At 45.0% G+C, this 56,795-nt stretch carries 61 protein-coding genes and 1 pseudogene (2 of these 62 running past the window's edge); 30 read left to right on the top strand and 32 right to left on the bottom strand.

Annotated elements, in window-relative coordinates; genetic code table 11:
- From RXX31_RS16820 to RXX31_RS16805, 4 genes are all read right to left on the bottom strand, one after another.
- A protein-coding gene (locus RXX31_RS16820; RefSeq protein WP_317590775.1) for an SDR family NAD(P)-dependent oxidoreductase crosses the window boundary here: on the bottom strand, window positions 1-100 show its start. 641 nt of this gene lie to the left of the window's left edge; 100 of the gene's 741 nt are visible here — the first part of the coding sequence; it begins with the start codon at window positions 98-100; its stop codon lies beyond the left edge, outside the window.
- 96 nt (window positions 101-196) lie between these two features.
- Entirely contained in the window at window positions 197-643 is a 447-nt protein-coding gene (locus RXX31_RS16815) for a MarR family transcriptional regulator (protein WP_317590774.1), read from the bottom strand.
- Between the two features lie 136 nt (window positions 644-779).
- Window positions 780-1,751: a glucokinase gene (gene glk / locus RXX31_RS16810; protein WP_317590773.1), complete on the bottom strand. Its 972-nt coding sequence runs from the start codon at window positions 1,749-1,751 to the stop codon at window positions 780-782.
- Between the two features lie 189 nt (window positions 1,752-1,940).
- On the bottom strand, window positions 1,941-2,927 hold the full coding sequence (locus tag RXX31_RS16805) for a LacI family DNA-binding transcriptional regulator (RefSeq protein ID WP_317590771.1): 987 nt from the start codon (window positions 2,925-2,927) through the stop codon (window positions 1,941-1,943).
- Between the two features lie 236 nt (window positions 2,928-3,163).
- Here RXX31_RS16805 and RXX31_RS16800 point away from each other — a divergent pair, with 236 nt between their 5' ends.
- Genes RXX31_RS16800 through RXX31_RS16785 form a run of 4 tightly spaced genes read left to right on the top strand, consistent with a single transcriptional unit; the run spans window position 3,164 to window position 7,533 of the window.
- Window positions 3,164-4,297: a Gfo/Idh/MocA family oxidoreductase gene (locus tag RXX31_RS16800; RefSeq protein WP_317590769.1), complete on the top strand. Its 1,134-nt coding sequence runs from the start codon at window positions 3,164-3,166 to the stop codon at window positions 4,295-4,297.
- Window positions 4,298-4,347: 50 nt separating this feature from the next.
- Window positions 4,348-5,592, top strand: coding sequence for an MFS transporter (locus RXX31_RS16795; protein ID WP_317590768.1), 1,245 nt, complete (start codon window positions 4,348-4,350; stop codon window positions 5,590-5,592).
- A 23-nt stretch (window positions 5,593-5,615) separates the two neighbouring features.
- On the top strand, window positions 5,616-6,680 hold the full coding sequence (locus RXX31_RS16790; RefSeq protein WP_317590766.1) for a sugar phosphate isomerase/epimerase: 1,065 nt from the start codon (window positions 5,616-5,618) through the stop codon (window positions 6,678-6,680).
- Window positions 6,681-6,684: 4 nt separating this feature from the next.
- Window positions 6,685-7,533: a sugar phosphate isomerase/epimerase gene (locus RXX31_RS16785; RefSeq protein ID WP_317590764.1), complete on the top strand. Its 849-nt coding sequence runs from the start codon at window positions 6,685-6,687 to the stop codon at window positions 7,531-7,533.
- 72 nt (window positions 7,534-7,605) lie between these two features.
- Here the strand turns inward: RXX31_RS16785 and RXX31_RS16780 are convergent, their stop codons facing one another.
- The gene (locus RXX31_RS16780) at window positions 7,606-8,358 is read right to left on the bottom strand and encodes an SDR family oxidoreductase (RefSeq protein ID WP_317590763.1); all 753 of its coding nucleotides are present in this window, start codon (window positions 8,356-8,358) and stop codon (window positions 7,606-7,608) included.
- A 602-nt stretch (window positions 8,359-8,960) separates the two neighbouring features.
- Between RXX31_RS16780 and RXX31_RS16775 the strand changes: the two genes are divergently transcribed.
- Window positions 8,961-10,883, top strand: coding sequence for an FAD-dependent oxidoreductase (locus tag RXX31_RS16775; RefSeq protein ID WP_317590762.1), 1,923 nt, complete (start codon window positions 8,961-8,963; stop codon window positions 10,881-10,883).
- A 298-nt stretch (window positions 10,884-11,181) separates the two neighbouring features.
- Window positions 11,182-12,336 (top strand): MBL fold metallo-hydrolase, encoded by a 1,155-nt coding sequence (locus RXX31_RS16770; protein ID WP_317590761.1) that lies wholly within the window; start codon window positions 11,182-11,184, stop codon window positions 12,334-12,336.
- A gap of 259 nt (window positions 12,337-12,595) precedes the next feature.
- On the opposite strand, the gene RXX31_RS16765 is transcribed toward RXX31_RS16770, so the two are convergent.
- Window positions 12,596-13,519, bottom strand: coding sequence for a LysR family transcriptional regulator (locus RXX31_RS16765; protein WP_317590760.1), 924 nt, complete (start codon window positions 13,517-13,519; stop codon window positions 12,596-12,598).
- A 152-nt stretch (window positions 13,520-13,671) separates the two neighbouring features.
- Between RXX31_RS16765 and RXX31_RS16760 the strand changes: the two genes are divergently transcribed.
- Together RXX31_RS16760 and RXX31_RS16755 are read left to right on the top strand one after the other, a co-directional pair.
- Complete coding sequence (locus RXX31_RS16760; RefSeq protein WP_317590759.1) at window positions 13,672-14,127, top strand: nuclear transport factor 2 family protein; 456 nt, start codon at window positions 13,672-13,674, stop codon at window positions 14,125-14,127.
- Between the two features lie 48 nt (window positions 14,128-14,175).
- On the top strand, window positions 14,176-15,123 hold the full coding sequence (locus RXX31_RS16755; protein ID WP_317590758.1) for an LLM class oxidoreductase: 948 nt from the start codon (window positions 14,176-14,178) through the stop codon (window positions 15,121-15,123).
- A 98-nt stretch (window positions 15,124-15,221) separates the two neighbouring features.
- On the opposite strand, the gene RXX31_RS16750 is transcribed toward RXX31_RS16755, so the two are convergent.
- Complete coding sequence (locus tag RXX31_RS16750) at window positions 15,222-15,875, bottom strand: hypothetical protein (protein ID WP_317590757.1); 654 nt, start codon at window positions 15,873-15,875, stop codon at window positions 15,222-15,224.
- 274 nt (window positions 15,876-16,149) lie between these two features.
- Here RXX31_RS16750 and modF point away from each other — a divergent pair, with 274 nt between their 5' ends.
- From modF to RXX31_RS16735, 3 genes are all read left to right on the top strand, one after another.
- On the top strand, window positions 16,150-17,598 hold the full coding sequence (modF, locus tag RXX31_RS16745) for a molybdate ABC transporter ATP-binding protein ModF (protein ID WP_317590756.1): 1,449 nt from the start codon (window positions 16,150-16,152) through the stop codon (window positions 17,596-17,598).
- Between the two features lie 232 nt (window positions 17,599-17,830).
- Window positions 17,831-18,565: an IclR family transcriptional regulator gene (locus RXX31_RS16740; protein WP_317590755.1), complete on the top strand. Its 735-nt coding sequence runs from the start codon at window positions 17,831-17,833 to the stop codon at window positions 18,563-18,565.
- Window positions 18,566-18,571: 6 nt separating this feature from the next.
- Window positions 18,572-19,414: an arginase gene (locus RXX31_RS16735; RefSeq protein ID WP_317590754.1), complete on the top strand. Its 843-nt coding sequence runs from the start codon at window positions 18,572-18,574 to the stop codon at window positions 19,412-19,414.
- 83 nt (window positions 19,415-19,497) lie between these two features.
- On the opposite strand, the gene RXX31_RS16730 is transcribed toward RXX31_RS16735, so the two are convergent.
- Window positions 19,498-20,790: a DEAD/DEAH box helicase gene (locus RXX31_RS16730; RefSeq protein WP_317590753.1), complete on the bottom strand. Its 1,293-nt coding sequence runs from the start codon at window positions 20,788-20,790 to the stop codon at window positions 19,498-19,500.
- A 201-nt stretch (window positions 20,791-20,991) separates the two neighbouring features.
- Window positions 20,992-21,978: a GTP-binding protein gene (locus RXX31_RS16725; protein ID WP_317590752.1), complete on the bottom strand. Its 987-nt coding sequence runs from the start codon at window positions 21,976-21,978 to the stop codon at window positions 20,992-20,994.
- Between the two features lie 212 nt (window positions 21,979-22,190).
- On the opposite strand from RXX31_RS16725, the gene RXX31_RS16720 reads away from it, so the two are divergent.
- The 3 genes from RXX31_RS16720 (at window position 22,191) to RXX31_RS16710 (ending at window position 24,708) form a co-directional block, all read left to right on the top strand.
- Complete coding sequence (locus RXX31_RS16720; protein ID WP_317590750.1) at window positions 22,191-22,439, top strand: hypothetical protein; 249 nt, start codon at window positions 22,191-22,193, stop codon at window positions 22,437-22,439.
- A gap of 184 nt (window positions 22,440-22,623) precedes the next feature.
- Window positions 22,624-23,847, top strand: a complete 1,224-nt coding sequence (gene trpB, locus RXX31_RS16715; protein WP_317590749.1) for a tryptophan synthase subunit beta — start codon at window positions 22,624-22,626, stop codon at window positions 23,845-23,847.
- A 243-nt stretch (window positions 23,848-24,090) separates the two neighbouring features.
- The gene (locus tag RXX31_RS16710; protein WP_317590747.1) at window positions 24,091-24,708 is read left to right on the top strand and encodes a 3'-5' exonuclease; all 618 of its coding nucleotides are present in this window, start codon (window positions 24,091-24,093) and stop codon (window positions 24,706-24,708) included.
- A gap of 208 nt (window positions 24,709-24,916) precedes the next feature.
- Here the strand turns inward: RXX31_RS16710 and RXX31_RS16705 are convergent, their stop codons facing one another.
- The 4 genes from RXX31_RS16705 to RXX31_RS16690 form a co-directional block, all read right to left on the bottom strand.
- Entirely contained in the window at window positions 24,917-25,117 is a 201-nt protein-coding gene (locus RXX31_RS16705; protein WP_317590746.1) for a hypothetical protein, read from the bottom strand.
- 146 nt (window positions 25,118-25,263) lie between these two features.
- Window positions 25,264-25,476 carry a cold-shock protein gene (locus tag RXX31_RS16700; protein ID WP_317590744.1) on the bottom strand — a complete coding sequence of 71 codons (213 nt, stop codon included), beginning with the start codon at window positions 25,474-25,476 and terminating at the stop codon, window positions 25,264-25,266.
- Window positions 25,477-25,961: 485 nt separating this feature from the next.
- On the bottom strand, window positions 25,962-26,531 hold the full coding sequence (locus RXX31_RS16695; protein WP_317590742.1) for an NnrU family protein: 570 nt from the start codon (window positions 26,529-26,531) through the stop codon (window positions 25,962-25,964).
- A 116-nt stretch (window positions 26,532-26,647) separates the two neighbouring features.
- Window positions 26,648-26,863 carry a DUF3820 family protein gene (locus RXX31_RS16690; protein ID WP_317590741.1) on the bottom strand — a complete coding sequence of 72 codons (216 nt, stop codon included), beginning with the start codon at window positions 26,861-26,863 and terminating at the stop codon, window positions 26,648-26,650.
- A gap of 116 nt (window positions 26,864-26,979) precedes the next feature.
- Here RXX31_RS16690 and RXX31_RS16685 point away from each other — a divergent pair, with 116 nt between their 5' ends.
- Window positions 26,980-27,288: a cysteine-rich CWC family protein gene (locus tag RXX31_RS16685; protein ID WP_317590740.1), complete on the top strand. Its 309-nt coding sequence runs from the start codon at window positions 26,980-26,982 to the stop codon at window positions 27,286-27,288.
- 18 nt (window positions 27,289-27,306) lie between these two features.
- On the opposite strand, the gene RXX31_RS16680 is transcribed toward RXX31_RS16685, so the two are convergent.
- Complete coding sequence (locus RXX31_RS16680) at window positions 27,307-27,651, bottom strand: HopJ type III effector protein (RefSeq protein ID WP_317590738.1); 345 nt, start codon at window positions 27,649-27,651, stop codon at window positions 27,307-27,309.
- 204 nt (window positions 27,652-27,855) lie between these two features.
- On the opposite strand from RXX31_RS16680, the gene RXX31_RS16675 reads away from it, so the two are divergent.
- Window positions 27,856-29,625 (top strand): choice-of-anchor I family protein, encoded by a 1,770-nt coding sequence (locus RXX31_RS16675; RefSeq protein WP_317590737.1) that lies wholly within the window; start codon window positions 27,856-27,858, stop codon window positions 29,623-29,625.
- 83 nt (window positions 29,626-29,708) lie between these two features.
- Here the strand turns inward: RXX31_RS16675 and RXX31_RS16670 are convergent, their stop codons facing one another.
- The gene (locus RXX31_RS16670; RefSeq protein WP_317590736.1) at window positions 29,709-30,047 is read right to left on the bottom strand and encodes a 4a-hydroxytetrahydrobiopterin dehydratase; all 339 of its coding nucleotides are present in this window, start codon (window positions 30,045-30,047) and stop codon (window positions 29,709-29,711) included.
- On the bottom strand, window positions 30,037-30,831 hold the full coding sequence (phhA, locus tag RXX31_RS16665) for a phenylalanine 4-monooxygenase (protein ID WP_317590735.1): 795 nt from the start codon (window positions 30,829-30,831) through the stop codon (window positions 30,037-30,039). Before phhA ends, RXX31_RS16670 begins: the two co-directional genes overlap by 11 nt.
- Before the next feature lie 221 nt (window positions 30,832-31,052).
- Here phhA and RXX31_RS16660 point away from each other — a divergent pair, with 221 nt between their 5' ends.
- A complete protein-coding gene (locus tag RXX31_RS16660) occupies window positions 31,053-33,026 on the top strand; it encodes an acetoacetate--CoA ligase (protein WP_317590734.1) in 1,974 nt (657 codons plus the stop codon).
- A gap of 75 nt (window positions 33,027-33,101) precedes the next feature.
- On the opposite strand, the gene RXX31_RS16655 is transcribed toward RXX31_RS16660, so the two are convergent.
- Complete coding sequence (locus tag RXX31_RS16655) at window positions 33,102-33,716, bottom strand: class I SAM-dependent DNA methyltransferase (protein WP_317590733.1); 615 nt, start codon at window positions 33,714-33,716, stop codon at window positions 33,102-33,104.
- Window positions 33,717-33,999: 283 nt separating this feature from the next.
- Between RXX31_RS16655 and RXX31_RS16650 the strand changes: the two genes are divergently transcribed.
- A complete protein-coding gene (locus RXX31_RS16650; RefSeq protein ID WP_317590732.1) occupies window positions 34,000-34,878 on the top strand; it encodes a LysR family transcriptional regulator in 879 nt (292 codons plus the stop codon).
- A 175-nt stretch (window positions 34,879-35,053) separates the two neighbouring features.
- Window positions 35,054-35,944 (top strand): cation diffusion facilitator family transporter, encoded by an 891-nt coding sequence (locus tag RXX31_RS16645; RefSeq protein ID WP_317590731.1) that lies wholly within the window; start codon window positions 35,054-35,056, stop codon window positions 35,942-35,944.
- A gap of 19 nt (window positions 35,945-35,963) precedes the next feature.
- Here RXX31_RS16645 and yddG read toward each other — a convergent pair whose 3' ends face one another.
- Window positions 35,964-36,908 (bottom strand): aromatic amino acid DMT transporter YddG, encoded by a 945-nt coding sequence (yddG, locus tag RXX31_RS16640; RefSeq protein WP_317590729.1) that lies wholly within the window; start codon window positions 36,906-36,908, stop codon window positions 35,964-35,966.
- A gap of 266 nt (window positions 36,909-37,174) precedes the next feature.
- Here yddG and elbB point away from each other — a divergent pair, with 266 nt between their 5' ends.
- From elbB to RXX31_RS16620, 4 genes are all read left to right on the top strand, one after another.
- On the top strand, window positions 37,175-37,825 hold the full coding sequence (gene elbB / locus RXX31_RS16635; protein WP_317590727.1) for an isoprenoid biosynthesis glyoxalase ElbB: 651 nt from the start codon (window positions 37,175-37,177) through the stop codon (window positions 37,823-37,825).
- Between the two features lie 328 nt (window positions 37,826-38,153).
- Complete coding sequence (yiaY, locus tag RXX31_RS16630; RefSeq protein ID WP_317590726.1) at window positions 38,154-39,302, top strand: L-threonine dehydrogenase; 1,149 nt, start codon at window positions 38,154-38,156, stop codon at window positions 39,300-39,302.
- 148 nt (window positions 39,303-39,450) lie between these two features.
- The gene (locus RXX31_RS16625; protein WP_317590725.1) at window positions 39,451-40,527 is read left to right on the top strand and encodes a PQQ-dependent sugar dehydrogenase; all 1,077 of its coding nucleotides are present in this window, start codon (window positions 39,451-39,453) and stop codon (window positions 40,525-40,527) included.
- A 66-nt stretch (window positions 40,528-40,593) separates the two neighbouring features.
- On the top strand, window positions 40,594-41,229 hold the full coding sequence (locus RXX31_RS16620) for an HAD family hydrolase (protein WP_317590724.1): 636 nt from the start codon (window positions 40,594-40,596) through the stop codon (window positions 41,227-41,229).
- 58 nt (window positions 41,230-41,287) lie between these two features.
- On the opposite strand, the gene RXX31_RS16615 is transcribed toward RXX31_RS16620, so the two are convergent.
- From RXX31_RS16615 to RXX31_RS16585, 7 genes and pseudogenes are all read right to left on the bottom strand, one after another.
- On the bottom strand, window positions 41,288-41,764 hold the full coding sequence (locus RXX31_RS16615) for a Dps family protein (RefSeq protein WP_317590723.1): 477 nt from the start codon (window positions 41,762-41,764) through the stop codon (window positions 41,288-41,290).
- A 156-nt stretch (window positions 41,765-41,920) separates the two neighbouring features.
- Window positions 41,921-43,138 (bottom strand): hypothetical protein, encoded by a 1,218-nt coding sequence (locus tag RXX31_RS16610; protein ID WP_317590722.1) that lies wholly within the window; start codon window positions 43,136-43,138, stop codon window positions 41,921-41,923.
- A complete protein-coding gene (locus tag RXX31_RS16605) occupies window positions 43,131-43,844 on the bottom strand; it encodes an ABC transporter ATP-binding protein (RefSeq protein WP_317590721.1) in 714 nt (237 codons plus the stop codon). Before RXX31_RS16605 ends, RXX31_RS16610 begins: the two co-directional genes overlap by 8 nt.
- A complete protein-coding gene (locus tag RXX31_RS16600) occupies window positions 43,844-45,079 on the bottom strand; it encodes an ABC transporter permease (protein WP_317590719.1) in 1,236 nt (411 codons plus the stop codon). The genes RXX31_RS16605 and RXX31_RS16600 overlap by 1 nt, the downstream gene beginning before the upstream one ends.
- Window positions 45,069-46,298, bottom strand: coding sequence for an ABC transporter permease (locus tag RXX31_RS16595; RefSeq protein ID WP_317590718.1), 1,230 nt, complete (start codon window positions 46,296-46,298; stop codon window positions 45,069-45,071). The genes RXX31_RS16600 and RXX31_RS16595 overlap by 11 nt, the downstream gene beginning before the upstream one ends.
- A gap of 32 nt (window positions 46,299-46,330) precedes the next feature.
- Window positions 46,331-47,077 (bottom strand): outer membrane lipoprotein-sorting protein, encoded by a 747-nt coding sequence (locus tag RXX31_RS16590; protein ID WP_317590717.1) that lies wholly within the window; start codon window positions 47,075-47,077, stop codon window positions 46,331-46,333.
- A 222-nt stretch (window positions 47,078-47,299) separates the two neighbouring features.
- Window positions 47,300-47,544 (bottom strand): annotated as a pseudogene (locus RXX31_RS16585) (alternative ribosome-rescue factor A).
- Between the two features lie 368 nt (window positions 47,545-47,912).
- Here RXX31_RS16585 and RXX31_RS16580 point away from each other — a divergent pair.
- The 4 genes from RXX31_RS16580 (at window position 47,913) to RXX31_RS16565 (ending at window position 49,908) form a co-directional block, all read left to right on the top strand.
- Window positions 47,913-48,122: a cold-shock protein gene (locus tag RXX31_RS16580; protein WP_005375625.1), complete on the top strand. Its 210-nt coding sequence runs from the start codon at window positions 47,913-47,915 to the stop codon at window positions 48,120-48,122.
- Between the two features lie 240 nt (window positions 48,123-48,362).
- Window positions 48,363-48,908, top strand: a complete 546-nt coding sequence (locus tag RXX31_RS16575) for a YaeQ family protein (RefSeq protein ID WP_317590716.1) — start codon at window positions 48,363-48,365, stop codon at window positions 48,906-48,908.
- Complete coding sequence (locus RXX31_RS16570) at window positions 48,895-49,437, top strand: hypothetical protein (RefSeq protein ID WP_317590714.1); 543 nt, start codon at window positions 48,895-48,897, stop codon at window positions 49,435-49,437. The genes RXX31_RS16575 and RXX31_RS16570 overlap by 14 nt, the downstream gene beginning before the upstream one ends.
- Window positions 49,438-49,548: 111 nt before the next feature.
- Window positions 49,549-49,908, top strand: coding sequence for a glutaredoxin (locus RXX31_RS16565; protein WP_317590712.1), 360 nt, complete (start codon window positions 49,549-49,551; stop codon window positions 49,906-49,908).
- A gap of 93 nt (window positions 49,909-50,001) precedes the next feature.
- Here the strand turns inward: RXX31_RS16565 and RXX31_RS16560 are convergent, their stop codons facing one another.
- The gene (locus tag RXX31_RS16560) at window positions 50,002-50,625 is read right to left on the bottom strand and encodes an OmpA family protein (protein ID WP_317590711.1); all 624 of its coding nucleotides are present in this window, start codon (window positions 50,623-50,625) and stop codon (window positions 50,002-50,004) included.
- 266 nt (window positions 50,626-50,891) lie between these two features.
- On the opposite strand from RXX31_RS16560, the gene RXX31_RS16555 reads away from it, so the two are divergent.
- Entirely contained in the window at window positions 50,892-51,524 is a 633-nt protein-coding gene (locus RXX31_RS16555; RefSeq protein WP_317590709.1) for a thiol:disulfide interchange protein DsbA/DsbL, read from the top strand.
- A 13-nt stretch (window positions 51,525-51,537) separates the two neighbouring features.
- Window positions 51,538-52,011 (top strand): FKBP-type peptidyl-prolyl cis-trans isomerase, encoded by a 474-nt coding sequence (locus RXX31_RS16550; RefSeq protein ID WP_317590707.1) that lies wholly within the window; start codon window positions 51,538-51,540, stop codon window positions 52,009-52,011.
- 55 nt (window positions 52,012-52,066) lie between these two features.
- On the opposite strand, the gene cyoE is transcribed toward RXX31_RS16550, so the two are convergent.
- Genes cyoE through RXX31_RS16530 form a run of 4 tightly spaced genes read right to left on the bottom strand, consistent with a single transcriptional unit; the run spans window position 52,067 to window position 55,297 of the window.
- Window positions 52,067-52,975, bottom strand: a complete 909-nt coding sequence (gene cyoE / locus RXX31_RS16545) for a heme o synthase (RefSeq protein WP_317590706.1) — start codon at window positions 52,973-52,975, stop codon at window positions 52,067-52,069.
- Window positions 52,968-53,987 (bottom strand): COX15/CtaA family protein, encoded by a 1,020-nt coding sequence (locus RXX31_RS16540; protein ID WP_317590704.1) that lies wholly within the window; start codon window positions 53,985-53,987, stop codon window positions 52,968-52,970. The genes cyoE and RXX31_RS16540 overlap by 8 nt, the downstream gene beginning before the upstream one ends.
- Before the next feature lie 9 nt (window positions 53,988-53,996).
- On the bottom strand, window positions 53,997-54,533 hold the full coding sequence (locus tag RXX31_RS16535; RefSeq protein ID WP_317590703.1) for a cytochrome oxidase biogenesis cluster protein: 537 nt from the start codon (window positions 54,531-54,533) through the stop codon (window positions 53,997-53,999).
- Window positions 54,530-55,297 carry an SURF1 family protein gene (locus RXX31_RS16530; RefSeq protein WP_317590702.1) on the bottom strand — a complete coding sequence of 256 codons (768 nt, stop codon included), beginning with the start codon at window positions 55,295-55,297 and terminating at the stop codon, window positions 54,530-54,532. Before RXX31_RS16530 ends, RXX31_RS16535 begins: the two co-directional genes overlap by 4 nt.
- Here RXX31_RS16530 and RXX31_RS16525 point away from each other — a divergent pair.
- Window positions 55,296-55,532 carry a DUF2909 domain-containing protein gene (locus RXX31_RS16525; protein WP_264907353.1) on the top strand — a complete coding sequence of 79 codons (237 nt, stop codon included), beginning with the start codon at window positions 55,296-55,298 and terminating at the stop codon, window positions 55,530-55,532. The genes RXX31_RS16530 and RXX31_RS16525 overlap by 2 nt on opposite strands.
- Window positions 55,533-55,546: 14 nt before the next feature.
- Here RXX31_RS16525 and RXX31_RS16520 read toward each other — a convergent pair whose 3' ends face one another.
- Together RXX31_RS16520 and RXX31_RS16515 are read right to left on the bottom strand one after the other, a co-directional pair.
- A complete protein-coding gene (locus tag RXX31_RS16520; protein ID WP_317590701.1) occupies window positions 55,547-56,431 on the bottom strand; it encodes a cytochrome c oxidase subunit 3 in 885 nt (294 codons plus the stop codon).
- Between the two features lie 51 nt (window positions 56,432-56,482).
- Window positions 56,483-56,795, bottom strand: the 3' portion of a protein-coding gene (locus RXX31_RS16515) for a cytochrome c oxidase assembly protein (protein WP_317590700.1). Its footprint extends 230 nt past the window's final position; the window shows 313 of its 543 coding nt (coding positions 231-543); its start codon lies beyond the right edge, outside the window; it ends in the stop codon at window positions 56,483-56,485.

The raw sequence follows: 56,795 nt of genomic DNA, 5'->3' as shown, positions 1-56,795 counted from the left end.
AGTTAATGAATACACGATAGCCATCTTCCGCCAACGCTTTTGCTGTTGCTGCGCCAATACCACGCGCACCACCTGTCACTAATGCATTACGTTTTGTCATGTTGATTCCTTTTGAAATTACTTATTTGTGAAGTTGCTTGGTAATGACAGCGTTTTGTGGCTGTCTCACATTACTTTTATCGATCTAAGTAAGCTTTCAGCGATTCAGCTGTCTTAAACTGGTAATCACTGTCGATAAATTTTGTTTCGTTTTTTGAAGGTCCGCATCTTCAATACCCTGTTGAGCATCCTGTAAAACACTCGTTGCGATCGCTTCACACTGTTCAACAACACCAAGCGATTTCTCCGTCAGAATAACGATCTTACTGCGACTATCATGAGGAGAGCGCTGACGCTCAATCCATCCACGTTTCTCAAGTCCATCAATAGAACGACTGACGCTGGATTTCTCAAGGTACAAAAGCTCGCTGATCTGACTTTGAGTCATCGGTTCACTGTTTTTCAGCACCAGAATCACTCCCCACTGCTCCGCGGTCATATCGATGCCGGCTTGCTTAAAGCGCATCGTCAATAAACGGTTAAAAAGGCGACTGGCTAGGCCGGTCAAATGTCCTAGTGACTGCTGATGACTGTAGTTGCTCACTTTTGATCTCTGTCGTTGTGTCTATATTGGTTGTATACACAACTATGTAGTCAGTTGTCAATGATTAGCATTTAGTTCTTGGTAGTCTGGGACGAATAACCCGAATCCAGTTTTTAGATTCGGGCTACGTTAACTATTAATCAATAGAGATATTTAAAGATTGTCTGATGTAGGTGCCCGCACCAAGCAGCCCAGGATCGGAATGAGTGATCAAGAATACAGGGATAGATTGAAGGTACTCTTTAAAACGGCCTTTATCTTCAAAAGCCACTCGAAAGCCAGACTTGATGAATAGGTCTTGAACTTTAGGAACAATACCACCAGCAATATACACACCACCAAATGAACCATTGGTCAGAGCAAGATTACCGCCAAAACGCCCCATCAAAATGCAAAACAGATAGAGTGCGCGCTCACAATCCTTGCATTCAGATTTAAGTGCTTTCTCTGTAATCTTTGCCGGAGTGTAATCTTCAGGCTCGGCACCACGGTGTGACACAACAAAGTCGTATATGTTTCGGATACCTTGGCCAGACAAACAGCGTTCCGCAGACACACGACCGAACTTGTTACGTAGGTAAACGATCAAATCGTCTTCTTCTGGAGTACAAGCAGCCAAGTCAACATGTCCACCTTCTCCCGGTACACTGTGCCAAAGGTTTCCACCATGGATTAACTGAGCAACACCAAGCCCCGTCCCCGCTCCGTAAACCGCAATTGGTTTATTTGCGATTGGCTCGCCACCACCAATTTGAACTCTGTCCTCAGGTTTTAAACTTGGAATAGCAAAGGAAACCGCTGTGAAATCGTTAATGACTTCTAAAACCTGAAGGTTGAGTTGGGATTTTAGTTCCTGAATCGAGAACTCCCAATGATGGTTAGTCATGGACACCCAATCCCCGGTTACGGGACAAGCAATTGCTATACAGGCCGATGAAATTTGGGAGTCATGACGCTCAAGGTATTTGCGAATCACGATTTCCAGCGTTTCATATTCGGCAGCAGGGTAAGTCACGATATCGCTGATCGCCCCTGTCGCTAACTCACAAAGTGCTAAACGAGCGTTGGTCCCCCCGATATCCCCAACCAAGGCATACTGTTCCGACATTACTTCTCCTTAATAATACTCAAAAACAATCACGTGTATTTATTGGCGATAAACGCACTCATAACACAAAAATGTAACGACATGAAACGTTACATACAAAACGTAAGTTCGTCAACGCTCAACAATCCGGAATCGTGAGCGTTGCGACGTAATAATTGCAATTAAATATAGCAGAGGGAAGCAGGTAGGTTAGGCTGAATGTCTTACCATCAGAGAATGGTGGATGATTTTCGATGTTGCAGTATTGCCTTCAATACGTTGAGTCAGCATTTTCATTGCCGCCTGACCCATTTCGAATGTTGGCTGCTGGATCGTGGTGAGTGATGGCTCAAACATATCTGAAATTGGAATATCATCGAAACCAACCACAGCAACATCTTGAGGAACCGCTTTACCCATTCGGAACAGCGCTTTCATAACGCCAATCGCCAGCATATCTGAAACGGCAAAAATAGCGGTTGGTGGTGATGGTAACGTCAACAGGCGTCGTGCCGCTAACTCACCCAGAGGATAATCAATGCCGCCCATCGACTGAACGTAACCGTCTTCGATGGTTAATCCTGATGATTCTATGGCACTGATAAAGCCTTCTCGACGCTGTTGAGCGTAGATATAACGTTCATCAGAGTTCACTAACGCAATGCGTTTATGCCCTTTAGATACAAGGTATAAAACCGCATCTTCAGCCGCTTGTTTATGGTCAATACTCACGTAAGCAACCTGCGAATCTGGAACATATTCCGAGCAAGCAACCCAAGGCAAGTGAACAATACGCTCAGGTAACTCTAACTGCGCAGTCATTGGATCTAGGCTAATAACGCCAGCAACTTGCTTCTGCTCCAACATGTCCAGATACTTAAGTTCTTCCCATCCATCCCCTTCGGTATTGGTCAGAATGACGGAAAAGTTGTGCTCTCTAGCAGCAGCTTCAATGCCATTTACGATACCGCTATAAAAAGGGTTCTCAATGTTAGGCACAAGTACCATCACGAGTTTTGTCCCGTTTAATTTCATAACAGGATTACTCTCCGGTAACTGGTAGCCCAAAGCTTCAATGGCTTGTTTTACCTTTTCACGGGTGTGTGGACGAATCGACTGGCTGTCATTAAGTACCCTCGAAACCGTTGCTGTGGATACACCAGCATATTTAGCCACATCAGCGACAGATGGACGCATAGATTTTCATACCTATATAAAACGCAATGAAACAAATGTAACACGTAATGCTTTCTCACTCTATGTTTTCGAGTGAATACCCCACCGTGATCTAACTCTCAAAGTACTTTTAGTTTGTGATTCAAGACATAAAAACAAGCAGAAAATTCAGGAATTATTTAGCCAACAATCCATTTTGATATAGCTTTATGTAATGAAATGTAATGTTACACAACGAAACACAAGCGGAGCGTAGAATGAGTAAATCAAGTATTAATGCAGTCATCGTAGGGACAGGAATGATTGCCCATGTGCATTTCCGATCTCTAAAAACTGCAGGAGTGAACGTACTTGGATTAGTAGATGCCAACCCAGAACAAGCTCAAGCGGTCGCAGAGAAATGGGGCGTGATGGTATTCGACGACTTAGAGCAAGCGTTACAAAGTGAACAAGTAGACGTACTGCACATCTGCACTCCAAACCGTTTCCATCACCCAATGGCTAAACAAGCACTTGAGGCAGGAAAACATGTTATTTGTGAAAAGCCATTAGCCACTAATTTAGAAGACGCCATTGAGCTTCAACAGTTGGCGCAAGAGAAAGATCTAATCACAGGTGTGCCATTCGTTTACCGCTACCATCCGATGGTGCGTGAAGCTAAAGCGCGCATTGCAAGCGGTGAAATTGGCCTACTTCACTTAATTCACGGCAGCTACCTGCAAGATTGGTTACTTGAACAAACAGATAACAACTGGCGTGTTGACCCGAAACAAGGCGGTGCATCACGCGCATTTGCCGATATCGGTAGCCACTGGTGTGACTTAGTAGAATGGGTAACGGGTGAGCGATTCACAGATTTAACTAGCCATTTCCATACTGCGCAGAAAGAGCGTTCAACCAACGCAACTGAGACGTTCAGCGAGCGTACTGAAACTGAAGGAGCAAGTGAGAGTGCAGCAGTAACCACTGAAGACATCGCTAACTTACTTTTAATTACCGATAAAAGCACACCGGCAACACTAACAGTTAGCCAGGTCTCTGCAGGTCGTAAAAACCGCCTTTGGTTTGAAATTGATGGCAGTAATGCCAGCCTTGAATTTGACCAGGAAACGCCTGAGCAACTATGGGTTGGTCGACGTGACTCGCGCACTTTGCTGGTTCGCGATCCGACCCAAGGCAGTGCTGAACAAAAACGCTTGTCATTGACCCCTGCTGGTCATGCACAAGGCTACAGCCACTGTTTCGACGCATTCATCAGCGATTTCTATGACACCTTACTCGGCCAAAAGCCTGAAGGTTTACCGACTTTTGATGACGGTCTTCGTGCCGCCAAACTTATCGATGCCGCTCTGACTTCAAGCAAAGAAAGACGCTGGGTGACTATCGACTAAAAGTAATACCAATATGTGAAACACCCCTACTTCAATAAATGGATAATATTATGAAAAACAACAATTTTATTGTTCCTCGCTTGCGCGCCATGATGTTTTTGCAATTCTTCATCTGGGGGGCGTGGTACACCTCTATCGCGGTCTACATGTCTCAGGTAGGCATGAGTGACCTGACTCACTGGCCGTACACGGTTAACCCGCTGGCGGCGGTTATTGCACCATTTTTCATTGGTCTGATTGCTGATAAATATTTCGCCACGCAAAAAGTTTTAGGCACGCTACACCTTTTAGGCGCCGCGTTTTTATTCGCAGCCCCTCAAACCATTGAGAATCCAACCCTGTTTATAGTGGTACTGTTGGCTTATAACTTGGCTTATATGCCGACATTAGGCTTGTCTAACTCTTTGGCATTTAGAAACATCGAAGACCAGGAGAAGCAATTCCCGACGATCCGTGTGTTCGGTACCATTGGTTGGATCATTGCAGGTCTGTTTATCAGCTTTGGATTAAGCGGTGTGTTCGGCGTAGCCGCAGAGCAAACAGCAATGCCACTTTACACAGCAGCAACGGCAAGTGTGATCCTTGGTATCTTTAGCTTCATGCTACCTGACACACAACCTGCAGCAAAAGGAACAAAAACGTCATTCAGCGAAATTGCCGGCATCAACGTATTTAAACAGCTAGCAAGCCCAGCATTCTTTGTCTTCATGCTGGCTTCGTTCCTAATTTGTATCCCACTGGCAGCGTACTACAACTTTACTCAGCTTTTCCTAAGTTCTATGGACATGGCGAATATCGCTGGTATTCAAACACTAGGTCAGGTTTCTGAACTTGGATTTATGCTACTGATGCCATTCTTCTTCCGTCGTCTGGGCGTGAAATGGATGCTGGTTGTTGGTATGGGTGCTTGGGTTCTTCGCTATGCATTATTCGCGATCAGCGCTCCTGACTCAGTGGTTTGGATGATCATGGCAGGTATCGCTCTACACGGTGTATGTTACGACTTCTTCTTTGTTACAGGCCAAATCTACATTGATAAACAATGTAACGATAGCAACCGCGGCCAGGCGCAAGGTCTACTTGTTTTGGTGACTTACGGTGTCGGTATGCTGGTTGGCGCGCAAATCGCCGGCATGGTTTACAACGAATTCTTACAAGGCGCAAATCAGTTAACACCTGATAACTGGGCAAGCTTCTGGTGGATTCCAGCAATGTTCGCGGCTGGCGTAGCACTGCTATTCATCCTGTTCTTCAAAGAGAAGCGCTCGACTTCAACGCAAACTGCAAACGCCTAATTTAAATTTTAAGGTAATTGATTATGCAACAAATTAAAGGTCCTGCTATTTTCCTCGCGCAGTTCATTTCTGATCAGGCACCATTCAACACACTTGAAGGGCTGGCAAAATGGGCTGCAGACAAGGGCTATAAGGCGCTGCAAATGCCAACGCTGAATCCTGAGATCTTCGATCTGGAAAAAGCGGCAACAGATAAAGACTACTGTAAGCAAATTGAACTGACTCTTGCTGAGTTTGGTCTGCAAATCAGTGAACTTTCTACTCACATTCAAGGTCAGCTTCTGGCAGTTCATCCTGCCTATGAGCCCTTGATGGACCAGTTCGCTCCAGAGTCGGTGCGTGGTGATGCTACGGCTCGCTCTGAGTGGGCAACGCAACAACTCATGTTGGCAGCTCAAGCTTCTGCCAACCTTGGTCTGACCGCGCATGCGACGTTTTCTGGTTCGCTACTGTGGCCATACGTTTACCCATGGCCACAGCGTCCACAAGGCTTGGTTGAAGAAGGATTTGCGGAGCTAGCAGCACGCTGGCTTCCAATTCTGGATGCATTTGACGCGGCTGGTGTTGATGTCTGTTATGAGCTCCATCCGGGTGAAGATCTGTTCGATGGCACCAGTTTCGAGCGTTTCCTAGAGAGCGTTAACTACCATCCGCGCGCCAACATTCTGTACGACCCAAGCCATATGCTACTGCAAGGCATGGACTACTTAGGCTTCATCGATCATTACCATGAGCGTATCAAAGCCTTCCATGTTAAAGATGCCGAATTCCGCGCCAGTGCTTCGCAAGGCGTTTATGGCGGCTACGCAAGCTGGGTTGATCGTGCAGGACGATTCCGCTCATTGGGCGATGGTCAGATCGACTTCGTGCAAATCTTCAGCAAGCTGACCCAATATGGATTTTCTGGTTGGGCGGTACTGGAATGGGAATGCTGCCTTAAAGACTCGGAACAAGGTGCAGCTGAGGGTGCTCCTTTTATCCAGCAGCACTTAATTAATCGTACCGAAAAAGCGTTTGATGACTTCGCGTCGGGTACACAAGAAAAAAATCTAAACCGCAGCCTGATGGGCTTAGACAAGGAAGACTGAATTAATGAAACTGAAAAACTGGGTTAAGACTGGCGCACTCACATTAGGTTTACTGTCCTCATCACTGGTTATGGCGCATGCCAAACACCAGGATGATATTGCACTGCAAATGTATACCTTAAGAGATGTAGGTACCCTGGAAGAGCAATTTTCTTTGGCGCAGAAAACTGGGTTTCATGCCGTCGAACTGGTTGGCACTCAAGGTGTAGACAGCTTTGAGCTTAATCGTTTGCTGGACTTGTACCAGCTAGACGCGATGGGCGCTCACGTTCAGTTATCGGCGTTACGCAACGACCTTAATACCGTTATCAGCTTTAACCAGTCTATCGACAATCAGGTGATCATCATGCCGTGGCTTGCGGCGGAAGATCGCCCTACTTCGGCGCAAGGCTGGAAAGCGCTCGGTCAAGAGCTTGACGCAATCGGTAAAACACTGCGAGAAAACGGTATGCAACTGGCTTACCACAACCACGATTTCGAAATGAAAAAGTACGAAGGTAAGCTTGCACTCGAGTGGATTTTGGAAGGCAGTCACGCGGACAACCTAAAACTGGAACTAGACGCAGCTTGGGTTTCTCGTGGCGGTCAAGACCCGGCAAAACTGATCAAGAAATGGAAAAAGCGTATTTTCAGCATTCATGCTAAAGATAACTCCGGAATAGGCACGCATGATAACGAACGTAACTTTACGGTTATTGGTGACGGCATCATGGCATGGGATGAAGTACTGCCAGTGGCGCAGAAAGCGAACGTCCAATGGTATGTTGTAGAACACGACATGCCTGCAGACGCAGAAGCGATCATCAGCAAAGCGAATCAGTATCTGACTGAGCATTTAGATCAAGGTCATTAATCTTCCGACCCAACTGAAAGCGGCGCTAATTTTAGCGCCGCTTTTGTTTGTATGTACTGTGAAATTTGATTGCTACGCCTGGTAACCATCAACCCCTTTAAATGACGAATAACCGTCGTCGGCCATGATGGTGGAACCGTTAATCGCACTGGCTTCTGGTAAAGACATTAAATAGATCGCATTGGCGATTTCAACCGGGTTAATAATGCGACCTTTCATGTGCAGTTTGCTGCCAATCTCTTCAATTGGCTTATCAATCATACCTGTCTTAACCCAGCCCGGCGCAACAGATACGACTCGCACACCGTACGGAGACAATTCTCTGGCAAGGGCTTGTGTCACCATTCGCACGCCACCTTTACTCGCGTGGTAACCGATATTTTCCGTATTCGCTATCGAACCACAAATAGAACCTACGTTCACAATAACACCCGACTTATTGGCTGCCATTACTTTGCCAACGTAGTGACATAACTGAATGGTACCCATCAGGTTGATCTGAATAGTATTGAAAATGTCACTGAGTTCAGCTTCGATCAAAGAGACACGCTGCCCGACAACACCTGCTACATTGGCAAGTACATCAATGGTGCCAAATTTTTCAACCGTCTGCTCCACGGCCAGGCGACACTGCTCTGCGTCGGCAATGTTACACTCAATAAACACCACTTCACCCATTGCTGAGAGCTCTGTCATCGCCTGTTCAATCACTTCTGGAGCATCAATGCTAGCGATGACGACTTTGTCACCCTGAGTCAGATATTTTTTTGCCGTTTCAAAACCAATTCCACGTGTGCCGCCGGTCACCATAACAACGTTGTTCATTCTTTGTATCCTTTGTTATTTTCTTTTTCTAAATCAAGCCCACTATCCTGAGGTATTAACCAAACGGATTCGCTTTAATATTATTTAACCTCACTATGAGCATTGTTAATAAGTAAATAAAGAGAATTAAATTCCTATCTGTCTGGAATAAAAATCCATAATCACAAGCTTGATATGACTTAATTGAAAATCATTCTAGTTTCACTCCCTACTTCCTCTCTCTGCCTGTCATCTAGCACAAGTTAATCCCAACAAAAACGATGAACACTCTGGAATATTTTTCCATAATGAGTAATAAAACAGCAAAAATGTTAATGCCATGAAAGATAGCCATCAAAACTTAAAGCTTTGTTTATTAAAAATTTATAGCAGAAATAGACAAACGAACACATTACATTCGCCTACAAACAATCAACAATACTATCGCTTTTTAACCATATAATTAATGTGGATTGTTTGATTGACGCCGGATATTATTTCTACATCAACGTTATCAACGGGTAAGTAAGAACATATTCCCTCTTACTGTTACGTTTTAGATATTAATTATTTTTTTTGATCTCAGACAAAATAATTAATATTTAATTCTGCGAGACCAAACTATGTTGAATCATGTATTTTCACCGATCTCAATCGGTAATATGGTGGTGAAAAACCGACTTGTAGTGCCTCCTATGGTTTCCAATTACGCCAACGAGGACGGAACTTGTACCGAGCAGTTCATTAGCTATCACGAAGAAAAAGCCAAAGGTGGTTGGGGACTCATCATTGTAGAAGACTACAAAATTAACCCTGAAGCCGGTGGGTTTGTGAAACTACCAGGCCTATGGGATGATTCTCAAATCGAAAGTCACCAACAACTGACTGAGCGTGTCCACCAGCACGGCGCTAAAATAGCGGCGCAAATTTATCATGCTGGTCGTGAAACCTGTGCAGAAATTACTGGTGTTCAACCTGTCGCGCCTTCCGCTATCCCTGACCCAGTCGTTAACGCAATGCCACGCGAGTTGTCTGTCGAGGAAATTCAACAGCTGGTTGAACAGTTTGGTGATACCGCTCTACGTGCAAAAAAAGCTGGTTTTGATGCGGTCGAAATTCATGGTGCTCATGGTTACCTGGTGAACCAGTTTATGTCGCCATTTTCCAACAAACGCATCGACCAATATGGTGGTACCATACTCAACCGTGCTCGTTTCGCACTCGAAATCATCGCCAATATCAGATCCAAAGTCGGCACAGATTTCCCGCTTATCTACCGTATGTCAGTAAACGAGTTTGTGGAAGGTGGTTTGACAACCGAAGACAGTAAAGTCATTTCCATGTTACTTGAAAATGCAGGCATTGATCTCATTCATGCTTCTAATGGTGTGTATGCCAGCACGGAAACCATTATTCCACCAACGGCTGTTGGTCACGCTTGGAGTGCAAATATCAGTGAAGAATTGAAGAAAGTGGTTTCAATTCCGGTGATTGCAGTAGGTCGTATTAATGACCCATTAATCGCGGAATCGGTATTGCGCTCTAAGCAAGCTGATTTGATTTCTATGGGTCGCGGATCATTGGCGGATCCACATCTGCCAAACAAAGCACAGGCTGGTCAGTTTGATGACATCATTCGCTGCATTGGCTGCTTACAAGGCTGTATACAACGTAACGCGCAGCAACTGCCGATTAAATGTCTTGTTAACCCGATGACAGGTCACGAATCGGAACGCCAAATTACTCCAGCATCGCGCGAGAAAAAAGTCTTCATCATCGGTGGCGGTATCGCGGGGATGGAAGCCGCCATTGTTGCCGCACAGCGTGGTCATAAGGTGGAAATTTTTGAGAAAAATAGTCGCTTAGGTGGACAATGGGTGCTGGCCGCCATCCCACCGACAAAAGAAGAGTTGGGTTCATTTACGGTTTGGCAGGTTAACCAGCTAAATAAATTGGGTGTTATTGTCCACCTTAATACCGAACTTACTCTGGAAATGATCCGAGATAGCCAACCAGACAGTGTGATTATCGCAACTGGTGCTTCACCGTTTGTGCCAAATATCCCGGGTAAGGAACTCAACCACGTATTGACCGCTAACGATATACTTCAAGGTAGTGCTCAGGCAGGTAAACGCGTTGTGGTGATTGGCGGAGGTCTGGTCGGCTCAGAAACTGCAGCGCACTTAGCCAACCACGGCCATGATGTTTCTATCATAGAAATGAACAGCGATATTTTTGTGGGTACACCATCAGCCACCAAACATTATCTGATGAAAGATCTGCAGCATCACAATGTGGCCATTCTGACCAACACTCAGGTCAAAGAGATCCATAGTGACGCTGTCGTCGTTGATAATAATGGCCAACTTCAGACGCTGGCTGCCATTGATAACGTCGTGATGGCGATTGGTTCACGCCCAGTGAGTTTTTCTGTCGAAGAGCTTGAGCAGCACGTTGCCGAAATCGTCACCATCGGTGATGCACAAAAAGTAAGAAAAGCAATGGAAGCTGTTGAGGAAGGCTACCTGGCCGGACTGACTATATAACCTTTGGGCTAACTTGAATATGACTAATCACGGCGCTTTTATTAAGCGCCGTGATTTTTTATGTACGCCCCACCAGCTTTACAAAAAAGGCTTCACTGAGGAAATAGTACAAATGGGCAAAAATAAGACAAGAATGGGTCTTTATTCTCCGTGGCAAATTGACGAGAATACGCGGTTCAGAATTATGCGAACAAAAATCAGAGTAACCCTATAGCTAATATCGGCATCCTCTGATGAAGATTTGCGCATAATCTTGCTTATAACGTCAGCTTAAACACGATTACTATTCGGAGAACCGATGTCTCAACCTGAAGCTCAAACAGTCGAAATAACTCAAGCTAAAACGAAAAGACTGGGGCTAAAACTAAGAAAGATACTCAAAGTCGCAGTCGCCATACTCGCCATTATTGCTGCTGGTATCTACACGTATTTGCTGCAACCGCAGTTTGTGTCACCTCATGTCAAAGTGGACAATTACCAAGGTAAGTATATCGACGGGAAGTTTCATAATATTGAAGAAGTCCCTGTCTCGACATCGAGCGAGAGTGCATTTGTTGGCTTCTACCGTTTCTTAACTGAACAGGTTGTCGATGCCGTTCCGGTCACCAATTTGCCTTCGGTAAAATCAGATTTGTTAGGCCTGAACCCGCGAGACAACGTCATGATCTGGATGGGTCATTCCAGCTACTTTATTCAACTGGACGGCATTCGCTACTTAATTGATCCGGTATTCAGTGAGAATGCGTCTCCGGTTCCCTATACCAATGTGGCATTTCCTGGCAGCAATATTTACACCGCAGACGACATCCCAGAGGTAGATTACTTATTGATTTCTCACGATCACTGGGACCACCTCGATTACCCGACCATCAGTGCACTTAAAGATAAAATTAACCACATCGTCACCCCTATCGGTGTCGGCTCTTATTTCACTCAGTGGGGCTTCAAGCCTGATCAGATAACAGAAGGAGACTGGTATGATTCGCTCGCAACCGAAGCAGGCCGAATTCATCTCCTTCCAGCACAACACTTTTCGGGTCGGTTACTAAAACGCAACCGCACGCTTTGGGCCTCATTTGCCATCGTGTCGGGTGAGCATAAGATTTACCTTGGCGGCGACAGCGGCTATGGAGCGCATTTCAAGACTATCGCTAATGAGTTTGGCAGCTTCGACATCGCTGTACTGGAAACCGGTCAATACAACGAAAACTGGCCATTTATTCATATGATGCCAGAAGAAGTTGCTCAGGCGGCTAACGATCTTAATGCAAAGGCGTTATTACCTTCGCACAACAGTAAATTCAAGCTGGCTAAACACGCCTGGTATGAACCGCTAGATCGCATAACTCAGGCAAGTCAGCAACAAGATTACCGCTTAATGACACCAATGATTGGCGAAATCGTCGGTTTAGAAGATAACAACCAGACGTTCTCTCAATGGTGGAAACAGTAACAACCATATAAGTCACTCAACACTTGATCGTCTGATCGTCGGGGGAATGCTTTACCTTCCCCCGACCAAACTTAGATAAAATAGACGGGAACTTCTATCTGAGAACTTTGTTATCAAAGGTACTTCTCTCTACTCTCAGCGCGCTGATACTAGATTCCTAGTCTCGCTAAGGTTCGCTGGAATGACCTTATAGGAATGCTTAAACTGGCATTACAACGCACGAGCCCTTTTGTATCAAGGGCCTTGCTCTAATTAAAAGTTATAAGTGATAGACCGAAGTAGAAGACTGGGACTCTTCAAGCAAAGCATCAATTACGACTCGTTGACGCGGTTTCAAATAGCGAGAACGTGGCCAAACCGCATGTATCGGCATTTCTGCTCCAGCCCACTGATCCAACACCGTCACTAAAGCGCCCGTTGCTAAGTGCTCATTGACCAACCAGGTAGGCAATTGACTCAGACCCAGCCCATTTAACGTGGCATCAACCATGGCATCACCATCGCTAAAGTCATAGCGACCTCGGATTACCTGAGAAAATGATTCACCATTTGACTGACAAAATAGCCAAGCTGGCTGAGTACTACGTCTGCTACCAATAATGCAATCATGCTCTGTTAGCTCAGCGGGGATCTCAGGAGCACCTTTGCGCGATAGATAACTCGGGCTGGCACACACCACCAAACGCTGACGTCCAAGTTTGCGTGCAACCAAGTCAGCATCGTCTTCCAATGTGCCTATTCGTACCACCAGATCCACACCTTCATCGATAAGGTTGATTCGTCGCTCGGTAAAGTTTACCGACATTTCCAGGCTCGGATACTCAGTTGCAAGGCGTGATAATACCGGCATCACATGTCTGCGCCCAAACGCTGCGGGTAAATGAATATTCAAACGACCGGAAATCTGGCTACTACCTGCCACGACGCCCGACTCCAGGCTTTCGATCTCATCTAAAATTGCCACCCAACCATCAAAGAATCTCTGCCCTTCCGGGGTTGGCGTCAAACTGCGAGTAGTTCTGTGCAGCAATTTGGTTCCGAGCTTCTGTTCTAAACGGGTAACACTTTTACCGACCGCAGACCCTGTCAGCCCCAACTTTTCACCAGCAGCAGTAAAAGAACCGGTTTTTAGGGTTTCGACATATTCGACCACGCCAGAAAATTGAGTTTCATATAACTTCATTGTGGAATCCAAGGACTAAATAAATGGAATTTAAACTGTATTATCATTTTTAAACAAGTCAATAGAATACTTCCATAGCAGATGAAATTGCACGGTTTGATATCCGAAGCAATGGTTCTGAACCTAATTCAACTAGCAGACGGAGATATTCCATGACTGATCAAATTGACGTGAAACGTGTTCAAGCTCTATTAGATCGCGAAGAAATCAGAGCCTTACGACTGCGCTATAGCCAACTTCTTGATGGCGGGCAAGCAGAACGTATGGGTGAAGTCTTTACCGAGGACGCTGAAGTCAAGGTGACCGTGGGCTCTATGCAAGGTCTGGATGAAATTAAGCAGAGTCTTGCTGACGCTTATAAAATGTTCGACACCAAAGATCGCAAGCACTTCCCTTTCATCCATGCAGTCACCAATCATGACATTACGCTCATCGATGAAAACAACGCAAAAGGCAGTTGCTACCTGCTCGACTTCGTTACAGACAGAGAAAGCGCACAGCATCCATTTTTGCTGCTTGGTCATTACTTGGATACTTACGTTCGCGTAAATGGTGAATGGCGTATTGCCCACTCAGAACTTGACGTTCTCTGGCCTGAAGCAGAGTAATCCTCGCCCACGCTACCAATACACTGAAGGAATTAAAAAGAGACAACCATGACAGAGACACTGAATCCAAGTTTTACGCGCGTGTTTTCCGAAGATAAGATCACGATCGGACTGCTCACGCCGTTGGAAGGTTATCCTAGCTCACCATTTCCTACTTTGGCAGACCACCAGCATACGGCTCAGTTAGCGGAACAGGCAGGCTTTGCCAGTATCTGGTTACGAGATGTACCATTTTACGATCCAAACTTTGGTGACGCAGCCCAGATGCTCGACCCGTTCGTTTATGCGGGATACATGGCGGCAGCAACTAAGTCGATTACTCTCGGTACTGCCGGAATTGTTCTCCCACTGCGTGATCCTATTTCAGTAGCTAAGCAGTCGGCTTCTCTAGATTACTTAACCGGAGGAAGATTCGTACTTGGCCTATCCACCGGTGATCGCCCGGTAGAGTACCCGGCATTTGGGGTAGACTTTGACCAGCGTGCGGATTTATATCGTGAATCGGTAGAAATGATTAAAACGCTACACAGTGAGTCGTTTCCAAGGATGCAAAGCCGTCATTATGGCAATCTCACTGGCAATTTAGACATGCATCCTAAGCCAGCAAACGGCAAAGTTCCTATGATGGCGGTAGGCCGATCTCGTCAACCGATTGACTGGTTGGCTCGTAACGTCGATGCTTGGATTTGGTCAGTCGATGATGAACGTGCTATCACTGAAATTGTGGCATCACTTAAAACCGCAGCTGGAGATCGCCCTGCTCCTAAGTATGGTTACGCGACGTTCTTTGATCTTGATGCTAACCCCGACGCCCCGTACCAGCGATTCTACAACGTGGTTCGTATTGGTCGAAATGCACTGATAGAACGACTAAAACAACACAGAGAGTTAGGAGTTCGACATATTGCTCTCAACCTAAAACCTTCACGTAGACCAGCGAACGAGGTGATTGAAGAAATGGGTGAATTCGTACTACCGGCGATCAACCAAGACTAGTAATGATTTCAATAGAGCAATGCCATTCAACGGCATTGCTCATTTATAGCGCTAAATTTAGCCACCGTTAAGTCCCATTAATAAAGTCCGTTGTCTAATTAACCACCCTCTATCGCCGCCAAAGGTACTTGATAGACTTCCTTACCATTGATGACCACCGTCCAAGTATCACCTTCCAAATCCGCTTTCACTTCACGGTTAGTCGCGTTTACATAGTCTGTCATAAAGTTGATAGTGAACTGCTCACCTGCCGGGCTCTTCACGACGATACTGGCTTGTTTATCTTCCATGCGTAGGATACCAGCAGGACAGGTACCGAAATCTTCCTGCCCCTCTCCACGGCATCGCAATAATGTTGTTGCATCGTAGTCATCTGTCGAGAAAGGAGATGTAGCATTATTCTCGTCTGGATTTAACGCATCTGTACTCCAGTACACATAAACGCTTTCCTTTGGGAAGCGAAAGATTAAGCCTTGATCTCCTAGATCACTCTGACGATAAACCGTGTTGTCATTCTGATCGGTAAACTCTCCGGGGGTATCACCTTTTGGAGACAGATCGTGCATAACACCATCACTACGATAAATCGTTATATAGCCACTACGTTGGCTGAAAGTACAAGCGATCATCTTCTCTGCATTGTCATCGCCTGCTTTATAGATATCACAACGGCTCTCGGCTGAATCCGCGTACGACACCGAACTCGCCGCGAAGCCAGATACAAGTGTGAATAATATAAGCCCAGTTCTCATACCACCTCCTACATTGTATTCCGTTAACAACACTCATTACCCATAACACCTTACTGATGGGGTTACATGACGTAGACAGACGAAAAGCTCCGATAAGAGCCCAAGAAAGAATAGTCGTTCCCTGCCTATTGGGCAATTGCCCTTCTCGTTCGTGTAACCGTTGGCATCATGCTTAAAACCACTTCTCTGTGCTCTATCTATTTACGCCAATCACCCAGGCTTGGTATAACAACAGAAAGAGAAAAAATAGCGTTCATACAAGAAAGGAAGCACAGTGAAGATTTGTTTAGACAACGTAATTGCAAAAGGGAACACCTCCACCTTAACGATAGAGCATTGGAAAATAGAAAGCGGTCATTCCTGGGGTATTTTTAGTGCCGAAGGAGATATCGGCTCTCTACTTGGGGACCTGCTTTGTGGGGAACTTTTGCCAATCGATGGTAAGTTGGATCTTGGCGGGTTAAAAATCGCCCAGGTTTCTCTGTCTGAACAACAACGACTGTTAGATCTGGAATTAAAAAAAGACGACACCGACTTTCTTGACCGAATTGACCAGGGCAGCACCGTCTATGCGTTGATATTTGAACGTTGCCAAGACGAAGCATTAACACAAAAACTCATCAAAGAGCTCGATCTCTCCCACCTGCAGCAAAGTGGCTTCCGAGTCCTGTCTACAGGTGAAACAAGACGAGTGATGCTGGCACGAGCATTGGCCACTCAGCCTGACCTGGTCTTGTTAGACAACCCTTTCACCGGGCTGGATGTCAGCCACCGAGCGACATTGGCGGAATATTTACACACACTTTCTCAGTCACTACCCATGCTGATTACCTTTTCTCGCGAATCTGATATGCCGGAGTGGATCGACCGTGTGGCTCTGTTTAACGCCGGCAAACTCGACAGCACCATGGATAAACAAAGCTGGGATCAACACCCAATCATTGAGCAAATCAAATCCCAGTCGGAGAAACAAAGCGAAGAAATGATGGCGCTCATACGCCAACATCAACACGCCACCCATTTCGAAAACCCAATCTTTGAACTGAAAAATGGTCACGTCGAATATACCGATAAGAAGATTTTTACAGACTTGAATTGGCGCATCGACAAAGGCCAGCATTGGCAGGTAAAAGGCCCTAACGGATGTGGGAAAAGTACATTACTTGGGATGATATTCGGCGATCATCCGCAATGTTACAGCAATGACATCCATATTTTTGGTAAGAAGCGCGGCTCGGGCGAAACCATCTGGGAAATCAAACAACACATCGGTATGGTCTCCTCCGCATTACACCTGCAGTACCGTGTTAACTGCAGTGCGTTGGAAGTCATTTTATCCGGGTTCTATGACTCGATTGGTTTGTATCATCAACCAACCCGTAAAGAGTTGGAAGTCGCGAAAGAGTGGCTTGAAATCCTGCATATGAGCCAATACCAAAAAACGTCATTTCGCCAGTTAGAGTACGGGCAGCAACGCTTGTTACTGATTGCACGTGCGATTGTAAAACAGCCTACCTTACTGATTCTGGATGAGCCCTACCAAGGGTTGGACTTTTTAGGCAGACGTCTGGTAAAGAATACCTTAGAGCTCATCGCAAGAGAAAACTTAAACCAGTTACTTTATGTCTCGCACTATCAAGAAGACCGTTTGGAAAGCATTAAAAACGAGCTAGAGTTTGTTTTTGATGAAGACGTGCATTGTTATCGAACTCAGATTAAGTGATCGGCTGCAGGGCGAGATGAGTCGATGGCAAAAGCTTTGAATAGCGGTATCCCTGAAGGTATTACACATCTAGTTTCTTGAGGTGATCCGCTTTCTCCCGCGTTTCGACACCTTTGGCAATGAGTTCAAGCTTTTCTCATATAATAAGAATTACCCATAAAAATTATTTTTATTTTCTCAGCGTTTAAGAATTATAGTTGTTCTATATCATCCAACAAGTTACAAACGATACATGACAACAAACAAGGCCAACGCTAACCAGGTCAATGAAAAGGCACTGCAATTATTAATGAAAGTCGCGGTGAGCCCTTTCCCAGTCTCTGCGAAAACACTAAGTGAACAATTAAACGTACCATTGAGTAGCCTTTACCGGCATTTAAAGCTGCTCAAAGAATGGAATCTGATCGAAGAAAGTGGTCACGATAAAACGTTTATTGTCGGCCCTGCCGCACTCCTTTTGATGCACAGCTACGAAAGTAGGCAGCACGGTCTGGATATGGTTGAAGCCATATTATCTCGCTTAGTGCAACAGACCGGAGAAATGGCGGCCTATATGGTTCCATCTGGTTATCGGGCACTGTGTGTCAGACAAAAAGAAAGTATGCAGGCGCTACGGTGCAGCTTCGTCCAGGGTCAAAGTCAACCCCTGCTTCGTGGCGCCTCATCCAAGGTGATGCTGGCTTATATGCCCAAGAATCGTAGCGAAAAAATCTTACGTTACTTCAAACAAGAGCATTGTTTCGATGAATGGGAACAAGAATTTGCCACGATCAGAAAGCAAGGATACGCCTTAAGTACTTCCGAGATTGATCCGGGAGTCTCTGGCATCAGTGCACCGGTCATGAAAGGCAGTAAGCTCGTAGGCGCAGTTTCGGTTATGGCGCCAGCACACCGGGTCGAGAAGGACAAGCAACGTATCGTTTTACACGTGTTGCAAGCGGCAAGGGCACTACCACCAGAAAGGTAATTCATCATGTTGAGCTTTTTCAAACGTTATAAATTTCATCAGCCAACACCGGCACCAGTTCAGCACTACCCTTTTTCATTTATGACGGTTTGTGAGTACGTCGCTCCCATGTCAAAAGGCACATTTGATTTAGCCGATCAAAGCCTGGAGAGTGCGAGCGAGTGGCTCTACCAGCAACATGACCACACCACAGCAATGCATTGTGGCCATTTTACTCATGCTAAATTGGAGAACGGGGATTTTCAGGAAGCGTTCAGCTTGTCACTTTCCCGTCACTCCATTCCCGTATTGGTAACCAATTGTACCGAGGCCATTTTGTCCATGCTGCCAGTCGTCGCCGCCAGCCAAGACGACGTGGGAATCTTGCATATTGGCCATAAAATGCATTTAAAGCCGACGCTAGAGCCAAGAGTGGGATCAGCATTTCATTTTGCCCTTTCCCGCTATCAAAACGTACGTCTGCTTTTTGCCGGAGTAAGCGAACAGGAAACCAAGCGAGAAACGTGGGAATACGCCGAAGATCAAGGTTGTTACTGGGTAACAGATAGAGAGTTTAGTTTTCGACACCGTAATCATGTTAAACAACAAGTGAGTAATTACCTGGACCATTGCGACCAAATGATCATTTCGGTTGATTTAGGTTCACTTATAGCCAAAAACAGCCTTGATGGTGAGATGTCTTTAGATATTCAGATGGTGCTGAGAACCATCAGGTTGTGCTTGCTTTCGGGCAAAGTGAGAGCGATACAGTTGGTTGGGGATCGCGACCGTTTAGTCTATTCAAGACAAACAAAGACGATTATTGAGGAGCTTTATCAAATCGCGCCACTACTGGATCACGCAGCCTGAGCGACCACGGACACATTAGCAATAATATAAAATCGCCCTTGTAAACAAGGGCGATTATTTCAATTCATACCGCTAAATATCGGCTATTTTGAATCACGACGAGCTTTCAAACGCTTCACCATCGCCAGACGACGTTCTGCAGAACCTTGGTCTGTTGCGGATTGGTTAGGGTTATTACGGCGTCCTTGACGGTTCTTAAATGCCGGTTTGGAGTTCAGCTTTTCGATGTACGAGTCACGCTGCTTTGGTTCATAACCTGCTAGCTCAATACGACGAATACGTTGTTGAATTAAGTTTTCAACCTGTACGACGGTTAGCTCTTCATCACGGTTTACAAATGAAACCGCGTGCCCTTGCTTACCCGCACGACCGGTACGACCAATACGGTGAACGTAATCTTCTGCAAGGAATGGCATGTCGTAGTTCACAACATGTGGCAGATCAGCAATATCCAATCCACGAGCAGCAACATCGGTCGCGACCATCACACGTACTTTGCCAGATTTAAATTCTTCAAGCGCACGACGTCGCGCACTTTGCGCTCGGTCACCGTGACAAACCGCTGCTTTGATACCATCAAGCTTCAGTTCTTTAACCACTTCATTGGCAGTTTCTTTGTAATTCACAAACACCAACACTTGTTGCCAGTTCTTGCGACCAATCAGTTCAGAAAGCAGCTCTGTTTTGCGCTCTTGATCTACTGGGTATAGTACGTGAGCAATCGTTTGTGCCGTGGTATTAGCGCGCTCAACCTCGATGCGTTTTGGTTTACGCAGAATGTCTTTCGCCAATAAGTTGAGCTGACTGGATGTGGTAGCGGAGAACATCATGATCTGCGGGTCGGTATCCACATCTAGCATGATTTTACGAACCGCATGAATAAAGCCCATATCCAGAATACGGTCAGCTTCATCAAAGACCAGGAACTCTAAGTTTGCAACGGAGACATTGCCTTGCTCAATGTGCTCTTCCAGACGACCCGGCGTTGCAACAAGAATATCGACACCGCTTTCAAGCGCTGACACCTGAGAAGACATTTTACGGCCACCAAAAACAGCCGCCACCGAGAGATCTGTGTATTTGGTGTAAGCTTTGATGTTGTCCGCAATCTGCTCTGCCAGCTCACGCGTCGGAGCAAGAATAAGCGCACGAGCTGTTTTACGCGAAACACTCTGTTCACTGTCTAACAGCTGCTGAATCATAGGCAATGAGAACGCGGCAGTTTTACCCGTACCGGTCTGAGCTGTCGCGAAGATATCATGGCCTTTACGAGCCATTGGAATCGCCTTCTGTTGAATTGGCGTTAACTTTTCATAACCGCATTCTGCCAGCGCTTTTACCACTTCTGGTGCAAAACCTTGAGATGAAAATGACATTGAGCGTATTCCTTAAACAAACCACTAAAAATAGCGTTAAAAATTCAGCCGTGCACTATACCCGAATTTAAGTGATTTATCCCACTTTTATCTCTTTTTTCAGTTTTAGGGCAATGCCAGCAGATTAAGCGGCAAACACTGGTACTGCATTCGCTAGCAATTGATTGTTTGACCGCCTAAGCGATAGACCAAGAAAGCTAATTACGGCTCAATACCAGCGAGTTTGAGTAGAACACCTTCCAGCTCATCCCAAGGAAGTAACTGGGAATCGATCACTTCTAATCTCGACTCAAATCCTTCAAGGCTGATCTCATTAACCGTCACCACAGCATTTGCGACATTAAATGCGTAACAGCCTCGGTCTGTATTCACCACGGCTTTTACTCGCTCCGCTGTTAACGCAGACAGCATCGAGAATAGCTGGTCAAAATCGAACCTATGTTCTGCGCCAAATAACCAACCACAACTAAAATAACCTTGTCCCTTGTTCTCTTTACGAATGAACGATTCACCAGGTGGTAGCTGAAATTGCGGTTCTTGCTCCGCGTGCTCATGATGATGAGATTCAATATGCGAAGAAGCGCCGCCATGCACACGTTCAATATCCAACACTTCAATCGGTAGATCACCGTCGTGAATCAGCTTGCTAAACACTTTTGATGGTGACTGATCGGTGATCCAGTCGTTAAATACATCAATATCGTGGCTCGAACAAAGATCGACTTTGCTACCGATAACCACATCCGCGCAATCTAGTTGATCAACGAAGTTCTGGTTTGAAAGATGCTTTTCATCACTCAAATTACGTGGGTCCACCAATGCGATGGTTGCCTTAAGATCAACATAAGGTTGATACTGCTCAGACGTTAGTGTGGCGATAACTTGCTTTGGATGACCAAGTCCGGTCGGTTCGATCAGCAAACGATTGGGCTTTTGACGCAATAAAGCGGTAATGCCCACCGACATAGGAACACCAGCCGTACAGCACATACAACCGCCAGGAACTTCCTTAATTAAGGCACCTTGATCGGTCATCAAAGCGCCATCAATACCAACCTCTCCGAACTCATTAACCAAGACAGCCCAGTTTTCGTCTTGTGGTTTTTTCTTCAGAAGGTTTAAAATCGTCGTCGTTTTACCTGATCCCAAAAAACCAGTCAGAATGTTGGTAGGTACTCGATTTGACATGCTTTTCTCCGACGTTTGTGCACTCATACTCTATCAAAGTATACGTACAACGTGATGCGCTTCAATAATTTTGTCTCTGCGGAGACACCACTTGCACCATCAAGCACAGCCCTTCCACTATGGTATCTAATGACATTGTAGGTTGGTTTCTCGTCTTAACTTAGGTAGAGTACGCGCCACAAAATAGCTGCTATTCGAAGAGATTGAATACCATGAATATTGATGATCAAGTGATTGAAACCATTGAAGAGCTAGAAAGCTTTCTGCGTTTAGTCGAAAGCGGTGCTCTGGGCTTAGAAGGCGTGGCAGGTATTGCACTTGCTACAACAAATAGCGATGGTCGCCCATTTGTCGCCGTTTTGGACGATAACCACCAGCTACTACTGGGTCGTTGGGTTTCAAAATACGTTTACGACAACGGCAAAGATATCGTTCGAAACGGTCCATCTCGTACACATTAATCTGAATGTGACGAACCATTAGCTTGCTTTTTATAAGCAAGCTTTTTTGTATTTAATCTGTACTATTCAACTAGTTCACAAGAACAACATCAAGATTTAGGCAACTGATCACACAATACGTATTAGATTTTGGGTATAAACGTACTAGTCATAAAAAATTAAGATGTGAACTAGGACGTAAACAATGAATAACTCTTTCGACTACACTATGCCCAACAATGAAGGATTCTTTGGCGAATATGGCGGCAGCTTTGTACCACCAGAGCTTGAGCAAATCATGCGAGACATCAATGCTGCCTATGAAGAATGTAGCAAAGACCCTGAATTTAAAGCTGAGCTAGCACGCTTATACAAACATTTTGTCGGTCGACCGAGCCCTATTTTCCATGCCGAAAATTTGTCCAAAAAGTACGGTGCCGATATTTATCTGAAACGAGAAGATCTCAACCACACTGGCGCTCATAAAATTAACCACTGTTTAGGGGAAGCGATTCTCGCTAAAAAAATGGGTAAGAAGAAGCTGATCGCAGAGACTGGCGCAGGTCAACATGGCGTTGCATTAGCGACAGCAGCAGCACTTGTTGGATTAGAGTGCGATATTTATATGGGCGAAGTAGACATCGCTAAAGAGCATCCAAACGTCGTTCGTATGAGAATCCTCGGCGCAAACGTGATTCCCGCAACTCACGGACGCAAAACGCTGAAAGAAGCCGTCGACGCAGCGTTTGAAGCCTATCTGAAAGATCCAGAGACTCAGCTTTACGCCATTGGCTCTGTAGTAGGCCCTCATCCATTCCCTAAAATGGTTCGTGATTTCCAGTCTATTATTGGTAACGAAGCACGAGTTCAGTTTAAAGAAATGACCGGTAAATTGCCGAACAACCTTGTCGCATGTGTGGGTGGTGGCTCTAATGCCATGGGCTTATTCAGTGCCTTTTTGGAAGACGAACAGGTCGCGATTCACGGTGTTGAGCCTGCAGGCCGCTCTTTAGATAAAGTAGGTGAACACGCAGCAACGCTTAGCCTCGGCGAACCGGGCATTATGCATGGTTTTAAATCTTACATGCTGAAAGACGAACAAGGTGAACCTCAAGAAGTTTATTCTGTGGCAAGTGGACTGGACTACCCGTCTGTGGGCCCGCAGCACAGTTACCTAAAAGACATTGGTCGTGTGAATTACGGTTCGATCAACGACGACGAAGCCATCGACGCCTTCTTTGAACTGTCTCGTGAAGAAGGCATTATTCCTGCTATTGAGTCGTCTCACGCGGTGGCTTACGCGATAAAACTGGCTAAACAGGGGGAAACTGGTTCGATTCTTATCAACCTGTCTGGCCGCGGTGATAAAGATATCGACTTTGTTGTCGAAAACTACGGTGCGAAATACGGTATCGAATCGCTAATTTAAATCTTACTCTCTAAACGTAAAGCCACCTAAATTGGTGGCTTTGTTGTATCTAATATCTGTGAACATTCTTATTGAACATACATTCGCTTGAGTCGATTTACACGGTCTCTAGTCCAGATAGCTGGAACAAAAGTAGAAAACTGCCCCTACCCCAACATCGTAAGTTCAACGGAGTTCTATCGCCTTTCTTTTTCTAGCGCTTTCGATGATAATCTTGCACATTATTGTTTAGTTGGAAATTTCATGCCTCAAGCAAACTCCGTGGTCGTACTCGACTTTGAAACCACAGGCCTCTCTCCTAACCTTGGTGATCGCGCAATTGAAATTGGTGCGGTGAAATTAGTCGATGGTGAGATTGTTGATAGTTTTCAGCAACTAATGAACCCAGGCTTCAGAGTGAGCTCATTCATTGAAAGTTATACCGGCATCACCAATAACATGTTACGTACAGCACCAGGGTGCGATGAGGTGATGGCATCGTTTAGTGAGTTCATTGCTAATGAGAATCTTATCGCTCACAACGCTTCGTTCGATAAAAGGTTTCTCGACGCAGAGCTTGAGAGAATCAATCGTGGTTATTCAGGAGAGTTTGCTTGCTCGTTACTGGTGGCAAGACGACTTATTCAGGATGCACCATCACACAAACTTGGTGAACTTGTTCGCTACAAAAACATCGACCATGACGGTGTTTTTCACCGAGCATTAGCAGATGCACAAATGACAGCCAAACTTTGGCTCCAAATGGTGGAAGACTTAGAGCAGTCAGGAATCGTCAAGCCAAGCTTTCAGTTTATGCAAACCGTTAGTAAAACAGCAAAAGGGAAAGTAAACCTGCTACTCGATAAAAGTCGCGCTGTATAGATAAGAATAAGCCCTGATGTGTATCTCATCGATCGGTATTCTTACAGATGGCCGAGTGTTTGAATATACTCGTATTGTTGCGAAGCCAGAAACAATGTCTTACAAACATTACCTTAAACGTCGTAAATAGCTGACCTACCAAGTATGGTGGTATGCACAGCTCCCAGCACTTTCTTCAAAAACGACAAAACTCTTGAGGTTGGCCTTTTTAATTTCTATTAATATATCGTTCAGCATTAGCAAATAGTTTATCACATACTCGTTTCTGGGTTATATATTCTGAAGACCCTTCTTCCATAGACTCAAGAACTTCTTTAGCTTCTTGATATTGTTTCACCATAAGAGAAAATTTCTCTTCAAAGTTGTTTTTCTGTGTTTTTTTGTTCGATTTTCTTACTGGCTTTTTCATATCGCTCTTTACCTTATAGATTCCAAACTTTTATTTTTCTCGTGCTAACACAACGTTTTCGATTGATTTATCGACTCGTTGGAATACTCATTAAATATTTAAATAAAAAAGATCTCACCAAATAGGAGAGATCTTTTTAGAAATGCTTATACTAAAGTAACGTTGCCAGCTTGTGGGCCTTTGTTACCTTGTTCTACATTAAATGAAACTTTTTGGCCTTCAGCTAATGTTTTAAAACCTTCGCTAGCAATTGATTTGAAATGAACAAACAGATCTGAACCACCGTTATCTGGTGTGATAAATCCAAAGCCTTTTGTTTCATTAAACCATTTTACTGAACCAGTCGTTTTATTTGACATCTATATCTCGATACATTGATTAAATTAAAAAGAAAGCTACTAAATAAGGAATGAAGAAAAAGGTATCGCAGGATAAGTATGACGAAGTTAATCGAAGAAACTGAGAAGAACTTAAACTAAATATTTTATCAATAGCTCACTATGAGAGCTGCCGACACTATACACGATGTAAACATAATAGATATGCATTTCTTCATTAATTTATTATTTACCATAAAATCATGTAGTTACAACCATAACTCTAGTGAGGTATAAAGTTGAGTCCAATTCAAACCGACATTCTCGTTATAATAATTATTGCAAAACTGATATTCGACATGAGGACAATGCCGGTTTCTAACTTCGAATCGGGCAATAAATGCTCAAGATGACTGGGTTAAATATTTAGTCTCTATGCTGGGACTGTCTTCAAGTGTTGTTGAGAACAACAAACAATCAGATGTTTCTGTTCGCTATAACTTCTAGTCGCTGGCCAGAACTGAGCATCAAAGCATTAATGGAATACCAATTAAGTAACTGTGCAAAAACATAACAAATATGGCATAAAAAGCCGTTCCGACCACAACCACTATTACATCATTTATCCAAGAAGCCTTTAAAGGTGAAACGACTCTTTGTTGGCGATTTTTCATCGAAATAAGATCGATAATAGCCCACACTAAAAACGAGCCAAACAACAGTATATCTGCCAAGTTCCCATTCACCAATAAATGGGAAGATGCCCAAAGTACCACTGATAATAACTGTGGATTTTTTGCGGCAGCTTTAATTTTTCCGGGGAAATAAGGCGCTAAAAATAAGATGAACCCACCGAGCATCAGGATAGACACTAACGGCTTGAAAGATTGAGTACCAAAATAAATAATGCTCGGGTTTTCTCTGAGCTCTCCATATCCGGTAACAATGAAATAGAGACCTAAAAACGACAGCAAAGCATAAACAGCTTTATATACTTTCTCATTTTTCGCAACCAATGATTCCCGATACACTGGTGCGATAATAGAAATCGAGTGAACACCGAGAAACAAGACTAAGCCAAGTATTAAGCTAAACATTCCATTGCCTCTTTACTGATGAATGAAGGTTCTCTTAATTATATAGCGTACATGGCAGTTATCAGAAAAATTAAGTCAAATGCTGCTTTGATGAACAGAGAGACGAAACTGAATAATTACATTCGCTTGAGTGGTTTTACTACGCTGTCTAAGCCTTCGATTTTCAAAGCTAAACACAATTGGAGCAAATCCCCCAGCTCACCGCTTGGCCAGCCTTTTTTATCAAACCACAGCAAGTATTCCTCCGGAAGATCAATCAAAACTCTTCCCGCGTATTTACCAAAAGGCATTGGCATTCTTGCCAGTTTTATCAGGTTCTCTTTTTCTAACATAAATCGAATAGTGGTTATCGTAAGTCGGTTAAGAGTACCACCGCTACAAACTCCCGACCAGTTTCACTGTGCTTTATGCTAAAGTAAGCGCCATTCGAAATGAGAACGAGAATGCAATGAAGTCACCTTGTCGTGCTGCCTGTAAAAACAATGGCGGCATCTGTTCTGGATGTCACAGAACAATAGAAGAAATCATCCAATGGAAAGATAAAACGGATGAGCAGCGAGACAGTCTGATCGATCAAATTACGGGTTGCGACTCTACCCATTCATGCCCTGAGTGCGGTACTCAAGCACACTGTGATATCTCAGCCGGAAAAGAGACCTGTTGGTGTTTTGAGGTTGAGGAAAGAGACATACCAACGCCTGACAAAGAGCAATTGTGCTTATGTCGCAAGTGCCTGGAGAAAAAGCCAGTCGCCTAAACGACTGGCTAACTTTGGTTATTTCGCAGTAAGCGCTGGCGATTCAAACTTCACACCATCCCATCCGCTCAGCATAAAGTTACGAATGTTCTGATGATCTTCATTTTCTGGATGTTGTAGAACATCTTCACGGTAAAAACGACCAAAACAAGCCAGTGTGGCTTCCTTATCCAGGTTATTTAGCAAACCAAATGCAAAGATTTTGCATGAGCCATTGTTCTCACCTGCTCCGTTTTCCGTTGCGCCATTGGTAAATGCCGTCGGCGTGAATTCGTAATTCGCTTCAATAACTGCCATCGTTGTCTCGAATTCGATGCTTTCTGGTGTTGACGCTACCGCATCCAAAAATTGTTGTAGTTCCATTTTCATTCCAAATTGTTATGCCATCATACCGGTGACATATTTGTTTCATAAAAAGCCAATATAAAAGTCATTAATCATACATATATTCATAGCCTTACCAAAACACACGTCATTTAATGCTCTAAAGCTAATTAATTTAAGAGTGAATATTTATAGCAGAATTATGCATTGAACGACATTGTATCGGATTGATAAGGAGATATCATGTCCACCCCATTGAAAGCAATAGGTGTTTTAGCACTTTCTTCACTTGCCATCGCATGTTCCTCACAGCCTGACAATACATTGGCTTCCTTTAGTGCACAGTGTAAAGCGACGATTACGCCGGTTGCTGGCGAAACCTCTATTCAAGGACTGACGTTGGTAGGGACGTCTATTGCTGACGCTCCTTTTGATACCTCAGCAGCAGAGATTGTCAGCTATGATGCGTGTACTGATAAACTTTATGTCGTCAACGCTCAGGCAAAACGCATCGATGTTGTGTCTATGGACGAAAACAGCGCCCCATCACAAACCGCGTTTATCGATTTGAATGGTGCTGGTGAAGCCGCATCGATAGATATTGGCGCAGCCAACAGTGTTGCCGTCTCAAACGGCCTTGTCGCAGTTGCAATAGAAAATAGCAACAAACAAGAAAATGGCATTATCGCCCTGTACCGTTCGGATGATCTGTCTCTTGTGACCACCTATCCAAGCGGCGCACTACCAGACATGGTCGGTTTTTCAAAAGATGGTCGTTACATTGCTACCGCCAACGAGGGTGAACCAAGCGGCGATTACCGTATTGATCCGCAAGGCAGCATTACCTTGGTTGATTTAAGCAATGGAATCACCAACGCTGAAGTCACTCAAATTGGTTTCGAGCAATTTGATGGCCCACGTGCCAATGAATTACCAGACAACGTGCGTATCTCTGGCCCGAACGCAAGCGTGGCGCAAGATCTGGAACCAGAATATTTAACCTTCGCTGATAACGGTAAGATTTACGTGGCGCTACAAGAAAACAATGCCATGGCAATCATTAATCCTGAAAGTAAATCGGTTGAGAAAATTGTCGGGTTAGGCGAGAAATCATGGTCAGACGCTAAACTGGATGCGTCCAACAAAGATAAGATTGTTGGTAACTTCAAGAGCTACCCTCAATTGGTCGGCTTATATATGCCAGACACCCTCGACAGTTATTCAGTGAATGGCAAAAGCTACATCGTCTCTGCCAACGAAGGGGACGGTCGTGAGTATGGCATCAAAACCACTCAGCAACGCTGTGACCAGGCGAACTTTGAGTGGGATGAAGATGACTATCAAGGTACAAGTGATTACACCAGCAAAGAAGGCACGTGTTTCAGTCACGTCGATGAAGTACGTGGTAAGAAGCTAAAGGTAGCGGACGATCACCCACTGGCACCAGCGCTAAAGGACAACGCACTATTAGCACGTCTAAAAGTGATCAAGCCTGAGCAGACATTATCTGCCACTGACAATGTCCAGGCGTTTGGCGCTCGTTCTTTCTCAATCTGGGACGAAAATGGTGAACGGGTTTTCGATAGCGGTGATGACTTTGCGACCATCGCTTTAATTAATGAAGGCAAACACTTTAACAGCACCAACGATAGTAGCAGCAGCGGTGATGATCGCAGTGACGACAAAGGCATAGAGCCAGAAGCCATCGAAACCGCAGAGATAAACGGACGCCACTACGCGTTTATTGGTCTTGAGCGTCAAGGTGGCATTATGGTTTACGACATTAGCGAACCGAGCCAAGCGGTATTCCTGCACTACGTTAACCATCGTAATTACACTCAGCCAGTATGCACACAAGTAGAAGATAGCGAGTGCGCGAATGACACTTACAATCCAAAAGCAGGTGACCTCGCGCCGGAGTCAATCAATTACTTTACTCGTAACGGTGGTCACTTTATCGCAGTAGGCAATGAAGTGTCGGGCACGACGTCTGTTTACCGTATCGAGCTTTAACGCTAGATTGCTTTACTAAGCTGCACTAACAAAAACGCCCGAACATCAATTCGGGCGTTTGAGTATATAAAACCGGGCTTTGGTTACTCAACGTCAGCCTGAGCGTCACATTTCGATGCACAGATAAAGTCGTTCTTATGTAGCCCTTTTATCGAGTGACTCCACCAAGTCACCGTCACTTTACCCCATTCCAGCAAGATCGACGGATGATGAAATTCATCTTCTGCCAGCTCAGCAATTTTATTACTGAACGCCCAAGCCTGCTTGAAGTTCTTAAATTTATACACTTTTTCTAGCTGAGGAATCCCCTCTCTTTCAACTATCTGCCAATCAGTAAGTTGTAGCAGCAGTGACTGTTGCTCCTCATTACTCAGTGCAATGGCATCAAGACTACAAGCTTCGCATTTTTGTTCATTCAACATGAGCAGGTTCCTTTGGTTCAAATAATGGTGGCAACAATCCAGCCCCAATCGCCTTATCGGCTTGCGTTAATAGGTTTAATTGACTGATTTGGTAAAGTTGTGAAAAATCGTCTATGACATAATACTTCGGTTGCATAATATCGATACGATAAGGTGTTCTCAGTACGGTTTGCAAATCGAACTCCTCACGAATCGCATCGTCACTTTCCAATGAATAAATCGTTTCTCCCGGAGACGAAAGAATACCGCCGCCATAAATCTTGGTCTGATCGCCTTCTTTTACCAGGCCGAATTCGACAGTAAACCAGTATAATCGTGCAAGATAAGCTCTCTGCTTCGGAGTCGCAGCCTGTCCTAACTGGCCATAATGTTCGGTAAACGCGGCAAAGTCAGGATTGGTCAGCATGGCGCAGTGGCCAAATATCTCATGGAAAAAGTCTGGCTCTTGTAGATAGTCAAACTCTTCACGACTACGCAGAAACGTTGCCACAGGAAAGCGTTTATTGCCTAATAAATTGAAAAACCGGTCGAAATCGATAAGCGCTGGAACAGGCTCAACTTGCCATCCTGTCGTCTCCATCAGTACGCGATTGATCTCAGGAATCTGTGGAACACGATCCTCAGGCAAATCGAGCAGAGTCAAACCATGCAAATAAGCCTGACAGGCACGGTTTTGAATCACACTCATCTGTCTCGAGACTAAGTCTCGCCAAATGGCATCTTCTTCCAGGCTCCATTCCACCCTTCCATCCTGGTCAACGGGCTTAGAATGATATTGAGTCATGACCTTCTCCATTAACAAATCCTTTACATTAAGCCTATCTTCACTCCTTACGGCTTCCAATCCCCACATCATTTTCGCCACCTCAACCTGGTGTAACAAATTATTTACAACCAACCGTAAGACCATGATATTACTAACATCAAATACTTAATAACAAGTTTGACATTGTTAGCGAATGCTTTCAGACTTAATGTGTTATCAGCTTGTTATAGAAGGAACCTATGCGCGAGTACAACAAACTATGGCAACCGAGCGAGAGTCGCATCGAAGAAGCCAATATTACCCAGTTTATTGATCACATAAACAGACAAGGGAATGACATAAAAAGCTATGCTGAATTGCATCAATGGTCACTGGATCACAATGAACAGTTCTGGCAAGAAGTGTGGCTATTTTGTGATGTGATAGGAAACCAGGGTGACACGGTAAAATGCCAAGCTGAAAGCAAATGGCAACAACCGGTTCCTAACCGCGACACCCTTTGGTTTCCTGATGCCCGGATAAATTATGCGGAAAATCTCCTTAGTTTTGCGTATCACAACCCCAATGATATTGCGATTTGGTTCGAAAACGAGCGTGGTGAACGTCAAACCTATACATGGCAAGTGCTCTGTGATGAAGTTTCCAGCATACAGCGATGGTTGCAAGATTGTGGCGTCAGAAAAGGAGATGTAGTTGCTGGATACCTACCGTACCTGCCTCAGACCGTCATTGCGATGCTAGCTACAACCAGCCTTGGTGCGACCTGGACCGCAACATCGCCGGACTTTGGCATAGACAGCGTTCTTGAACGGTTTGGTCAAGTAAAACCCAAAGTACTCTTCACCTGTGATGGCTACACATTTAACGGAAAAGTGTTTGATATGACGGATAAAAACCATCATATCTCTGATCACTTGGATGGACTCAAGCACGTTTGCCAGATCAACTATCTAAATCCTCGTAGCTGTGAATGTGATGTTTGTACCCAAGATTGGCAATACATCTTAAATCAATATCCGCCACAAGCCGTAACTTATACACGTATCAACTTTAATGATCCGTTATTCATACTCTACTCTTCAGGCACGACCGGAAAACCGAAATGTATCGTGCACTCTGTTGGCGGTACTCTGCTCAATCACGTTAAAGAGCATCAACTTCATTGCGATATTCAGCCTGAAGATCGCGTGTTTTATTACACCACCTGTGGATGGATGATGTGGAACTGGCATGTTTCCACCTTAGCAAGCGGTGCGTGCTTGGTCATTTTTGATGGCAGCCCAATGTACCCGAACTACAAGATATTGTGGAACCTGGCTAAAAGCGCTGAAGTCTCACTTTTTGGTACCTCGGCAAAATATCTGGAAGCGATGGAAAAAGCCGGGTATTCAACCCAAGGCAGTGACCCATACCCATCACTCAAAACGATATGCTCAACAGGCTCCGTGCTCTATCCCGAGCAATTTGATTACGTTTATCAGCATCTGAAAAAGGATGTTCATTTGGCCTCCATTTCCGGTGGTACCGATATCTGTGGCTGTTTCGTGCTGGGTAACCCTATTTCTCCGGTTTACCGAGGGGAATGTCAGAATGCAGGCTTAGGTGTGGATACAAGAGTATTCAATCCTCAAGGCCAGGATATTGTTGGTCAACGAGGTGAGTTAGTGTGCACCAATTCGATTCCGAATTTCCCGGCTAAGTTCTGGGATGACAATGGCGAGCGTTACCACAAAGCGTATTGGGACAAGTTCGATAATGTTTGGCATCACGGTGACGATGTAGAAAGAAATGCCTCAACGGGCGGTTACGTATTCTATGGCCGCAGTGACACGACGTTAAACCCCGGTGGAGTAAGAATCGGCACGGCAGAAATCTACCAACAAGTTAATTCGATAGAAGGTATTGTCGACTCAATCGCCGTCGGAAAAGAAGTGGATAGAAACGAGCAGATCTGGCTGTTTGTTCAGTTAGCACGTAGCGACAGATTAAACGATGACATGATCGCGAAAATCAAAGCTCAGTTGAAGTCCGCCTGCTCGGCAAGGCATGTACCCAGTGAAATTTTTGCCATTAGTGACATACCGAAAACCAGATCGGGTAAATTAGTCGAGCTTGCAGTTAAACAAGTGATCAATGGCAGAGAAGTGGAAAACATCGGCGCCATAGCAAATGCACATGTTTTAGACGAGATAAAAAAGCTCGTTTCAGACTGATTGAACCTGAGGCGAAGGTTGAAAACAAATAAAAAGCGAGCCTTGATGCTCGCTTTTTGATGTTCTAATTAAGGCCTAGCGGCGACCAACGCCCATTAGCACAGACATTGTTTTGCCATCTGACGTAATTTCAAACACTGGCTTTGTCTCGACATCAGTAAAACCTGCTTTCACGAGGGCAGATTCTGATTGTGCTAGCGTAAAGCCGTCTTTCCCTGAGTCTGAGACAAAATCAAAATGAACGAAATAACCACCATGGTTAAGTAATGAATGCGAAATGCTTAATGCAGAATCGACATCATTCATAAACGCTAAAACGGATGATGCAACCACCAGATCAAATTGCCCACGAAACGCTGGATGCTGCGCAACAAGACCGCGAGATAAGGTATCGACCACTGGCTCAACATTTGCCAGCTCTTTTTTATCTAACTCTTCGATCATCTCCTCAGAGGTATCGAGTGCGACGATATCTTTAACCGTTGGCGACAATAACTGACTTAATTGCCCGGTTCCGCATCCAAAATCCAGTAATTTAATGCCATCAAGCTGAGTTAACTGTTGTAGCTGTTCAAACACTGACTGAGCAAATTGTTTGGTTGCAGGGTTTGATTCCCAACTTTTTGCTAAGCCGTCCCAATCTTGTGCCATCGTGGCCTCCATGTTCACTTCTGATATCTCACATCTCACCGTGTGACGCCAAAAGTGCTTGAGTTGAGAAGAGAACCTTTTATTCCCTGTTACAAAGCACACAACACTTTTAGCGTGACACAAGAAGTATCACATTAATTAACTTCTTTTGAGCGTCAAGACCTAATCTTCGCATACTCGGTATAGGGTACCCCAAAACCACAAAAAGACCATAGACTTATCTGGCGAAATTATGTTTTTTTCGTTAACCTTTCACAGCTTTGGGAATCGATCTGTACCGTATCCCTGTTGATTTCAAATTACTTTTCGGTTGTGTCAAATCATGAACTTAACGCAAGTAGAAGCCTTCTGTACTATCGCTGATTGTGGGTCTGTATCCGAAGCTGCACGGCAGCTGGACTGCAACCGAACCAAACTCAGTATGTCGATCAAAGCGCTGGAAAAGGATCTCGACGTCGAGCTATTCGTCCGAACAGGTAACCAACTTACGTTGTCTGAAGCCGGAAAAGCCATCTACAAAGATTGTGAATACCTTTTAGTGATAGCGCAGCGTATTCGCAAGACGTGCGGCCAGATCTCGGAAGGTTTCAACGCGGAGGTCTGGGTTGCCCGAGATGACTCCCTACCCGATGACCTTTGGCAGGACCTGTCACATAAGCTGAACAATCGCTTCCCATCAACAACGTTTAACATCATTCTTGCGTCAAGCGGTGACTTAGCCAACCTGGTAAGCACTCATCAAGTAGATTTTGCCTTTGGTGTAGACTATGAGCGCGTTGACGATCCACATATCGTCTATAACCCGTTAGGTAAGATACGCATGATGTCAGTGTGTAGTGCCGATCACCGATTAAGTAAAATGCGTCGCGTCTCTGATGAAGAGCTGCGCAGCCAGATGCAAGCTCTGATGGTTTACCTAAATGAGAAAGACAACCCAGAACTCCAGCCTTTCTCTACACGCTACATCGGCTTCTCCAGCTTTGATTACATGCTAAACACCATCTTAGAAGAAGATGCATGGGGCGTTTTGCCCGAGCCCTTAATTCGCCACTATCTACGTCAACAGAAATTGGCGGTGATTAAACACACCTACGGTTTAACACAAGAAGACTACTGTATGTTTACGACAAATGGTCAAATTGAGCACCCAGCAATGACATGGTTAGCCGATAAACTCAGCGATTATTTGTTTGACTTCTAAACATCTTGCACTGAGCGTCAATTTTAATGACAGCAAGATAACACAGTAACTCATTGTTTTTATTTATAAATAAATATAACCCTTCTTATCCAACTGGCAGCTGGTCAAATTCTGGTTGCCTAAATAGCCTTGTAAGCGAAGAATACAGCGGTATAAAAACTACAAGGTATATCTCATGTGTGTCAGGACAAGCAGAAACGAAAACCATACGTTAACCATTTCAGCCCTTTTAGCTTCAGGCTTTGCTGCTGGTGGTATGGTACTAGGCTTGCTTGTTGGCTCAATTGTGATCGTTTTTGATGGTGTCTACTCTTTAGTCAGCTTACTGTTAACATTATTGTCACTGGCAGCCTCTTATTACATTAACAAGCCATCGAAGTCAGTGTTTCCGTTTGGTAAAGCGGTGCTGGAGCCCATCGTAATTGCGATCAAGGCCACAGTTATTCTGATTGTAGTGCTATTTTCTCTCTACTCGGCGATTTCCGCACTGATGACCGGTGGTCGAGAAGTCGACGCTTCTATCGCAACAATCTTTGGTGTTGTAAACATTTTAGGTTGTGGCTACGCGTGGTGGTTTATGGCGAAAAGAAGCCGTAGTTACTCATCGGGCCTTATCGAAGCAGAGAAAAAACAATGGCAAATGGACACCTTGTTGAGTGTTGCCGTTACGGTTGGTTTTGTAGCCGCATGGTTAGTGTCGTTGTCTCCGTTTGCTCAATACGCCGCTTATGCTGACCCAATGATGATGCTGTTGATGGGCTTCTACTTTTTAAAAGTCCCGTTTGATATGTTATGCGGCGCATTACGAGAATTACTGATGATGGCACCAAGCAAAGAGCTATGCCAGGTGGTTGGCAAGGACGTACTTGAGATAGAAAAAACGTCAGACCACCAGCTAAAGTTGGCGGGCATCACTAAAGTTGGACAAGAGCTACGAGTAAACATCGATCTGCATGTCGACAACGATACGCTGGCATTGGATACATTAGAAAAGACGCGTAAACAGTTAACAACCCGCTTATCGAAACATAGATTTAAATTACAGCTCCAGCTCAATGTCGCTTAGAACATTGGCAGAAAGCTCCCTAATTCGGGAGCTTTTCTGTCGTTACCGCTGTGAGGTCCTTTTCCACCGCAACTTCACGCTTCTCTCTTGTTACCAACCAACACAACAGAGAGCCAATCGTCACCATCACAACACCATGCCAAAAGCTTTGACTCAATGTCACACCCAAAATAATGGATGAAAACAGTGCCGAAAAGATGGGTGTGAAGTAAGAAAGCGTTGCCAGAAAAACCATATTCCCACCAACAATCGCGACGTTCCACAACCCATACCCACCCGCCATCAAAGCTGAAGATGCAAGCAAGTAACCCATAGATGACCAGGAAAGTTCTATCGCAGGTTGATCCGTAACTAAAAATTTAACCCACAAGGACACAGCGGTGGCGATGAAAAATAGCGTAATTGCATTGTGTTTGGACTGTTGCCTTTGAGTAAGGTTGCAGTATACCGCCCAGATTACCGCACCAGTCATGGCCATAAAGTAAACCAACGGGTTGCTATTAATGTTGGCCATTATTTGCTGCAACGATAAGCTGTTATCGCCACTCACCGTCCATGCGACGCCAAAGAAAGCAAGAACCACAGCAGGATAAAGCAACCAGCTTGGCCTCTTATTACTGCCTAACACAGCAAATAGAACCGTCAACGCGGGCCAGAGGTAATTCACAATGGAAACTTCAATTGCCTGTGCACGTGAATTTGAATATCCCAGCGCCAAAGCGAGAAAAATCTCATAACAGACAAACAGTGCTCCGCCGAAGATAAGATATTTAGCAGAGAAGTTAGAAAGCCTTGGGATCCCCACCACAACAATCAGAAAAATTGAGCTGACAGAATACAACATAGCCGCCCCACCGACGGGGCCCAGACTCTCTGTCACCAATCTCGCGATACCCAGTAAACAGCTCCAAGACAGAATGGCAATACAGCCATAAAGCGTGAATTGAAATTGCGCAGACTTCATTTGACCTACAACTTATCAATGCCAAAGTAGACCTCAGCTTAACGCAAAACGGAGCCGCTTCAACCAACAATACGATAAAAATCAGTAATGAAATTATTCCGTTACGAGTTTGGAACAAAGTTAAAATACTTTTTACACATTCTGCTTAACCCCTTTTTCGTCAGCTACTATGATGAGAAGGAAGACGAAAGTGAAATTATCGAAAATAATCAGTCTGTATAATTAAAGTGCAACAGACAGAACTCTTGGACTAAAGGGACTCTCAAATGAAAAAAATCGCAGTTATCTTCAGTGGCTCTGGTGTTTACGACGGAACAGAATTGCATGAAGCTGTACTGGCACTCCACGCCATTGAAAAAGAAGGCGCAACCTGGCATTGCTTTGCGCCCAACATAGACCAGTTGCATGTCATTAATCACCTGACCGGCGAAGAAATGGATGAGACCAGAAATGTCTTAGTGGAATCAGCACGGATCGCGCGAGGAAATATTGAAGACGTGGCACGGTTAGATGTCGAAGAATTTGATGCATTACTTCTACCCGGTGGTTTTGGTGCAGCGAAAAATTTAACGGATTTTGCTGTGTCAGGCCCTGAGTGCTCAATCAACACCCACGTTGCGCAAGCCTGCCGTGCATTCGCCCATGCTGATAAACCTGCCGCTTACCTGTGTATCTCACCTGTCATTATCCCGATGATTTATGAGCAGGGCGTAAAAGGGACAGTGGGTAATGATGAAGCGACATCAGCTGCCTTCAACCAAATGGGCGGTGTACATGTTGAATGTCCCGTAGAAGAATTTGTTTTTGATGAACAACACAAGGTACTTTCGACTCCAGCGTATATGTTAGCCGAAAATATCTCTCAAGCAGCCTCTGGCATCGAAAAGTTAGTATCAAAGCTTATCGAAATCGCATAATTACTGATAGATAACTTAAAAGCTCACCTCTTACCCCCATTGATAATTCTAATATTAATGGGGATTTCTTATACTTTAGTCTAATTTAGATATAAATCATCAATAGATCTTCATTATTAACAATTTTTTACGTTACTAGTTTCATATTTAAGCTACGTTATAGTTATGTTGCACCTACATGCTGTGCAACAAGATCACTGTCACAATTCCTTTAATAAAACGAGTCCCAGCTGGCTTAGATAGTTTTAGATCAAGTTGGAACCCGAAAAAGGTGTGCGACAGTAATTTCCAATTAAAAAACCTATAAAGAACGACGGAGCAATCCAATATGACTAGTGCATTTTTTATCCCTACGGTAAACCTAATGGGCGCTGGCTGTCTCAAAGACGCAGCGGACAGCATTCAATCACAAGGCTTTAAAAAAGGGTTGATCGTTACCGATAAAATCCTTAACCAAATCGGTGTGGTTGAGCAGGTTCAAGGCCTTCTTAATGAAAGAAGCGTCGCAACCGTAGTGTTCGATGGCACTCAGCCAAACCCAACGATTAACAACGTTAATGACGGCTTAGCACTTTTGAAAGAGAACGAGTGTGACTTTGTCATCTCACTTGGCGGTGGCTCACCACACGACTGTGCGAAAGGTATCGCACTCGTCGCAGCAAACGGTGGACACATTTCAGATTACGAGGGCGTTGATCAATCTGCAAAACCAATGCTGCCACTTATCGCGATCAACACGACCGCTGGCACGGCTTCGGAAATGACTCGTTTCTGTATCATTACCGATGAAGATCGTCACATTAAGATGGCCATTGTAGATAAACACACAACACCGCTCATCTCAGTAAACGACGCTAACCTTATGCTCGCAAAACCAGCTTCTCTGACCGCTGCAACCGGCATGGATGCACTGACTCACGCTATTGAAGCTTACGTATCGATTGCCGCCACTCCGATTACTGATGCAGTTGCAATTAAAGCGATTGAATTGATTCAGGCACACCTACGCACCGCGGTGAAAAATGGTGAAAATCTGGAAGCGCGTGAGCAAATGGCGTACGCACAGTTTATGGCGGGTATGGCATTTAACAACGCATCACTGGGTTACGTTCATGCGATGGCGCACCAACTCGGTGGTTTCTACGATCTGCCACACGGTGTATGTAATGCAATCCTTCTCCCTCACGTACAACGCTACAATGCGCAAGTCTGCCCTGAACGTCTGACTGATGTAGCGAAAGCAATGGGCGTCAATGTAGAAGGCTTGTCACCAGAGCAAGGTGCTGCGGCGGCTATCGACGCTATTGTCGCTCTTGCGAAAGACGTAGGCATTCCTGCAGGTATCAAAGAACTTGGCGCGAAGTTAGAAGACATCCCGACCTTGGCTGATAACGCTCTAAAAGATGCTTGTGGCTTCACCAACCCAAAACAAGCGACTCACGAGGAAATCACTGCCATATTCGAAGCAGCAATGTAAACCGAATAAGCGTTAGCTGTAGCTAAAGACATTCAATCCCCGGTGCTATATCGGGGATTTTTACATCTTTATACAAAACATTTTCTGACAAAACTGCCGTTATGGTGTTAATTTTTAGAGACAAACACGCTTTAAATTGGACACAGCCATGAAAACTGTTATCACCTCCCTGCTCGTTTGTTTTTCCCTTTCCAGCCACGCTGCCGACTATCAGGCAAAAGAAGTGGCTAACGGCTTCAATGTCCCTTGGGGAATAGAATTTCTGAATGAGAAACAGGCCGTGATTAACGAGAAAAACGGCACCATTTCATTGCTGAATATCGAATCAGGTCAGCGCGAAAAGCTATTTTCAGTCTCCGGCGTGAGCACCACAGGTCAAGCAGGTTTACTTGATGTTGCCCTTGCCCCCAATGCGGATAAAGATAGTCCAACGCTTTTCTTCACCTACAGTAAGCGAACCAGCGAAGGAAACACCGTCGCCCTCGCGACAGCCAGGTTACAAGAAAACCAACTGACAGATTGGAAAGATCTGTTTGTTGCCGATGCAATTACTGATACCGGACGACATTTTGGTAGCCGTATTGCGTTTGTCGATAACAAAGTTTACTTCTCGATTGGTGATCGTGGTGACCGTGATAATGGCCAAAACCGACAAACTCATGCGGGATCAATTCTGCGTTTAAATCTGGACGGCACGGTTCCGGCAGACAACCCTTTCACAGAAACTGACGTAAAGCCTGAAATCTGGAGCTATGGCCATCGAAACCCTCAAGGTTTGTACTTCGACCAAGCGACCAATCAGCTTTGGTCAATCGAGCACGGCCCGCGAGGTGGCGACGAGATCAACCTGATTAAAAAAGGCGCCAACTACGGCTGGGCCAGAGTCTCTCAAGGAAAGGAATATTGGGGTCCGCTTGATGTCGGCGAAGCGAAATCTTTACCAGGTATGGAAGATCCCAAACTGGTGTATATCCCTTCTATTGCACCAAGCAACTTAGTGGTTTATCGAGGTGACAAATACCCTGACCTGAACGGAAAGATTGTCGCGGGAGCACTTAAACTTACGCATCTCAATGTGGTTTCGATCGAGAATGGAAAACTTACTGAATATCAACGCCTAATGGACGATCTGGGCGAGCGAATCAGAGACGTCACGATAAGTCCCGATGGTTATCTCTACTTTTCGACCGATACCGGGAAAATCTTCCGTCTTGAGCAAAAGTAAATCAAATTTAACTTATAATTAAACTATTGTTTTAAAGATATTTTATACAATGTGCATGAGGTCAGAATGGTTCCTTTCCCATTAGTCATCGATAAAATTAAAGCCGTTATTTTTGATTTAGATAACACCCTTGTGAGTTCCGATATGAATTTCCGAACTCTACGCCAGCAACTAGGGTGTCCGCAGTCAGAAGACTTATTAAATTTTGTCGAAAAACTGGAACACCCTCACCATAGAGAGCACGCGCACAATGTGATTTTCGATCATGAAATCTCTGATGCTGATCAGTCTTCACCAATGATCGGCTGTCACGAACTGCTGGCGTACTTGAATCAAAAAGCGATGAAAACCGCCATCGTGACACGTAATTGCCAAATCGCCACCCAACGTAAGCTTGAGCATAACCAAATCGACGTTGAGCGTGTAATTACGCGCGAGTGTTTTCCACCTAAGCCTGATCCTTTATCTCTGCAGGTGTTAGCAAAAGAGTGGCGATTGATGCCAGATGAAGTGCTCTACGTCGGTGACTACCTATATGACTTACAAGCAGCATACAATGCACAAATGCCCTCTTGCCTTGTCCACCACGGTAATCTGACTGACTTTCACACATCCGCTTCCCTGTCGGTGACAGAACTCACTGATCTCTTGATTTACTTCGAGTCGGCTCATTTACGACAAAGCTACAGGCCAGTTTCATAGATGCAAAAAAGAGCACTAATGTGCTCTTTTGCTCTTATTTCCCGATTCTTTCTCTTGCCTACTGAAGGTAAGCGTTAAGCATCCACATCAATTTCTCTTGCTCGCGAATATAATCGCCCATCAATGCCGCGGTACCTTCATCGCCGGCCTCACCCGCGTTAAAGAGAATTTCACGCTGATTAAGCAGAAGGATACCGAAGCCATCTACTAGTCCTTTGACGCACTCCTCACCCGAAGTCGCGTTTTGGTGCTCTTTTATTTCGCTCGATTCCAGGTAGTGACTAAACGCATGTGCAGGGGTATAGCCCAACGTTAAAATACGCTCTGCCAGCTCATCAATCTTCACTTGTAGATCTGTGTAGATTTCTTCAAATTTCACATGCAGTTCAAAGAATTGCTGACCTTTGATATTCCAGTGGTAGCCACGCGTGTTCATGTACAGCACTTGGTAGTGGGCAAGTAGCTGATTCAGCTGTTGTGCTAGTTGCTCAGAGTGTTGGCGATCTAGACCAATTAGGCTTACTTGTGTGCTCATATCTTGCTCCTAGTAATGTAATTAATATAAGTTGCAGTGCTTTCTGCTGATGGAGTTATAGTAGATCTAAGCGTTGAGAAGCGAAATTCGGTTCTGGCTATAGATTTGATAAGCAAATTCTATAGTTTTACTCATTCGGGTAAGTGAATGGAGGCACTAGAAGCTGTAGCGAATGTTTGCAAACAATAGCGTGGCAGGTGTTTGACCAAACAAGCTGTCACTTTCACCGCTAAAACATTGTACAACCGTGAGTAGCTGCCAATCATTAGCAAGCGAGTAATTACTCGAAAGTCCAGCAAAATAGGAACCATCATCATAGTAACTAGCGGATATCGTCAGACGATTTAGGGATGTGAGGTCAAAGCTTACCTCAGCGTAAAGCGTGTTCTGGGTAAAACTCAGCGTTTTCGCATTCAGAGGCAAATTAAGATAAGCCAGTGCACTGGATGCGTTAACAGGCTCCGAAATAAACAACCACGCCATCCGTCCAAGCCAACTGCGCTTTCCTCCAAAGCTGTAGTCTGATTCAAGGCTACCTACCATCGATGATTGAGTGATTTCACCTTGATATTGCGACTCGATTGGATCGAACCAGGATAACTCACCACGTACACCCGCCTCGTAGATATCCGTAGCAAACCCAGTGCCAAGAATAAAATCCCGGTTTGCTCTCCCTGCAATCACCTGATAATCCCAGCCTGATTGATTGGCAAAATAACGCAGAGAGACACTATTTTTATCTGGCGACTCGACTGGCGAGAAAATTAAATCGATGCCATCGGCAAATCCCAGCTTCTTGCTCACCATCAGCGCATCGGTACCCGCCCGCTCCTCATAATCAAAATCATAAATTGAGTAAGCATTGTAGATATCGTTTGGGTTCCAGATCGTATTCATCGACCAATTAACACGAAACCGGCCAACCTTTGCGCTCCAGTCATCTTCACGCCAGGTGATATAAAGCCGATCGAACTGAGTATTAAGTATAACGGAGTCTTCACGCCAGTTTTTGCTCAAATCAAAGTACCCGTTGTCCAACTCAACGAGCTCTGGATATTGGGCAACATCGAGCGCATCCCCCCATAAAGCACGGTTCCTCATCCCGACGTTAATCCGCCAGTTGGACGAAAATCGATATTCCAGATTAAAACGGTTATGAATGAGGTGATCGAGCGTATTACTCTGACCATCAGCAATATTATAGGTTGCCATATACTTGATATAACCATCAAAGTCCCATGCTTTTTCAGGCTCGACTCCCGGAATGCTGGCAATTGTCTGAAAGCTTGTGGCAGTCAGGAAGGCGGTGAACAACACTCGGTAACGTCCACTTCTGGTTAGCCGTTTTATGTCGTTTGCTATCCGCCTAGGCATGAGTTCTCTCCACATGGTTGCCGATATTGCTGAAATCTCTGGCTAAACGGCCGTCCTCGAAAACAATAATACGATGTGCGCGTTTGATCACTCTGGGGTCATGTGTCGAGAAGATGAACGTTGTCCCCTCTTGCTCACTGAGTTGCTCCATGATATCGAGCAGCTCAGCGGTACTTTTCGCATCTAAATTAGCCGTAGGTTCATCCGCCATAACGAAACGCGGCTTGGGTGCGAGTGCCCGTGCGACCGCCACACGTTGCTGCTGTCCGCCTGACATTTTGCTTGGGCGCTTATGCATCTGTTCAGATAGCCCAACCTGCTCTAGCAGAGACGAGGCACGTTCCCGACACTCTCTTTCACTCTTACCCTGCAATTGCATTACAAATTCGACGTTTTCCAGCGCGGTTAACACTGGCAGCAAACTGTAATCCTGAAAAATAAAGCCGATGTTATCTCTTCTATACGCGATCAGTTCTTTTTCCGACATACCTGAAATTAGACAACCATCAATTTCCACTCGGCCCGAAGTTGGTGCGTCAATACCACCAAGCATATTCAGCAGCGTTGTTTTCCCCGAACCGGAGGGCCCCATGATCGCAACAAACTCCCCCTGCTTGATTTCCAAGTCGACACACTTTACGGCATGCACCGGAAAATCACTGTCAGGATTGTAGGTTTTAGTTAAATGTTCGAGTTTAATCGTCATCAGGTTTTCTCCGCCATGGCATCCACAGGTCGCTGCTTGAGTATTTGACGCGCCGGGTACCAAGCCGCAACCAGACTCGCAACAAAAATCGCCACTATGATCATCTGGTACTCATAAAAAGACACCCTTGGGTACAGTAATGTATCCACCCCGTAAGCGCCCAACCCATCGGCAAGGCCACTGAGCGACAACCCCGTAATGCTTAAAACTTTCAGCATGATTGCACTGCCAATCAATCCAAGCGTGCAACCTGACAAACCGAGAAATAGCGTCTCTAAGATGATCAGTAAGCGAACTTTGTGTTGTTGCATACCAACTGCCATCAGAACACCAAACTCTCTGGTACGCTCGAATACCGACATCAACATAATATTGATAATGCCCAGTGTCATCGCTAAGACAAACACCACCAACATGATCTGATTAGAGATGTCCATTGAACTCATCATCGCAGAGAGTAAGGGTTGGACTTCTTCCCATTTCCTAACCACTAAATGATCTTTCGTTGAGTTCGTCAGGAGTGACTGAGTAAACTTTTTTGTTTTTTCCAACGTATCTTCATCATTGGAGTTAAGGAGAATGGAAATCTCGTGCACACCCTCTAATCCTGCTATTTTCTCCAAATCCGCTTTCCGCACATAGGCGTTGCCATCATCAAAGCTCGTAGACGGTGTTTTGAATATTCCCTTTACCCGAAAAGCGGCACCAGAGACATCACCATTGATATCTGAAAGTGTCAAAATCACTTTTGAGCCAACACGCAATTTCAATCGCTTCGCGGTTTTCTGCGACACTAAGATCGGATTTCTCCCCTCTTCATCCAGCCATTGCCCTAACTGTATGTGCTCGGCCAACGGTGTGATCTGCTGCTCTTGTACAATATTGATGCCATTGATGTGAATACCACGTGTACTGCGCGCAGAGGCGATCATTCCATCAACGAGAAAACGTTCAGACACCGCTTTCACTTGTTGCTGACTCGCTAACGTCGTTGCAATAACATTGGCGTTTGGAATAGTCTCTTCCAGTTCAGGATTAATCAGATACTGGTTTTGATGAATCTGTAAATGGCTGGTTTGCCAGGAAATCGCATTTTTTATCATGCTATCAACCAAGCCGTTCATAAATCCATTCATCGCCACCACACCCATCAGACCAAACACCATGGCGCCTATCATGATTGACGTTCTGAGCTTGTTCCTCCACAAATTGCGCCATGCTAATTTAATCAACATGCGTACCTCCTTTGAGACCGCTAGCGATAGGGAGGCGTAATAGGCGCAACATAGGATAGAGAAGACACAGCAAGAGGATAAAGAGCACAACCGATATTTGCGTCAATGCTAAATGAGGATCCAGTGAGACAGGGACAATGGGCTCAAATCCCGTTTCTAACATCACCTTGGCAGTCTCTCCGGTAATCTCAATCGGGTTAAAGTAAAAATAAGCCAATACCGGGGCACTGATGATCAAGCCAAGCAGTACACCAATGCATGAGATAAATAGCGATTCAATCACCAACAACGAAATCAGCTTTCCTCTCAGCATCCCAGTCGCCAACATGACGGCAAACTCTCGCTGTCTTTCTAACGTTGTCATCAGAATGGTGGCAAACAGACCAAAGCCAACAATTCCGTAGAGGATATAAATTAAAAATATGCCACCCGCTTTATCGAGTGCAATCTGTTGCGACAGTTCGGGTGACAACGCTTGCCAATCTTTCACCGCGATGTCTTTACCATAATCTCGGCGCAGCTGGTCTACGACACTAGGCAAATTACGTAGGCTCTCGGTATTGAGGACCCACGCCGTGACTTGTTTATCCAATGAATACAACGCCTGCGCCGTATCAAGGGGCATGTAGACCAATTGAGAGTCGAGTTGCTGCAGTGGGAAATGCAAAATACCCGCGACCCGGTACAATCCCGCCGCTGTTTGTCCGTGATAACCCATGCCATACAAGACCAATTCATCTCCAACGTCTAAATGGAGGTACTCAGCCAGCCTTCCACCCACCAGTACTGCATTTTCTCCTGGTGCGATGTAGGCCCCTTTAACTATTTTGTCACTGATTCTGGAGTAGTTGTCTTCGGCTTTTGGATCAACCCCCAACACCAAAGCGCCCTTTGAGAATTCATCTTTCGCTGCCAGAGCAAACGACTCAACTCTTGGCAGAATGACGTCAATATTGGGGTTATCCATTGCGGAGGAAATAAACGACTCGGTTTGTGGCAAAACATCATCAATACTCGAAGTGTCACTGAACTCCGGATTTTGTAATTGGATCAGTCCGGTATAAAATTTTGCTGCATTTTTTATATTAGACGTGTAACTCCCCTCTTGAAAAGAGCGGGTGATAAGAGAGAGGAAAAGCACCAAAGCCAGCGCTGTTGCCGTCAGCAACGTCCGCCGTTTTTGCCGCCATAAATTCCGCCAAGCAAGTTTAACCAGCATATGCTTTTGCCTCTCCACTACTGACTAACGACCTAGTCTCTCAGTAACTTCATTTGCTGCTGAGAGAAAAAATCGTCATCAATCTTAAAGTCGAACTGAGCTTGGTGTGTGGTAAGCACTGTTTTGTTACCCGGCTTGTCTATTGGCCGCATTTCCAGGCGAGTCGCGACTTTTCTTCCACCTAGCATTTTAATATCGAAAGTGGTCATGACATTGACCAACTCATCAAACTCATCATAGAACTCGATCTTGCGCTGTAAGTAGGTCGCCTGAGAAATCCACAAGGTGACTTTATTCCAGACCACTGGCGCGTCAGGTTTTGCCAGGGCATCAATTCGCCAGACTTTATCTCCATCAAAGGTCTCTTCTCCGAGCAAGGTGTGTTGGTAATCCACAACAATCGAAGACTGGTTAATGAGGTCATCATTGGTAAAATCAGACCCCATCCAGGACTGACTCAACATCGATGGCGCAATCTTGATGATACGCTCAATGCTGGGCACCCAGTTCCACATTTCTCTGTAGCGCTTTAATGATGCACTGCCTTTGTCTTTTGCCGGAGCCGTCACCAGTACTAATGAAAGTTCAGTCCCTTTCGTCCAACTCTTCATGGTCATTGAGCGACGCCAGTCAGGCCGGATAATTTCCATCGTCGCTTCACTGTAGCTGGATTCGCCTCGCATGGTTTGATCCGACTTCTGCACTATCTCAAAGGCGGTCGCAGCCACGGCCAGCGGGGAGGAAATGACAAATAGCAAGATCAAAAATGTTCTCAACATAATAATCCTCTCGCCTTGGCTGGCTTTACATCAACACAGAAACAACAATAAAAACATGCAATTCACTTGAGTATAGCAACGAACCCATGGTGCTTAGGTGATGTGAGGTAGAAAAAACCAGCCGTGTGATGTGTAGTCAAAATGGTGGGAAAATGACTAACGAAACGAGAGTCAACAAGCATCAACAAACATGGAAAGTCGAAGCCTATACTGTGGTGTGGGTTATTTAGGTAAAGAAAAAGCCCTATTCAAAATCCACACTGGGAGAACTTTGAATAGGGCTCTTTGCCTTTATGCTTCATTTTCCGCCTGAAGCTGCCTTTACCTTTTTTGGCGTTAACGATTCTCGTTCTAAATAACTGACTCGTCACAACGGCTTTTAGCGCATTGTCTTTTATTTCACCTCTGCCGAACTCAGTATCATGATGCAACTCATTCGGCTGAGGATTTGCTTTTAACTTCGCCATATATCCTCCTTAATGGTCGGGCCAGATTGGACAATAATTAGAAAAATAAGTCAATTTAATTACGCAAAATAAATTTTATGCGTGAAAACTTCACATTGACGTCATTTAATTGAAAATTACTCAAAAGCATACCGATTAAATAGTGACTAAATACAAATATTTTCCCTTAAACTACTAATATCTGTTGACTCTTACTGTATTTAACCTAGACTCAAACACGGCTAGAAAGAAAGTTCTTTGTTTTCACATTTCGTTGGATGTCTTGTAACTCCGTCGTCCTGTGGTACGCAATAGCAATTTATTTTTTCACGCTATAAGCGCCGTTGAGGCGAAAGATTACACAAATTTAGATATTTAGGAAAATAGACATGTCTAACACAGCTACTGGCACAGTTAAGTGGTTCAACGAAACTAAAGGCTTCGGTTTCATCCAACAAGAAAACGGTCCTGACGTATTTGCTCACTTCTCTGCAATCACTGGTGACGGCTTCCGTACTCTAGTTGAAGGCCAGAAAGTAGAATTTGTTATCTCTCAAGGTCAAAAAGGCCCTCAAGCAGAGCAAATCAAAGTACTTTAATTCTTAAAGAATTTGATACTGTAGCCAGCTTTTAAGCTGGCTATTTTTTTGCCTATCGCTAAAACCAATCGCAGTAACTAACTGGTCTACCTAGCCGGTTAAAATACTCGATAACGACGTCAACATTTTTGATTGTAGAATAACGACTTATCGAAAAATGCTGTCTTGTTCTCAAGCATTCTCTTACGCTGCTTCTGATCATACTGTGATTGGCACAACGCACTACAAAACGATAAAAACATGGCGCTAAAACCAACCATTTATAAGTTTCGTATCGATATTTCCGATATGAACAACGACTATTATAATTCCAAAAAACTCACCATCGCTCTTCATCCTTCAGAAAAACCACAACGTATGTTGGCTCGTGTCTTAGCATATTGTCTCAATGCGACGAGCGATCTGGAATTTACAAAAGGGCTGTCAACCACTGAAGAACCTGATCTGTGGCACATCGCTGACGACCAAAGTATCACTCAATGGATCGAGATCGGTGAACCAGATGCAGATAGAATCAAAAAAGCAACTCGCCTTTCCAAACAAGTAAAAGTCTACAGCTATAACACCAAAGCTTCGGTATGGTGGGAGAAAGTATCAGGCAAGTTTTCAATGCTTCCGGTAAGCGTAGAAAGCTTTGATTACGATTCCATTGACACAATTTGTCAGCACCTTGACCGTGGCGCAAACCTTTCTGTTATGATCACTGGTACGTCTATATTTGTTGATATTAACGATCAACACATCGAAGTAACGGTGAGGGAATTGCAAAGTCATGACGCCACTTAATACACTGTTTCAGGAGATGGGATTCAAAAAGATTCCCTTTATAACCGAACATAAGACGGCAAAGAAACGTTGGTTGGACGAACAAAACGCACTGTTCACCAGAGTATGTGCGAATAAACCGTCAACAGCTCCAACACTTCATTTGCTGGGCTTACTGACGAAATCTCACATCGAAGCCAGTGCAATCTATGAACAAAGCGCTCACGCTAGCCAACAGATGCAAATCGCGCTTAGCGAGTCTGTGGGTGATGAACACGCCAGTAAGTTCACCAATCAATCTGCTGAAAACCTTATTCTCATTACCCACCTTTGGCTTTATACCCAAGGGTATCTCAATATGGATTTCAGCCTGGCGCACGATCATGCGGAACAAACTCAGAACACGCTCCACCATGAACTTGTGATTCAACGTATCGATGTAGATGCGTTCAGAACTGAATTGATGCGTAGTTTTTATATGGGTCGAGAAGCGAACCCAGCAAAAACTGGCGGCTTTTTAGCTTGGTTAAAGCGTCTATTCTCCGCATAAAAAGCATGGTTTTATCTACAGTAAACAACTGGTAGACTTCAAACCCGGTGCGACGCTTGTCGCGATTGTATTCGACAAGGACATTCATCCTTTGAACATCAGGGACTCATTATGAAGTTTATTCGTTGGTTTTTAGGCAAAATCATATTATTGCTTAACGCTGTTTTTTCACCTCGTGGAATCAAACGTGACGCTAATGAACAAATGAGCGTTGACAGCAAAGCGAAGCAATATGCGCTTTATCAGTTTGAAGCTTGCCCTTTCTGCGTAAAAGTTCGTCGTGCGATGAAACGACAATCGGTAAAAATTGAATTACGCGATGCGAAGAACGATCCTGCTCATCGTCAAGCGCTTGAGCAAGGTGGTGGAAGAATTAAAGTTCCTTGTCTTCGAATCGAAAAAGATGGTGAAACCCAATGGCTTTATGAGTCATCGGACATCGTTGCACATATTGAAAAAGAATTTGCCTAGTTCCCCCTAAGAACATTGGCGGATGTAAAAGAGGCACCAAGATTGGTGCCTCTTTTCTATTTATTGATTGTCTGACAATACACACATCACCCGCTAATCACTGACAATCAGCATCAGTTCCACACGTCGATTGCATGCTTTTCCACTGGATGTCGCGTTGCTGCATTGGGGTACGTGCTCACCAAACCCACGCGAGAAAACGCGCTGGCGAGGAATACTAGTGGCCAGTAACTGCTTTTCAACTTCACGAGCTCGCTTTTCCGACAATGTGTCATTGAAACTTGCCGCCCCAGTACTGTCCGCATGCCCATCGATGACAACATCAACATCCGCACGCCCTGCCAGGTAGTGACCCAGACTTTTCAGCCAGCCTTGTGATTGAACAGATAGCAGCGCAGAACCGGTTTGAAAGTGAACTTGATCTTTTAAGCGAACCATCAAGTGCCCGCCACTGATCGTCTCGTGGGCGATGTTGTGCCTATCCAAAAACAGTTCCAGCGAAGTCATATTAGATGACTCGTTCACAGCAGCGCTTGATGCCTGTTGCGCCGGGACATTCATAACATACGATGAACGACCATAACCCCATTCTGGGTGTCTTAGCTCAGTGTTCGTCTTCGGCGCTGTATCTAACATGTTGCCACCTGGCACTATGTCTTGACTGATGCTTCCACACCCTCCAAGCAAGCTACAAACTATTAATAACCACTGCTTCATACCGTTCCCAACGTAGAAAAACTGTTACTCACTATGTCGACTCAATGCGCGTTGTCTTTAGCATTTTCGTCACTTCAAAATCACGCTAAGCGTTCTTAAGCTAGCGAATGAAATGCACTGATCGTGCCAGTCACATGCTTCTATGGCCGCGACTTTGATGTGATTTGAGTAATATCATCCCAATTTAGTGTAACAATCGGTTTTAATAGTTTTAGTCGACATCGTTAACCGATAAACTAACCCAAATTTCTCAATCGAGCGTTAATATGTTCAAAAATATTTTGAAAGGATTTGCTTTTTTTGCCGTGGTCACGGCACTTACAGCGTGCGACAACGGCAATTCGCAGCCGCAACAAGGAAAACAATATGACGTGCTGCCAGTCTCACTTCAGGAATATCAACTTGCCCCTGTAACCGAGGCATTCTCCTTGACCTGCGGTCACTGTCGCTCGATGGAAGAATTTGTGCCTCAAATAGAATCTCTGACGAAGCAAGATGTTGAGAAGGTACATGTTACGTTTAACGACAGTGCCGAGATCAGCGCTCTCATTTTCTATACAGCGGTTATGCAGCTAGAGGCGACACCAGATAAAGCATTTATGGCCGACCTTTTTGCAGCCGTTCAAATGCCGCCTGAAGCAACAGCAGATGAACGTCAAGCAGCCGTAGAAAATGCGTTTGAGTCTCGTAACCTGATTAGCCCTTATCAGCTAGACCAACCACAGCAAACGCAGTTGCTTGATTACGTCAAAAAAGCCGATGAAATCACAACGCGTGGCCAGATCAACTCAGTACCCACCTTTATCGTTAATGGCAAATATCAGGTAATTAGCGGTGGTCATGACAGTATTGAAGCCATGTCTGAGACGATTAACTACTTACTAAAACAACCTCAATAGACTAGGAGCCAACGTGTCTAAATTTTTGTTTCCTCTTATTATTTTTATTCTGGCGGCATTTTTCATTTACCGCACCTGGACAAACCATAAAGTGGCAGACGAAAACTTTGCCAAAGGACAAGCGTTCCTGCTAGAAAATGCCAAGAAAGAAGGCGTCATCACTACCGAAAGCGGCCTTCAATATATCGTGCTAGAGAAAGGTACGGGTGATGTTCACCCAACGGCAACAAGCAAAGTTAAAGTGCATTACCACGGTACACTTATTGATGGTACGGTATTCGATAGTTCCGTCGATCGCGGCGAGCCAATCTCATTCGGCTTAAACCAAGTCATTAAAGGTTGGCAAGAAGGTGTTCAGTACATGGTAGTCGGTGAAAAGATTCGCCTGTTCGTACCAAGCACACTCGCTTACGGTAAAAGTGGTACCGGCCCAATTCCACCAGCAAGTACGTTGATTTTTGATATTGAGTTGTTAGACATTCAATAACGACAAACTAAAACGCCGGATTGTATCAATCCGGCGTTTTTGTATTCAGAAAGACTCACACCATGGAGAAGTCGATATTGTGATCCGCGAGTAAGGCAATAAACAACACCAACAAGTGGTAAATAGAAAACTTAAACGTCTCTATCGCACTGCGTTCATCCGGTGCAAACTTCAGTTTCCAGGCATGGTAAATAAACCCGGCATTAAGCAGCAGTGAAACAGAAAGATAGATAAAGCCCACCATGCCCACTAACACCGGCATCACACAAACCAGAGTAAGAAGTACGGAATATAGCAGAATCGAGGTTTTGGTGTATTCAATACCATGGGTAACCGGAAGCATTGGAATATCGACCTTACGATACTCTTCCACCCTGTGAATCGCGAGAGCCCAAAAGTGGGGTGGCGTCCAGATGAATATTATCATCACTAAAAGCCAGGCATTACCATGCAACTCGCCCGTTACCGCAGTCCAGCCTAACAGTGGTGGCATTGCACCGGCTATTCCTGCGATCACGATATTTTGTGGTGTAGCTCGCTTTAGATACATGGTGTAAACAACCGCATAGCCAAGCAGACTTAATAAGGTCATCCATGCGGTCAATGCGTTTACCCAAGCGTATAGCAACACAAACCCTGCCAAACCTAAACCGGTGGCAAATATCACCACGGACAGTGGGTTGGTGTCACCAGAGGGCAATGGACGTTTATGAGTTCGTGCCATTCGTGCATCAATTTTACGATCGATAAGGTGATTAAATGCTGCGGCAGATCCAGCCATTAAACCTATTCCAGCGAGCCCTATGGCTGCCTGTAGCCAGGGGAAAGTAGCGACTGGCGCCAAATTCATACCAACGATAGCGGTCACCAACATAAGTGCCACAACTTTAGGCTTAGTGAGTTTCAGGTAGGTAGAGCCAATTCGCTTTCGCCCTTCTAATGTCAACGCGATATCTTTATTCATAGCGAACTCCTTTCACTTGATGACTCCACTGTGTTTTTCCCTGCCACAAGTAGAACTGACTCACACAAATGAGGCTCAACATAATTGCTGCGCCCAGTGTATGGGCCACTGCGACGTAGATCGGTAACTGAAACACGACATTACTCACGCCGAGCATTAATTGACAGATAAGCGCTAGCCCAATCCAAATGCCTAGGTTTCGTGAATAATGGGACTCTTGCTTAAACAACAGAACACAATAAGTTGCGACCACCAAGGCCGTAATTATGGCTCCGATGCGATGAGTAACGTGTATGGTCATTCTTGCCGGATACTCTAAAACGCCAAATTCGTAATTATCAAACCCGGTTTGCCAGAACGAAAACGCTTCTTTCCAGGACAAATAACTGATCCAATCACCCTCACAGATTGGCAATGTCGTACACATCAAGGCCGCGTAGTTTGAAGAAGTCCAACCGCCAAGTAGTACCTGAATAAGCACGACGGCAAAAGCCACCATTGAGAACAGACGTACTGTACTGGTAGACGGTGAAAAATAGAGATTACCTCGTGCTTTGAGTTGGCAATAAAAGACCGCTTGTAATAACAGCAAGGTAAAACCGCCAAGGAGATGAAGCATGACGACAACAGGCATCAGTTTGAGTGTGACTGTCCACATACCCAACAACGCTTGCCCAACAACCAGCAGGCAAAGCATGATCGGTATCGAAGCGTTAACCCGCTCTGAGCGTGACGCTATAACCGCCATAACCAAGATGATGATTCCAAGCGTCCCGGCAAAATAACGATGGATCATCTCCAACCAGGCTTTTTCATGATCGACGGCGCGGTCCGGAAAATTGAGGTTAGCTCTTGCGACGTCATCTTCATGAAGAGGAACCGACAGATGCCCGTAGCAACCAGGCCAATCAGGGCAACCTAATCCAGCGTCGGATAAACGCGTATAGGCTCCGAGCATGATCACCACCAAGGTAAGACATAAACTAACTTTCACTAGTCGAATTAACGTCATCGTTTCCCCCTATCCCACTCGGGATAACTTAAGCAGTTTGCGCAAATCAGCCAGCATATCCTTGCTAAGCTTAACCAAATCTTCGTTTGGCTTTGGTGTGTAGGACATGACTAACTGCCCCAAAGGGTCAACAATGACCACTTGTCCCTGCGCTACTTTTTCCGCTACCAACGCGTTAATTGCCATCCTCTCCATGGGTACCTCTACCGAGTCTGACGATTCCGATGTCCATAGCACGGGTACTACGCGGTCTTGGTATTTACCGAGGGCGACGTGACTTTGCTTAAGAAGATACAGTTGTTGTTGGCACTGCTGTTCACACTGTTCGGGAACCACATACGCCAGTTGCCAACCGTGTACAGTTTGCGGTGCCACTTGCCCTAATTGCTCTAACGTAGTGTAAGGCTCAATAAGTTGACCACGATTGGTCACTCCACTCTGATACCAGCCCTGATTCAGAATTAGCTTGGCGACAACCGCAGGAAGTGCAAACAAGCACACCAATGCAATCAGGACAAAACGCCCCCTTGTTACTTTCGACGTCATTTTTCACCTCCATGTGATGAGACACCCTTTAACCAACGGATAAAAACCACGACAGTAAGTAAGAGAAACACACCAGCCATGGCAAACCATTGAACGGAATAACCAAAGTGTTTCGCACTTGTCAGTGGTAATGGGTTCCATGGGAATTCGTAAGGCCAGTTATCTAAATTGTCAGGCTGTAAAACCGCGGGCATGAGTTCAATATTTAATATTTCATTCAGTTGAGAAATATTGAGATTTTGCACTCGAATGGACTCGCCCAGCTCAGGCATCAACTCGGAACTCAGTGGGTTCATTGATTTGCGATATAAACGTCCGGTTACCACAGCAGGCGTCTCTAACTCTTTGACGGCAGGCAATTCAGAACGAGAGCGTTCTCCAGCCACAAAACCAAGCTCCATCAGTGCTAATATGTTCTGATTCTGGCTCACCGACACCACCTGATAAGAAAGATAGCCCACGGTTCCGTTGTAGGTTTGGTTATCCAGCAAAATGACCGGTAAGGGCTCAGGGGCGACTTGTGCTTCCACCTTGACGCCAATGACGCTTTCTTCACGCCAGTCATTGTTATCAAGTACGACATGCATTTTCTTATAAGGTAAGTCAGCTCTAGCGAGGATCGTCTGCTCAAGAGCTTGTTTCTCCTCACCTCTCTCTAGTTGCCAAAAGCCCAGTTTGACCAACAGGGAAAACACAGCCACAGTTAAACAAACCGCAGCCCAAAACCGCTTCGATAAAAGTAGCGTTATAACCGGAGGTTCCATGTCCACCGTATTCTTGTTCAAATTGACACTCATCCTTTTGCTACTTTTCATTATCTTCAACCTCGCAAAAGCGCTTATCGAAATGGTTCGTGAAGACCCAGACAACGCTGATCGTGACCATAAACCCATGAGCCACTATTTAGGTCGACGTGTCATGTTTTCCGCTTTAGTCGTCATTCTGCTACTTATCGCTCTCACTTCTGGATGGATTGATCCTAACCCTCGTCCCTACTAATGTCTGAGGCTCGGCTAGAGCACATAAACAAAAACAAACAGACACAACCAAACCACATCAACAAAGTGCCAATACCAACTACCCGCCTGAAAGGCAAAATGGTTTTTCGGAGAAAAGTGGTCCTTCGCGATTCTGAACAGCAATACGATTAAGAAAATAGTCCCCAGACAGACGTGCATGCCGTGGAAACCCGTCAGCATAAAGAAGGTATTACCATAAACCCCGGACTGCAGGGTCAACCCCATTTCCTGATAGGCGTGAATGTACTCTTCAGCCTGATAAAACAGGAAAAAGCCCGCAAGTATGATGGTGATCTCCAACCAAACAACCAGTGCTGTACGCTTGTTTTGCTCCAAGCTGATGTGCGCCATATGCAAGGTAACGGAAGAGAGCAAAAGAATGATGGTGTTGGTCAGAGGAATCCCTTGCCACGGCATCGCTTGGGTGGTTTCACCTCCCGGAGTGGTCGTCAGTGGCCATATCGCTTCAAAATTGGGCCAGAGAACTTCATTGGTCATAAAGTTATTGTCCGCCCCGCCCAACCAAGGCACCGAAACCATTCTCGCGTAGAACAGCGCACCAAAGAACGCGCCAAAGAACATCACCTCAGAAAAAATAAACCAGCTCATCCCCTGGCGGAAAGAGCGCGTAATTTGGGAGCTGTACTTACCGGTCAGCGACTCGGTAATCACGTTGCTAAACCAGCCAGCTAACATGTACAACAAAAACATAAAACCCACGGCCAAAACGACACGACCTATCGAGCCGACCGGACCATCACTTTGGGTTCCCTGCACGGTCATACCCGCACCAACAGCAACTAAGAACAGCGCAAACGCACCAATAATTGGCCAGCTGCTTTGAGCAGGAACATAATAAGTCCCGGGTTTGTTACTCATGAGTTCTCTCCTTACAGACATGATTTGGTCTGTGTGTCTCTCTATGAGAGGCTAACTCCCTTCCGCTGGAGGCAGCTTGTAGAGTGTGTAAGACAGCGTTAACGTATTAATTGAGTCAGGAATATTGGGCTCAATGTAAAAAATCAGTGGCATTTGTGCGTGTTGATTGCCTTCCAAAGGCTGCTGGTTGAAACAGAAGCACTCGATCTTATTAAAGTAAGCCGCGCCGTTACCCGGTGACACAGACGGTACAGCCTGCCCAACCAATTTGTGTCCGCTCTCGTTAAACGCAAGGTACTCGGTTTGGACTACCTCTCCGGGATGTACATCCATAGCAATGACTTTGGGTTTAAATTCCCAGGGC

Source organism: Vibrio sp. EA2, assembly GCF_033042495.1.
Lineage (GTDB): Bacteria > Pseudomonadota > Gammaproteobacteria > Enterobacterales > Vibrionaceae > Vibrio.
This window is presented reverse-complemented; position numbering and strand designations above follow the sequence as displayed.

Coding starts and splice junctions, on each gene's coding strand:
- RXX31_RS16735 (WP_317590754.1), top strand. CDS start 18,572: ATGTTGAGCTTTTTCAAACGTTATAAATTTCATCAGCCAACACCGGCA.
- RXX31_RS16560 (WP_317590711.1), bottom strand. CDS start 50,625: ATGAAGCAGTGGTTATTAATAGTTTGTAGCTTGCTTGGAGGGTGTGGA.
- RXX31_RS16685 (WP_317590740.1), top strand. CDS start 26,980: ATGAAGTCACCTTGTCGTGCTGCCTGTAAAAACAATGGCGGCATCTGT.
- cyoE (WP_317590706.1), bottom strand. CDS start 52,975: ATGAATAAAGATATCGCGTTGACATTAGAAGGGCGAAAGCGAATTGGC.
- RXX31_RS16755 (WP_317590758.1), top strand. CDS start 14,176: ATGACAGAGACACTGAATCCAAGTTTTACGCGCGTGTTTTCCGAAGAT.
- RXX31_RS16675 (WP_317590737.1), top strand. CDS start 27,856: ATGTCCACCCCATTGAAAGCAATAGGTGTTTTAGCACTTTCTTCACTT.
- trpB (WP_317590749.1), top strand. CDS start 22,624: ATGAATAACTCTTTCGACTACACTATGCCCAACAATGAAGGATTCTTT.
- RXX31_RS16805 (WP_317590771.1), bottom strand. CDS start 2,927: ATGCGTCCATCTGTCGCTGATGTGGCTAAATATGCTGGTGTATCCACA.
- RXX31_RS16590 (WP_317590717.1), bottom strand. CDS start 47,077: ATGTTGAGAACATTTTTGATCTTGCTATTTGTCATTTCCTCCCCGCTG.
- RXX31_RS16770 (WP_317590761.1), top strand. CDS start 11,182: ATGTCTCAACCTGAAGCTCAAACAGTCGAAATAACTCAAGCTAAAACG.
- yiaY (WP_317590726.1), top strand. CDS start 38,154: ATGACTAGTGCATTTTTTATCCCTACGGTAAACCTAATGGGCGCTGGC.
- RXX31_RS16710 (WP_317590747.1), top strand. CDS start 24,091: ATGCCTCAAGCAAACTCCGTGGTCGTACTCGACTTTGAAACCACAGGC.
- RXX31_RS16790 (WP_317590766.1), top strand. CDS start 5,616: ATGCAACAAATTAAAGGTCCTGCTATTTTCCTCGCGCAGTTCATTTCT.
- phhA (WP_317590735.1), bottom strand. CDS start 30,831: ATGACTCAATATCATTCTAAGCCCGTTGACCAGGATGGAAGGGTGGAA.
- RXX31_RS16620 (WP_317590724.1), top strand. CDS start 40,594: ATGGTTCCTTTCCCATTAGTCATCGATAAAATTAAAGCCGTTATTTTT.
- RXX31_RS16645 (WP_317590731.1), top strand. CDS start 35,054: ATGTGTGTCAGGACAAGCAGAAACGAAAACCATACGTTAACCATTTCA.
- RXX31_RS16800 (WP_317590769.1), top strand. CDS start 3,164: ATGAGTAAATCAAGTATTAATGCAGTCATCGTAGGGACAGGAATGATT.
- RXX31_RS16615 (WP_317590723.1), bottom strand. CDS start 41,764: ATGAGCACACAAGTAAGCCTAATTGGTCTAGATCGCCAACACTCTGAG.
- RXX31_RS16660 (WP_317590734.1), top strand. CDS start 31,053: ATGCGCGAGTACAACAAACTATGGCAACCGAGCGAGAGTCGCATCGAA.
- RXX31_RS16760 (WP_317590759.1), top strand. CDS start 13,672: ATGACTGATCAAATTGACGTGAAACGTGTTCAAGCTCTATTAGATCGC.
- RXX31_RS16605 (WP_317590721.1), bottom strand. CDS start 43,844: ATGACGATTAAACTCGAACATTTAACTAAAACCTACAATCCTGACAGT.
- RXX31_RS16700 (WP_317590744.1), bottom strand. CDS start 25,476: ATGTCAAATAAAACGACTGGTTCAGTAAAATGGTTTAATGAAACAAAA.
- RXX31_RS16540 (WP_317590704.1), bottom strand. CDS start 53,987: ATGACGTTAATTCGACTAGTGAAAGTTAGTTTATGTCTTACCTTGGTG.
- glk (WP_317590773.1), bottom strand. CDS start 1,751: ATGTCGGAACAGTATGCCTTGGTTGGGGATATCGGGGGGACCAACGCT.
- RXX31_RS16795 (WP_317590768.1), top strand. CDS start 4,348: ATGAAAAACAACAATTTTATTGTTCCTCGCTTGCGCGCCATGATGTTT.
- RXX31_RS16780 (WP_317590763.1), bottom strand. CDS start 8,358: ATGAACAACGTTGTTATGGTGACCGGCGGCACACGTGGAATTGGTTTT.
- RXX31_RS16680 (WP_317590738.1), bottom strand. CDS start 27,651: ATGGAACTACAACAATTTTTGGATGCGGTAGCGTCAACACCAGAAAGC.
- RXX31_RS16695 (WP_317590742.1), bottom strand. CDS start 26,531: ATGTTTAGCTTAATACTTGGCTTAGTCTTGTTTCTCGGTGTTCACTCG.
- RXX31_RS16730 (WP_317590753.1), bottom strand. CDS start 20,790: ATGTCATTTTCATCTCAAGGTTTTGCACCAGAAGTGGTAAAAGCGCTG.
- RXX31_RS16555 (WP_317590709.1), top strand. CDS start 50,892: ATGTTCAAAAATATTTTGAAAGGATTTGCTTTTTTTGCCGTGGTCACG.
- RXX31_RS16530 (WP_317590702.1), bottom strand. CDS start 55,297: ATGGAACCTCCGGTTATAACGCTACTTTTATCGAAGCGGTTTTGGGCT.
- RXX31_RS16765 (WP_317590760.1), bottom strand. CDS start 13,519: ATGAAGTTATATGAAACTCAATTTTCTGGCGTGGTCGAATATGTCGAA.
- RXX31_RS16725 (WP_317590752.1), bottom strand. CDS start 21,978: ATGTCAAATCGAGTACCTACCAACATTCTGACTGGTTTTTTGGGATCA.
- RXX31_RS16670 (WP_317590736.1), bottom strand. CDS start 30,047: ATGTTGAATGAACAAAAATGCGAAGCTTGTAGTCTTGATGCCATTGCA.
- RXX31_RS16595 (WP_317590718.1), bottom strand. CDS start 46,298: ATGCTGGTTAAACTTGCTTGGCGGAATTTATGGCGGCAAAAACGGCGG.
- RXX31_RS16740 (WP_317590755.1), top strand. CDS start 17,831: ATGACAACAAACAAGGCCAACGCTAACCAGGTCAATGAAAAGGCACTG.
- RXX31_RS16690 (WP_317590741.1), bottom strand. CDS start 26,863: ATGTTAGAAAAAGAGAACCTGATAAAACTGGCAAGAATGCCAATGCCT.
- RXX31_RS16565 (WP_317590712.1), top strand. CDS start 49,549: ATGAAGTTTATTCGTTGGTTTTTAGGCAAAATCATATTATTGCTTAAC.
- RXX31_RS16610 (WP_317590722.1), bottom strand. CDS start 43,138: ATGCCTAGGCGGATAGCAAACGACATAAAACGGCTAACCAGAAGTGGA.
- RXX31_RS16775 (WP_317590762.1), top strand. CDS start 8,961: ATGTTGAATCATGTATTTTCACCGATCTCAATCGGTAATATGGTGGTG.
- RXX31_RS16625 (WP_317590725.1), top strand. CDS start 39,451: ATGAAAACTGTTATCACCTCCCTGCTCGTTTGTTTTTCCCTTTCCAGC.
- RXX31_RS16575 (WP_317590716.1), top strand. CDS start 48,363: ATGGCGCTAAAACCAACCATTTATAAGTTTCGTATCGATATTTCCGAT.
- RXX31_RS16580 (WP_005375625.1), top strand. CDS start 47,913: ATGTCTAACACAGCTACTGGCACAGTTAAGTGGTTCAACGAAACTAAA.
- RXX31_RS16535 (WP_317590703.1), bottom strand. CDS start 54,533: ATGACGTCGAAAGTAACAAGGGGGCGTTTTGTCCTGATTGCATTGGTG.
- RXX31_RS16525 (WP_264907353.1), top strand. CDS start 55,296: ATGTCCACCGTATTCTTGTTCAAATTGACACTCATCCTTTTGCTACTT.
- elbB (WP_317590727.1), top strand. CDS start 37,175: ATGAAAAAAATCGCAGTTATCTTCAGTGGCTCTGGTGTTTACGACGGA.
- RXX31_RS16720 (WP_317590750.1), top strand. CDS start 22,191: ATGAATATTGATGATCAAGTGATTGAAACCATTGAAGAGCTAGAAAGC.
- RXX31_RS16705 (WP_317590746.1), bottom strand. CDS start 25,117: ATGAAAAAGCCAGTAAGAAAATCGAACAAAAAAACACAGAAAAACAAC.
- RXX31_RS16600 (WP_317590719.1), bottom strand. CDS start 45,079: ATGTTGATTAAATTAGCATGGCGCAATTTGTGGAGGAACAAGCTCAGA.
- RXX31_RS16750 (WP_317590757.1), bottom strand. CDS start 15,875: ATGAGAACTGGGCTTATATTATTCACACTTGTATCTGGCTTCGCGGCG.
- RXX31_RS16520 (WP_317590701.1), bottom strand. CDS start 56,431: ATGAGTAACAAACCCGGGACTTATTATGTTCCTGCTCAAAGCAGCTGG.
- RXX31_RS16785 (WP_317590764.1), top strand. CDS start 6,685: ATGAAACTGAAAAACTGGGTTAAGACTGGCGCACTCACATTAGGTTTA.
- RXX31_RS16570 (WP_317590714.1), top strand. CDS start 48,895: ATGACGCCACTTAATACACTGTTTCAGGAGATGGGATTCAAAAAGATT.
- RXX31_RS16650 (WP_317590732.1), top strand. CDS start 34,000: ATGAACTTAACGCAAGTAGAAGCCTTCTGTACTATCGCTGATTGTGGG.
- yddG (WP_317590729.1), bottom strand. CDS start 36,908: ATGAAGTCTGCGCAATTTCAATTCACGCTTTATGGCTGTATTGCCATT.